This window comes from Thermoactinospora rubra (assembly GCF_002093975.1).
In the GTDB taxonomy this organism is placed as follows: Bacteria; Actinomycetota; Actinomycetes; order Streptosporangiales; family Streptosporangiaceae; genus Nonomuraea; species Nonomuraea rubra_A.
The window spans coordinates 113,782-167,491 of sequence record NZ_KZ084326.1; the positions used below are offsets into that span (position 1 = coordinate 113,782).

The window sequence follows — 53,710 nt, forward strand, 5'->3', positions numbered from 1 at the left end:
CTCGACCGAGGCCGACTCTCCGGAGCCGACCCGGTGACGGGCTTCCCCTCGCCGTATCCCCCTCCCGCCGCCTTTCCACGCCCCGCCGTACGGGGTTGAGGACCAAGGGGAGAGGGGTGGTACGGCGGGGCGGTGCGTCAGGGGTGGGACAGTTCGGCGCGCAGGGCCTCGGGGGAGGTCACCGGCAGGCGGCACGCGAAGTTGCGGCACACGTACGCCGCCGGAGCGCCGTCGACCAGTCCACGGCCCTCCAGCAGCGGCACCTCGCCGTTCCCCGACCCGTCCCCGAGGGCGACGACCAGGGGCGTGTCCGCCAGCAGGGCGGCCCTGTGGAGCGCGCGCGTGCGCGGGTCGTCCGGCGGCCCCACCACGGCCACCTCCACCGGCCCCGCCAGCGCCGCCTGCGCGACCGCCAGCCCCCACCCGGCGAACCGCGCGTGCCCCCGGGCCAGCACCGACACCGTGCCCAGCGCCGCCTCCGCCGCCTCCCGGTGCCGTGAGGAGCCCGTCAGCGCCGCGTACGACAGCAGCGCCCCCGCCGCCGCGAACTGCCCGGACGGCGTGGCGTTGTCCGTGGGGTCCTGCGGCCGCTGGAACAGCCGCTCGGCGTCGTCGGCCGTGTCGTAGAAGCCGCCCGACCCGTCCGCGAAGCGCGTCAGGACCGTCTCCAGCAGGGTCCCGGCCAGCGTGAACCACCGGCTCTCGCCCGTCACCCCGTACAGGGCGACGAGCCCCTCGGCCAGGTCCGCGTAGTCCTCCAGCACGCCCGCGTTGCTCCCCGCGCGCCCGTCCCGCGACGTGCGCAGCAGCCGCCCGCCGTCGACGTGGGCCTCGGCCAGCAGCCGCGCCGCCGAGGAGGCCGCCTCCACCAGGGCGGGCCGTTCGAACACCGCCCCGGCCTCCGCGAGCGCGGCGATGGCCAGGCCGTTCCAGGCGGCGACCACCTTGTCGTCGCGGCCGGGCCGTACCCGCCGCTCGCGCGCCTCGAACAGGGCCCGCCGCACCCGCTGGAACCGGTCGGCGTCGCCGGGGTCGGACAGCAGCTGGAGCACCGAGGTGCCGTGCTCGAAGGTGCCCGTCACCTCGAAGACCTCCGCCGCCCACGCCCCGTCGTCCTCGCCCAGCACCTCTGCCAGCCGGCCGGGAGTCCAGACGTAGAACCTGCCCTCCTCGCCCTCGCTGTCGGCGTCGAGCGCGGAGGCGAAGCCGCCCTCCGGGGTGCGCATCTCGCGCAGCAGCCAGTCGGCCGTCTCCAGCGCCACGCGCCGCCCCAGCGGCGAGCCCGTGGCCTTCCACCAGTGCGTGTACACGCGCAGCAGCAGCGCGTTGTCGTACAGCATCTTCTCGAAGTGCGGCACCACCCACGAGCCGTCCACGCTGTAGCGGGCGAAGCCGCCGCCCAGCTGGTCGTAGATGCCGCCGCGCGCCATCCGCTCCAGGGTCAGCCCGGCCATCTCGCGCTCGCCGTACCGCAGCAGGAACTCCAGCACCATCGACGGCGGGAACTTCGGCGCCTCGCCGAAGCCGCCGTTGGCGGGGTCGAAGCTCTGGCGCAGGTTGTCCACGGCCAGCGCCAGCGTCTCGGCGGTCGGCAGCGGCCCCTTGGGGAAGGCGCCGTGCCGGGTGAGCGCCTCGACGACCTTGGCGCCCTGGCGCAGGACGTTCGCCCGGTCGCTCGTCCACGTGTTGTGGACGGCGAGCAGCAGGCGCTGGAACTGCTCGCGCGGGAAGTAGGTGCCGCAGTAGAACGGGTGTCCCTCGGGCGTGGCGAACACGGTCATCGGCCAGCCGCCGTGCTGGGTCATCGCCTGGGTGGCGTTCATGTAGACGGCGTCGACGTCGGGCCGTTCCTCGCGGTCGACCTTGACGTTGACGAAGTAGGAGTTCATCAGCGCCGCGGTGTCGGGATCCTCGAAGGACTCGTGGGCCATGACGTGACACCAGTGACATGCCGAATAGCCGACGCTGATCAGGAGGGGCACGTCCCGGCGTTTGGCCGCGTCGAACGCCTCCTGTCCCCATTCGTACCAGTCGACCGGGTTGTCGGCGTGCTGGAGCAGGTAGGGCGAGGTGGCGTTGGCGAGCCGGTTCACATACCCATCCTGTCAGAACAGGATAATTCGGGTCAGTATCACCTGGTGATCTTTACGGCTCACCCTGTATTCGGCGATGCCATACCCCTTCGGAATGAGGATCTCGCGCCAGTCAGGATCGGCGCCTACCTGCTCGCTACCCGGGAGCCATGGGTCCTCGCAGATGGCGACCGTAAGGGCGACCACGGTCGAGAAGACCTCGGCCGAGACCGCTGGATCGGCGAGGGTCTCTGCCACGATCTCGGAGGGAACGACTGGCCACAGGTCGTCGCCATCTCCGTTCACTGGCTTACGCGCTCCTGTCGTCGGCGGGCGATCTCATCCATCGTGGTGGTAGGCAGAGTGCCCTTCTCCGCGGCGGCGCGGACCCTGTCACGCTCGGGATCGGCGTCGAGCATCGCGCGGCCCCACCAGGCATTCAGGACACCGTCCAACTCCGGACCCTGCTGGGCTCCGAGGACTTCGGCGAAGAACTGGGCACGGCGGGCACCACGCAGCGCGTCGGCTATGCCGCCGATCGTCCTCGGCACTCTTGCCTGATCTGTATGGACGGGCTGGACGCTCATGGACACCGCCTTTCCTCGTGTCTCAGAGTACGACGGACTGCCGAACACTCGCAGGAATGTCGGAGCACCAGTGGCACGCCGAGTAGCCGACGCTGATCAGGAGGGGCACGTCCCGGCGTTTGGCCGCGTCGAACGCCTCCTGTCCCCATTCGTACCAGTCGACCGGGTTGTCGGCGTGCTGGAGCAGGTAGGGCGAGGTGGCGTTGGCGAGCCGGTTCACATACCCACTCTAGGCGCGTCCACGGCAGGTGTCGGCGGGCCCGCGAAGGCGTAGGTTACCGAGAGTGGATGTCGAGTTCGTCTGCTCCCACGCCGGCCGCCCGGCCGAGTGCCTGACCCGCCGGGACGTGGCGCGCGCCCTGCTGGCAGTGCCGTCCGGCGTGGCCCTGGTCGCGCTGCCCGACCTGCGGCGGCAGCTGGCAGCCATGGGCAACCCGCTGTCGGCGCCCTTCTGGACGTCGGCGAGGACCACGCTGAGCTCGATCGAGGCGGGCGCGGCGACGGTGGGCGACGTGCAGCGCTGGCTGGAGTCGACGGGCACCGAACCCGTCCTGCTGACCGGCGGCTCCTTCCTGTGGCCTGAGGAGGACGAGCGCGGACCGGTCGCCGAGGAGATGTACGGCAGGCTCGTGGACTACCTCGAAGAGCGCCTCCAGGCCGGGGAGATCGACCCCGACGCGCTCGCCGAGGGTGACCAGGAGGCGCGGGAGCGGTACGAGCGGCTGCAGGAGCGCTGGCTCGCCAGCCCGCTGCCGGACGGGCGGGTGCCGGGGCTGGCCGTCGGCCACGAGGTCGACGAGGAGCTGTTCGCCGCCTGGCAGGACGAGGAGAGGTTCGCGCTGGGCGAGCTGCGGCGCGTCCTGGACGGGCTGCCGCGGCGGCCGGAGCTGCCCGAGCCGGCGCTGCGCGAGGCGTGCGAGCGGCTGCGCCTGCTGCTGGACCTGCCGGGGTACCCGGGCAACGTGCTGCGGGCCTGCGCGGGCTTCGACGAGGACGAGCCCGTTCCCGACGACGACCGGGAGCTGTGGCTGGCCGTCGCGGCCGGCGTGGCGGGGCCGATCTCCGACCTGCCGGAGGAGGACGACGACATCGAGCGCTTCGCCGACCTCGACGCCGAGCTGAGCCACGAGGACCGGGCGCTCGCGGCGCTGTGCTCGATCACCCACGCCGACTGGCTGGCCGTCGTGGCGGGGCTGGTCAGGCTCGGCCCGGGCGCCGACGCCTCGCCCGAGCGGATCGCCGAGCTCATCGCCGAGTCGGAGGACCTGGACGCCGACGAGCTGATCGACCTGGAGGGCGTGGAGTCGCTGTTCGGCCCCGTCGTGGACCTGTGGGTCCACCTGGGCGTGGTGGACGAGACGCGGGCGCTCACGCCGCTGGGCTGGTGGGGCCTGCCCGAGGCGCTCGCCCTCGCCTGGTCATGACGCTTCGAGCAGCAGATCCTGATATTCCGGGTGCCGCTGGATGTAGGACGCCACGTACGGGCAGTCCGGGCGCACCGTGAGCTCGGCGTCGCGCGCCGCGTCGAGCGCGTGCCGTACCAGACGAGAGCCCAGGCCGCGCCCCTCGAAGTCGGGGAACACCTCGGTGTGGGTGAGCACGATGGTGCCGGCCCGCAGCCGGTAGTCGGCGAACCCGGCCAGGGCGCCGTCGACCGACACCTCGAACCGGCTCTCCGCCGTGTTGTCGGTGATCTGCACCGTCATGAGGCGCCCTGGTCCTTCTCCGCGTCCTTCGTGGTGTCGGTCTTGGCTTCCGGCTTGGCGTCCGTCTTGGCGGCCTGGCCGGCTTCCTCCGCCTTGGCGAGGTCCGCCTCGTGCGGCACCTCGATCCTCGCCATCTGCTTGTTCATCGACTTGATGAGGAAGTACAGCGCCACGCCGATGAGCGCGACGACGACGAAGCCGAGCAGGCCCGGGCCTACGTTGTTCACCCTCCCAGTCTAGTGACAGGCGGGTGAGGCCTCCTCGACGCGGATGCCCGCGAACAGGTCGTCCTCCGGCAGCTCGGTGTCGACCAGGGAGCGGGCCAGGTGGTAGTCCTCGGTCGGCCAGACCTCCTGCTGCAGCTCCCGCGGGCAGACGAACCAGAACCCGTCGGGGTCGACCTGCGTGGCGTGGGCCAGCAGCGCCCGGTCGCGCGTCTCGAAGTAGTCGGCGCAGGGCACGCGCGTGGTCACCGGCCACTTCTGCGGCCGGTCCTCCCAGCGGGAGATCCAGTCGGCGTACGGCGAGCCGATGCCCCGCGCGGTCATGGCCTCGTGCAGGGCCTCGAAACGCTCCTTGGTGAAGCCCATGTGGTAGTAGAGCTTCAGCGGCTGCCACGGCTCGCCCGCGTCGGGGTAGCGCTCGGGGTCGCCCGCCGCGTCGAACGCCTCCACCGAGACGCGGTTGGTCATGATGTGGTCGGGGTGCGGGTAGCCGCCGTCGTCGTCGTAGGTGAGGATCACGTGGGGCCGGAACTCCCGCACGGCCGCGACGAGGGGGGCGGCCGCCTTCTCCAGCGGCTGCAGGGCGAAGCAGCCCTCGGGCAGCTCCTCCTCCTCGCTCTCCGGCAACCCCGAGTCGATGAACCCCAGGAAGCGCTGCTGCACACCGAGGATCTCGCGGGCCCGCTCCATCTCTTTGCGCCGCACCTCCGCGATGTTCGCCACGATCTCGGGGCGGTCCATCTTGGGGTTGAGCACGGAGCCGCGCTCACCCCCGGTCAGGGTACAGACCAGGACCTGCACGCCTTCGGCGACGTATCGCGCCATTGTCGCCGCACCCTTGCTGGACTCGTCGTCGGGGTGGGCGTGTACTGCCATCAACCTCAGGGGTGCGCTCACGTTCGGATCCTCGGATAGTTTCAACTGGGCGATGCGAGGGGCGAGACCCCCGCGGGCGACAATTGTCTCGGATAACGCCGAGGGAGTGCAGGGAGATTCCGCCATGGCCACCAGAGATGTCGGGGACGGGCCTGTCCTCGGCACGCCCGACGACTACCCCGACGACGCCTCGCCGCCGGCGCGGCGCGGGCGGCTGGTGGTGCACCTGGTCATCGGGGTGCTGGTGGCGATCGTCGCGGGCGGCTGGGGCTGGGTCATGTGGACCGCGACCGGCAACTCCGGCGTGCCCGCCCAGGTGGTGACCTTCACCGTCAAGGACGCGGCGAAGGCGGAGATCACCTTTACCGTCTCCAAGCCCGAGGACCGCGCGGCCGTCTGCAGGATCCGTGCCCTGGATGTCAATCATGTGGAAGTCGGCAGCAAAGAAGTAACGATCCCGGCCGGCGAGGGTATGAAACAACTCAAGGAGTCGGTGAGCACGAGCGCTCAGGCGACCTCCGTCCACATCCAGCACTGTGATCTCGTATAGTGAGACATTTGGGGAAGCGTTCGGACGGCTAAGTTGTTAGCCTTTCGCAATTCAGCCCCAACGACAAGGGCACCCTAGGCAAGCAAGGAGAACCCGTGGCCGACTCTCGGGATGAGAACGTCACCTGGCTGACGCAGGAGGCGTACGACCGCCTGAAGGCGGAGTACGAATATCTCTCGGGCCCCGGGCGCGTCGACATCGCGAAGAAGATCGAGGCCGCCCGCGAGGAGGGTGACCTGCGCGAGAACGGCGGATACCACGCCGCCAAGGACGAGCAGGGCAAGATGGAAGCCCGGATCTTCCACCTGCGTCAGATCCTCGACAACGCCAAGGTCGGCGAGGCTCCCACCACCGAGGGCGTGGTGGGCCCCGGCATGACCGTCACCATCCGCTTCGAGGGCGACGACGAGGAGGTCACCTTCCTGCTCGCCTCACGGGAGGAGAGCGGCGCCCCGATCGACGTGTACTCGCCCAAGTCCCCGCTGGGGGCCGCCATCAACGGCAAGAAGGTGGGCGAGAAGGCGACGTACTCCCTGCCCAACGGGCGCCAGAACACCGTCGAGATCCTCGAGGCCGTGCCGTACGTGGGCAATTGAACCGTGGTGTTGATCCGTTCCGCCGGGCCGGCTCTGGCCCGGCGGACTTTTCTCGCCCTTCGCACGGCGAGTGGGCTTCCCGTGACGACTGGGCTTCGCACGGCGACTGGGCTTCGCATGGCGACTGGGCTTCCCGCGGTGGCCGGGCCTCCCATGGCGTCCTGGCCGACCTCGCCTTCCTCGTGGCGGGACGGCAGGCCCGGCTCGTCCCCCTCGTCGCGGCGCTGCTCGTCGCGGTCCTGACCGCCGACCTCTTCCTGCTGTACGGCAGGACCGAGCCGGAGCCCGCGCCGCGCTCCGCAGGGCCGAGGGCGCACGAGCCCAGCCTGGTCGCGGAGACCCGGGGGACGCCGCAGGTCGCGCCCCTGGGGGAGCTGCGCGAGCCGAACCTCTTCGTCGTCACGCGCAAGCCGTTCACCACGGCCCTGCTGCGGAAGGTCGCCCGGCAGCGCGGCGTGCGCGCGCTCGAACTCGCCGACGCGGCCGTGGTGTCGATCGACGGCAAGCGGGTGCAGACGCTCGGCGTCGACCCCTCGACGTTCCGGGCCTGGACGCCGAAGGTGACGGCCGCGGCCGACGGGCTGTGGGCGAACCTGGCCGCCGGCGACCTGGCGGTCTCCTTCGTGCTGGGCAACGACGGCGGGCTCACGCTCGGCCGGCAGGTGACCGGGCCGCGGGGACCCCTGCGGGTGGGGGCCTACGCCACCACGGGGTTAGGGGCCGTCGACGCGCTGGTGTCCCGGCAGACCGCGCGTGAGCTGGGGTTCCCCAGGGACAACGCGCTGATCGTCAGCGCGCCGGGGGCGGTGTCGGCGGAGCTGCGCGCCAAGCTGCTCAAGGTGTTACCCAAGGGCACGCAGATCGCGACCGTCAACCCGGTCACGCCTCCGGCCACCGTCTTCCGCGGCGGGTCCTTCATGACCGCCGAACAGCTCACCACGGCGCTCAAGGCGGCCATCAGCAAGCTGGGCCGGCCGTACGTGTGGGGGGCCGAGGGGCCGGACACCTTCGACTGCTCGGGGCTGGTGCAGTGGGCGTACGCGCAGGCGGGGGTGCGGATGCCGCGCGTCACGCACCAGCAGTGGGTGACGGGGCCGCAGGTGCCTTTGTCGCAGGCGCAACCGGGAGACCTGCTGTTCTGGCGGCACGACCCGACGAACCCCGGATACATCTCCCATGTCGCGATTTATTGGGGCAACGGGATGATGCTCCACGCGCCCCGTACCGGCGACGTGGTCAAGCTGGTGCCGGTGAACAGGCGGAACCTGGCGGGCGTGGTGCGGGTGAGCCCGCCGGTAGCCGCCCGCGTCAGGTGAAGAGTGGCCTACGTGTCGCCCAGCCAATACCGCTGTAGTCGTGCGACGGCTTCCTCCTTGGTCATCTTCGCGATCTCTTCCTCCCTGAGGCCGACCCGTGTGATGAGCAGGTGGACGAGGTCGGCCGGCAGCGCGTCGGGCGGGATCGGCGGCACGCCACGTGGTGGTGTCACCCCCTCCTTGACGCAGCGCCAGAACTGCTCCTCGGTGACGTCCAGCTGATCACGCAGGATGTGAGACCACAGGCGCGGGCCATACGTCGTCCGATCCGGGGGGTGCGAGATACGCGTTCGCAGGATCCGGCCATCGGGGAGACGCAGCTCATAGGTGACATGGTGCGTTCCAGTCCGGCCTCGGGCGTCACGTACCCGAACCCAGCCTTCCGTCTTGCAGAAGCGTTCGTGGTCCTCCCGCGTTGCCGCCGGCCAGCTCATCGCGCCTCGCCCCGCACCCAGGCGGCCAGTTGCTCGTCATCGCTCAAGGCGATGAGCTGCACCAGCCCCCAGTTCTCCTGGTGGTTGGCGGCATCGAGCAGGTGGTCCTCCCAGTCCTCCGCGTACTCCCGCAATGCGCGGACCATTTCCTCGATAGCCCCGTCGAACGTGCTCGCGTCCGCTGAGACCGGAACACCGGGGATGAAGACGGACCAGCCGCCGTCCTCCGCCACGACTTCGGCCCGGTAGGGAACCACTCGCGACAGGTAGTACCGGAGCCGCTCGGCGTCGACCAGCGTCACGCGATCGCCGTCGCGGCGGATCGTCGCGACCCGGCCTCTTGTCGCCGCATCCAGCAGATCCTTGAGGTGGGCACGGGCTTCGGTATAGCTGTCGAAGTGAACGCTCATGTTCATAGCGTACGTCAGGTACTTGACGTACGCACGGATTGGTTGTGCCTCCACGCCGTACGTCAGAGGGCCAGGTGTCATTCCGCCCTAACGTGTGTAATCATAATTACATGGAAAGCGAAGAAACGATCGCACAGCTCCGCGGCTGGTTCACCGGCCGGCTGCCGGAAGGCTGGTTCGCCGGGCCGGTCGAGATCGTCGTGGACCGCGAGGAGATCGCCGTCGTCGGCACGCTGCCCGAGCCGTCCACCGAGTCGGAGGTGGAGAAGGCGGCGCAGATCGACGGGCTGATCCGCCGCTTCCGTGAGGAGACGAGGGAGCGGCGCATCGAGATCGCCCGAGAGGCCGAGCGCAAGTTCCGGCGCAAGGTCGCCTGGGGCGTCACCTGCGGCGGCGAGACCGTGATGTTCACCACACTGTCGGTCCCCGTCATGACCCGGCTCAGGCAGCCCGAGCGGCAGGTGCTCGACACGCTCGTGGCCGCCGGGGTGGCCCGCAGCCGCAGCGACGCGCTGGCCTGGTGCGTGCGTCTCGTCGGCAAGCACACCGACACCTGGCTCGCCGAGCTGCGCGAGGCGTTGCAGCATGTGGACCGCGTTCGCGCTGCTGGACCCGACGTCGCGACGTGAAAAAGCCCTGCTGGGCACAAGAAAAATGGAATAGACCTCTCGGCATATTGGTTTAGACCATCCTCCACGGTCTAAACCAGTTCGCGAGCGCTTTTATTGAAACGCCGCTTTCTGGGTAGGCTCCCCCCGTCACCTGCGGCGACAGCCGTACGAAGGCCAATCACAGGTCTACGCCAATTGGCCTTTCGCGGCATTCGTCGCCGATGATGTCTTCGCCTGAGAGAGTGGAGGAGCCGCCACCGTGTCCGTTACCGTCGAAGCAAAAGCGCCCACGTCCAACGCCGAATTGGTCGCGTGGGTGAACGAGATCGCAGCCCTGACCCAGCCCGACCGGATCGAGTGGTGCGACGGTTCGGAGGCCGAGTGGACTCGCCTGACGAACCTGCTGGTGGACCAGGGCACCTTCACCCGCCTGGCGAAACGGCCCAACAGCTTCTACGCCAAGTCGGACCCCAGCGACGTGGCTCGGGTGGAGGATCGCACCTTCATCTGCTCGGAGCGGGAAGAGGACGCGGGGCCGACCAACAACTGGATCGCCCCCGACGAGATGCGCGCGACCTTCGCCAAGCTGTTCAAGGGCTGTATGCGCGGTCGCACCATGTACGTGGTGCCGTTCTGCATGGGCCCGCTGGGCGGTGAGATCTCCCAGCTGGGCGTGGAGATCACCGACTCGCCGTACGTGGTGGTCTCCATGCGGATCATGACACGGATGGGCGAGCGGGCGCTGCGCCTGATCGAGGAGCGCGGCCAGTTCGTCAAGTGCGTCCACTCGGTCGGCGCGCCGCTGGAGCCCGGCCGGCAGGACGTGCCCTGGCCGTGCAACCAGACCAAGTACATCAGCCACTTCCCCGAGACGCGCGAGATCTGGTCGTTCGGCTCCGGTTACGGCGGCAACGCGCTGCTCGGCAAGAAGTGCTACGCGCTGCGCATCGCCAGCGTCATGGCCCGCGACGAGGGCTGGCTGGCCGAGCACATGCTCATCCTCAAGCTCACCCCGCCGGACGGCGAGCCGCGCTACATCGCCGCCGCCTTCCCCAGCGCCTGCGGCAAGACCAACCTCGCCATGCTGCAGCCGACCATCCCCGGCTGGAAGGTCGAGACGGTCGGCGACGACATCGCCTGGATGCGCTTCGGCGAGGACGGCCGGCTGTACGCCATCAACCCGGAGGCGGGCTTCTTCGGCGTCGCGCCGGGCACCGGCGAGATCACCAACGCCAACGCCATCAAGACGCTGTGGGGCAACAGCATCTTCACCAACGTCGCCCTCACCGACGACGGCGACGTGTGGTGGGAGGGGCTGACCGACAAGCCGCCCGCGCACCTGACCGACTGGAAGGGCCGCGACTGGACGCCCGGCAGCGACGAGCCCGCCGCCCACCCCAACGCCCGCTTCACCACGCCCGCCGCCCAGTGCCCGACCATCGCGCCGGAGTGGCAGGACCCCAAGGGCGTGCCCATCTCGGCGATCCTGTTCGGCGGGCGCCGCGCCACCGCGGTGCCGCTGGTCACCGAGTCGCTGAGCTGGCAGCACGGCGTCTTCCTCGGAGCCAACGTCGCCTCCGAGAAGACCGCCGCCGCCGAGGGCAAGGTCGGCGAGCTGCGCCACGACCCGTTCGCGATGCTGCCGTTCTGCGGCTACAACATGGGCGACTACTTCGCCCACTGGCTGAGGATCGGCAAGCGCGAAGGCGCCAAGCTGCCGCGCATCTACTACGTCAACTGGTTCCGCAAGGATGACGGCGGCCGGTTCCTGTGGCCGGGCTTCGGCGAGAACAGCCGCGTGCTGAAGTGGATCGTCGACCGGCTCAACGGCGAGGCCTCGGCCGTGCCCACCCCGATCGGCCTGGTGCCGAAGGAGCTCGACACCGAGGGACTGGAGATCTCCGAGGAGGACCTGCGCACGCTGCTGAGCGTCGACAAGGAGGTCTGGCGCGAGGAGGCCAAGCAGATCCCGCCGCACTTCGAGAAGTTCGGCGACCGCCTGCCCAAGGAGCTGTGGGAGGAGTACGAAGCCCTGCTCGACCGGCTCCGATAACGGGGCTTCCCGGGAAGGCGCGGCTGGGCGACAATCGCTGGGGAAACGCGCCTTACGGGGGGTCTGCATGGATCTGGCGTTATTGGCGATCGACGTGTCGATCATCGCCGGCTACGCCTACGCCGCCGGCGCGTGCCGGCGCCGGCAGCGTCGGGGCCGCTCGGTGCCCAATTCCTGGCACGGCGACCGGCTCGGGCCGTACGAGATCGCCTGCCTCGTGGGCGGACCCGACCATGTGGCCACGACGGCCGTCGTGCTGGCCACACGGAGCGGGCTGGTGCGTGCCGAACGCTCGGGCATCCTCCACCCCGTGGCGGGCGCGGCCTGCGATGATCCCGTCCGGCAGGCCGTCATCGACGCCGTCGCCGCCGTGCCCGGGGGCAGGCCGGTGGCGCAGGTCACCCGCGAGGTGGCCGCGGGACCCGCGGTGCAGAGGCTGCGCCACCAGCTGATCGGGCACGGCCTGCTCGTCCCCGACGGCGCCCTCGAACCGGCGCGCAGGGCGTGGGCGGCGCTGGTCGCCGTGACGGCGACCGTCGCCGCGTTCGCCGTCGCGTTCTCGGTGGCCCTCGTCGCCGGCCTGGTGACGTCGGCCGTCGACTCGCTGGCCACGGCGGTGATCGGCTGGGGTGTGGCCCTCCTCGGGACGCGCAGCTCACTGCGGTACGGCAGGGCGTTGCGGAGCGAGCTGAGCTGGCTGGGCCGCGACGAGCTGCGCATGCTCATGCGCGGCAAAGGCCGCCACCTGTCCGAGGAGGAGCGCGTGGCGCTCCACGGCGCGAACGGCCTGCGGGACAGGGAGCTGCGCAGGGCGCTCAGGACCCGTAAGAGGGCCCGCAGATCCGTGGCCCGCACACGTGGAGCCTTGGCCCGCAGTTGCGGCACCAGTAGCTGCGGCGGGGGCGGCTGCAGCAGCGGTTCTGGCGGGAGCAGCTGCGGTGGCGGCGGTGGCTGTGGTGGCGGCGGTGGCTGAGCCATGGGAGCCGTCGGGACCGTGCCGCGGCTGGGCATCGGCATCGGCTGGCGCCCGGAGATCGACCTGACCGTCGAGCGCATGGCGGGCGTCGACTTCGTCGAGGTCATCGCGGAGAACGTCAGGCCGGACCGGCTGCCCGAGTCCCTGCGCGTGCTGCGCTCCCGCGGGATGCCGGTGATCCCGCACGGGGTGAGCCTGGGGATCGGCGGCGCCGACCTGCCCTCGCCCGAGCGCCTGGCCCGGCTGGCGGCCTGCGCGCGGGCGCTGGAGGCGCCGCTGGTGAGCGAGCACCTGGCGTTCGTCAGGGGCGGCGGCGTCGAGGCGGGCCACCTGCTGCCCGTGCCGCGCACCCGGGAGGCGCTGGACGTCGTCACCGAGAACGTCCGCCGTGCCCAGGAGCAGCTGCCGGTGCCGCTCGCGCTGGAGAACGTCGCCGCGCTCTTCGGCTGGCCGGACGACGAGCTGACCGACGCGGAGTTCCTGGGCGAGCTGGTCGAGCGGACCGGCGTGCTGCTGCTGGTGGACGTGGCGAACCTGTACACGAACCAGGTCAACCTCGGGCTGCCGGCCGTGGCGGCGCTCGACCGGCTGCCGCTGGAGCACCTGGCGTACGTCCACGTGGCCGGCGGGCACGAGCACGGCGGGATCTGGCACGACACGCACACCGCCGCGGTGCCGCCCGAGGTGCTGGAGCTGCTGGGCGAGCTGTGCGCGCGGGTGACGCCGCCCGGGGTGCTGCTGGAGTGGGACGACGACTACCCCGGCGACGCGGTCCTGGCCGGCCAGCTGGCGCGGGTCAGGGAGGTCGTCGCCGGTGGAGCGTGACGAGGCGGCCAGGCGCCGCCTGGCGGAGGCGCAGGCGCGGCTGGTGGCGGCCCTCGTGGCGGGTGCCGAGGCTCCCGAGGGCTTCGACGCCGAGCGCCTTCGCGTCCAGGCGGCCAGCCTGATCGCCAAGCGGCGCGCCGTGGTCGCGCGCCTGCGGCCCGACGCGGCCGCGGCCGCCGGTCCCACCTTCGCCGCCGACTTCGCCGCCTACGCCGCCTCCCGCGCCACCCCGCCCGCCGGCTACCGCGCCGACGCCGCCGACTTCGCCGCCTGGCTGCAGGCCCAGGGCCGGATGCCGGACGCGCCCGCTCCGCGCGGGTGGCGGGCGGCGCTGGGCCGCTGGCGGGCGCGCTGGGGGCGGTGAGGGCGAGGGTACGGCGCGCCGCAAGGGTGGCAACTGGGGGTTATGTCGGTTTAGCTGGGAAAAACCAGGAAACCTTCAATGACGTGGGAGGACTCCGGTGCGTCGACGGGTCATATCTGACCGTGACGCCCGTGGCATGCCTGGACAGCGTCGGCGTGCCGTACGAGGTCACCCTCGAGCTCAGCAGGGACGGCTCGCCGTACGGGACGGTGGGGGAGCGGTGCGGCTGGTTCCTCGCGCGCCTGGCACGCGGCGTCGAGGACGCGCGCAGGCACGGGACCTGGCCGGACCCGGACGACAGGTTCCCCGAGGAGGGCTCCGACGGCGAGCTGTTCTGCTTGCGCTACCGCAGCCGCTCGGGCCGCATGGGCGGTGGCGAGCTGCGATGCCATCTGCGCACGATCCCCGTGTGGGTCCCGGCGGGGGAGTGGCGGCTGACCCGCAGGGCCTATCTGGAGGCCTGGGGCCCGCATGGCGCCGGCATGCGGGCCGTGCTGACCTCCGCCGAGCTGTCGGCCTTCCTCAGCGGCCTCGTCGAGGAGGCCGAGCTGTGCCTCGGCGGTAAGGATCTCGCGAGGGCCGCCTGGCCGAGCTGATCCGGCCAGCCGAGCTGATCCGGCCGGCCGAGCCACCCGGGCAAGCCGCGGTTACGGCGGCTGAAGGCGCCAGCGGCCGGAGATTACCCGCCCGAGGGGGACAGGATGCCGCGGAAGGCGGCGATAATTGCCTGTTGAGGCAAGACGACTCCCCGGGAGGGCTCCGTGGGCCTGCGCGATCTGGTCTACCGGCTGTATGAGCGCCGGCTCGAGGCCAAGCTGTCCAAAGACAGCATCCCGCGGCACGTGGGCGTGATCATCGACGGCAACCGCCGCTGGGCCAGGGCGATGGGCCTGGACGACGTCAGCCGCGGGCACCGCAAGGGTGCCGACAAGATCTCCGACCTGCTCACCTGGTGCAGCGAGGCGGGCGTGGAGGTGGTCACCGTCTGGATGCTCTCCAGCGACAACCTCAACCGCCCGAAGGAGGAGCTCGACGCGCTGCTGCGGATCATCGAGGACGTGGTGCAGGAGCTCGTCGAGGAGGGGTGGCGCATCAGCCCCGTGGGGGCGCTCGACCTGCTGCCGGCCAGGACGGCGAATGTCCTGAAAACCGCGAAAGAGGCCACATCAGACCGTCCAGGGCTGATTGTGAACGTTGCGGTTGGGTATGGTGGAAGGCGTGAGATTGCCGATGCGGTGCGCTCACTCCTGCAGGAGCACGCCAGCAAGGGGGCGACCATCGAGGACCTCGTCGAGGTTCTCGATGTGGAGCACATCGCGGAGCATCTCTACACTCGCGGTCAGCCGGACCCCGACTTGCTCATCCGCACCAGCGGAGAGCAGCGGTTGTCCGGCTTTTTGCTGTGGCAGAGCGCCCACTCGGAGTTCTACTTCCACGAGGCCTACTGGCCCGACTTCAGGAAGGTTGATTTCCTGCGAGCGCTGCGCGACTACGCCGCGAGGCACCGGCGTTACGGCGCCTGAAACTGGGTATTCAGGACCTAGCGTTGGAAGCGTCCGGCCACAGGCCGGGCGCTACGGAGAGGGCCCGCCTTTGCGCATCGTCCTGCTGAGGGGGGCCGGCACCCGGCGCCTCGGCGCAGGCAGGCGGGAGGCACGGTCCGGTCCGATTCCCGGCTTTTCGCCTCGATTGCAGGGCGCCCATCCCTACGGGCGCCCGGGGGAGAATGCGTGGCAGCGAACCCTCGGTCCAAGCGCACCTACGTGCTGGACACCTCCGTCCTCCTGGCCGATCCGGCGGCGATGACTCGCTTCGCCGAGCACGACGTGGTCCTACCGATCGTGGTGATCACGGAGTTGGAGGGCAAAAGGCACCATCCCGAACTCGGCTACTTCGCCCGCAAGGCCCTGCGCTACCTGGATGACCTGCGCCTGCGGTACGGCAGGCTGGACGAGCCCATCCCCGTCGGGGAGGGCACGATCCGCGTGGAGCTCAACCACAGCGACCCGTCGGTGCTGCCGTCGGGGTTCCGCCTGGGCGACAACGACACCCGCATCCTGACGGTGGCGCGCTCGCTGGCCGCCGAGGGGTGCGACGTGGTGCTGGTCTCCAAGGACCTGCCGATGCGCGTCAAGGCGGCCTCGATCGGGCTGGCCGCCGAGGAGTACCGCGCGGAGCTGGTCATGGAGTCCGGCTGGACGGGCATGGCCGAGATCCAGGTCACCAGCGACGACGTGCAGGCGCTCTTCGAGAGCGGCACGGCCGACCTGGAGGAGGCGCGGGAGCTGCCCACGCACACCGGCCTGCGGCTGCTGTCGGCCAAGGGGTCGGCGCTGGGCCGCGTGCTGCCGGACAAGTCGGTCAAGCTGGTGCGGGGCGACCGGGAGGTGTTCGGCGTCCACGGCCGCTCCGCCGAGCAGCGCATCGCGCTCGACCTGCTGATGGATCCCGAGATCGGCATCGTGTCGCTGGGCGGCCGGGCCGGCACCGGCAAGTCGGCGCTGGCGCTGTGCGCGGGCCTGGAGGCGGTGCTGGAGCGCCGCCAGCACCGCAAGGTCATCGTCTTCCGCCCGCTGTACGCGGTCGGCGGCCAGGAGCTCGGCTACCTGCCCGGCACCGAGGGCGAGAAGATGGGCCCCTGGGCGCAGGCGGTCTACGACACGCTGGGCGCGGTCACCTCGCCGGAGGTGATCGAGGAGGTGCTCGACCGCGGCATGCTCGAGGTGCTGCCGCTGACCCACATCCGCGGCCGCTCGCTCCACGACGCGTTCGTCATCGTGGACGAGGCCCAGTCGCTGGAGCGCGGGGTGCTGCTGACGGTGCTGAGCCGCATCGGCGCCAACTCGCGGGTGGTGCTCACCCACGACATCGCCCAGCGCGACAACCTGCGGGTGGGCAGGCACGACGGCGTGGTGGCGGTGGTGGAGAAGCTGAAGGGCCACCCGCTGTTCGCGCACATCACGCTGACCAGGTCGGAGCGCTCGCCGATCGCCGCGCTGGTGACCGAGATGCTGGAGGACATCACTCTTTGACGACCTCGAGGCCGGGAGTGCAGCGGTAGCTCCCCTGCCGCACGCGATCGGCCTCACGCCAGATCTCCACCCTCTGGTAGTCGTCGTAGTTGCGCAGCGCCGTGCACACGATCTCGACGAGGGCCCTGTGCCCCAGCCTGCCGCGGTAGTCGAGGTACACCTGGAGCGTCGTCGGCCGCATGTCGGGGTCGCGGCGGGTGTAGGGCACCTGCAGCTCCAGGGCGCCGCGGTAGCCCACGCCGCGCAGCTGGGTGCCGCGGTCCTCGCGGAACAGCGCCTCGAACAGGCTGCGGAAGGAGTTCTCCCGCAGCCTGATCGGGGCGATGTACGGCTTGCCGTCCCGGTGCAGCACGAGGCTGTTGGCCGGGGCCGGGATGACGGCGTACGGCGGGCGGTCGCCGAGCTCGGTGACGCCGCCCGGCTCGATGCCGCACCCGGCCACGAGCAGGGCCAGCAGGAAGGCGCACAATCGCCTGGTCGCGCTCGTCATGCCGGGGGGAACCTCACCGTGAACAGCGTGCCGGGCTGCTCCCGCCGTACCAGGATGGTGCCGCCGTGCAGCTTGGCGTTCTCGCGGGCGATGGCGAGCCCCAGCCCGCTGCCGTGGCTGCGGGCGCGTCCGGTCTCGGCCTTGTAGAACCGGTCGAAGACGTGGGGCAGCGCCTTGAGCGGGATGCCGGGGCCGTGGTCGCGCACCCGCACCTCCAGCCCCTGCTGCGTGGCCCGCGCGCTGACCACCACGGGCGGCAGGCCGTGCTTGAGCGCGTTGCCGACGAGGTTGGCCACGATGACGTCGAAGCGCCGGGGGTCCAGGTTGAACGACAGGCCGGGCGGGACGTCGACCTCCACCTGGTCGCTCCAGCCGCGCACCTCCAGCGAGTCGCGGACCGCGTCGGCCACGGTCACCGCCTCCAGGTGGAGCGTGGCGGTGCCCGCGTCGAAGCGGCTGACCTCGATGAGGTGGTCGACCAGCTCGCGTAGCCGGCTGACCTCGCGCAGCACCAGCCGTACGGCCTCCGCGGGCGCCCTGGGCAGCCGTTCTGCCTCGTCGGAGAGCATGTCGGCGACGGCCGTCATCGCGGTCAGCGGCGTGCGCAGCTCGTGGGAGACGTCGGCCACGAAGCGGCGGGACATGGCCTCCAGGGTGCGCAGCTCGGTGACGCTGGCCTCCAGGGCGGCCGCGGCGTCGTTGAACCTGGCCGTCAGCTCGGCCAGCTCGTCCCGCCCGCGCACCGGCAGCCGGGTGTCCAGGCGGCCCTTGCCGAGCGCCTCGGCGGCGGCGCTGAGCCGGCGCACGGGCAGCAGCACGCGCCGGGCCGAGGCCAGCGCGACGCTCAGCGCGATCAGCAGGGTGATGGCGCCGGCCTGCATGAGGGCCCGGCGCAGCGAGTCGAGCTGCTGCTGGTCGTCGTCGAGCGGCTGGAAGGTGAACGCCTGCAGGCCGGTGAGCTCCGGCACGCCGTACTCGTTGCTGCGGAGCACCTCGGTGCCGACGACCAGCCACAGGTGGCCGCGGATGAGCCGGATCTGGGCGGCGAACCCGCGCTGCGCCCTGGCCACGAGCTCGTGGGGCAGGTCGTCCTCGGTCATCACCCGCCCGTCGTCGCTGAAGGCGCGCGTGCCGTACACGACCACGGCGTGGCTGCCCGGGGTGTCCAGCCGGTTGGCCAGCTCCCGCAGGTCCTCGTCCAGCGGCTGGCTCTCGCCGGGGCGCAGCCTGCCGACGGGGAAGGTGATCTGCTCCAGCTCGCGGCGCATCAGCTCGACCGCGGTGCCCTCGGTGCGCTTGACCAGCGCGGTCTTGGCCAGCTCGAAGCCGATGCCGGCGACGAGCACCGACGCGGTCACCGCCACGACGGTGAACGTGATGACCAGCCGGGCCCGCAGGCCGATGGGTTTGAGCATCACGGCGGGCTGAAGCGGTAGCCGAAGCCGCGGACCGTGTGGATGTAGGTCGGCTCGGCGGGGCGGGGCTCGATCTTGGCGCGCACGCGCTGGACGCAGGCGTCCACCAGGCGCGAGTCGGCGGCGTGGGTGTGGTCCCAGACCACGCGCAGCAGGTACCGGCGGTTGAGCACCTGGCCGGGGTGCCGCACCAGCTCCAGCAGCAGCCGCAGCTCGGTGGGCGTCAGGTGGATCTCCTTGCCGTTCAGCGTGACCTTCAGGGCGCCCCGGTCGATCGTCAGGTCGCCGAAGGAGATGCGGTCGGAGGCGGCCGACTCGGCCCGGCGCAGGACGGCGCGGATGCGGGCGTCCAGCACGCGCGGCTCGACCGGCTTGACCACGTAGTCGTCGGCGCCGGCCTCCAGGCCCACGACCACGTCCAGGTCGTCGCCGCGGGCGGTGAGCAGGATCACCGGCAGCTGGTCCAGGCGGCGGATGCGCCGGCACACCTCGACCCCGTCGATGCCGGGCAGCATGACGTCGAGGATCGCGATCTCGGGGCGGCGCGACCGGATGTGATCCAGCGCCTCCTCGCCGGTGGCGTAGGACGTCACGGAATGCCCCTGCCGGGTCAGCGCGAGCTCGAGCGCGGTCCGCACGGAGGGGTCGTCTTCGACCAGGAGGATGCCAGCCACGGCCATACGATATCCGGGTTTTGTCATTGAACCGTGACATGTCGCACACAGGACCACAAAGAAGGCACGCGACGGTGGAAGCGTGGCTGTCCCCTCGGTACGGCGGCGCGAGGGGCGCAGCCACGGATTGGGACAAATGTGGCGGGTGTGACGCAAATCACAGTTTGGGTAGATCCCACGTCAATCAGCAGCTAAGGCGTTGTGAAGGCAACCGAATCTCAAGTTCCGGTTGCGGACCACCCCCCACCACAGGGCAAGCTCGGGGTCGTGTTGAAAGAGCGCCCCAAACCCCCCGCGGCCAAGAAGGCGATGGGCATCGGCGCCTCGGTGCTGCTCGTCCTCGGCGCAGGCGCCTACGTCGTCTACACGGCCCTCGACAACGCGAGCACCCCGGCCCGGCCGATCCAGCCCGAGGAGTTCACCGCGCTGGCCCAGGGCTACATTCCCGAGCCGGAGAACGACGAGCTGAAGGCGGCCGCGGTGCAGGCCTACAAGAAGGACCTGCTGGAGCGCAGGCGGGAGGGCGCCAACAAGACCCTCACCCCGGTCGAGGTGAAGGAGAAGGCACCCGGCGGCGACGGCTTCCCGCCGGTGAACTTCCCTCCGGGCAGCAACCCCGACCCGGGCAGCAACAAGGCCATCGCCAAGGAGATGCTGGCCTCCTTCGGCTTCGGCCCCGAGCAGTGGGGCTGCCTGGAGCGGCTGTGGCAGAAGGAGAGCGGCTGGAACGAGCGCGCCGCCAACCGCTACAGCGGCGCCTACGGCATCCCGCAGTCCCTGCCCGGCAGTAAGATGGCCAGCGCGGGCTCCGACTGGCAGACCAACCCCGCCACCCAGATCAAGTGGGGCCTGGGATACATCAAGGGCAGGTACGGCACGCCGTGCGCCGCCTGGGGCCACTCCCAGGCCAAGGGCTGGTACTGACACCTTCCGCTCTCCTCCCGTTCTCGGCAAGCCTGCGCGTCCGGCTTGAAGCGGCGTCGCAGGCTTGGCACATGGGTGTGAAGGTCAGCGTGATCGTCGGTATCCACAACCCGGGGGACGGCGCCGACGCCTGCATCCGCTCGGTGCTGGAGCAGTCGATCGACGACTACGAGGTGATCTTCGTCGACGACGGCTCCACCGACGGCATCGCCGGACGCCTCGACGCGGTGGCGTCGGCGCGCGACAACGTCCGGGTGCTGCGCCTGCCGCACACCGGATCGCCGATGCGGGGCAGGAACGTGGGGCTGGCCAGCGCGACCGGCGAGTACGTGTACCTGATGGACCAGACCGACCGGCTCGAACGCGACGCGCTGGAGCGCATGTACGAGCGGGCGGTGGAGACCGAGGCCGACGTGCTGGTCGGCCACCTGGTGCGCGACGACGGCGTCCCGCTGCCGGCCTTCGAGGCCGACCGGGCGCGTGCCGACGTCCTGGCCGACCGGCTGCTCGGCCTGCTCACCCCGCACAAGCTCCTGCGCCGGGAGTTCCTGGAGCAGCACCGGCTGGGCTTCGCCGTCCCGGGAGGCGAGGTGGCCGAGCAGGCGTTCTCGGTGCGCGCCTACCTGCTGGCCAAGGTGATCGCGGTGCTGGCCCGCCCGGTCTGCTGCCGCCTGGGGCCGCGGCCCGAGCAGCAGGAGGACCCGAACGCCGTCGCCGCCGAGCTGCGGGCGCTGCTGGACTTCGTCGACGTGCACACCGACGTCCGCCAGCGCGACCGCATGTACGCCCACTGGCTGCGCACCACCGTGCTGCGGCCGTTCCTCAGCGCCAGGTTCGCCTCCTCGTCCCTGGACCGCGGCACGCTCTACAGCGTCCACCGGGAGCTGCTGGCCGAGCGCTTCCCCGAGCGGCTGGACGAGCTCCTGCCCGGCCACCTGCGGGCCGTCGCGTGGCTGCTGCGCGGCGGCAGGCTGGACCAGCTGGTGAGCTTCGCCAACGCCGCACGCCGTACCGTGGTTCGCGTCGACCTGCGCGAGGTGCGATGGGACCGCGAGGTCCTGGCGCTGCGGCTGGCCGGGGAGCTGTTCTGCGGCAACCAGCCCCTGCGCTTCCGCGAGGACGGCGGCCGGCTGCTGTGGCGCCTGCCCGTGTCGCTGGACGGCGCCGGCGTGCCGGCGAGCGTCGGCGACGTCACCGCCGAGCTCCGCCACGCCGGGTTGGAGCTGTACCTGCGGCACGAGGAGACCGGCGTCTCCTACCCGGTGCCGGTGCGCCACGGGGTCGAGCGCGAGGGCCAGCGCCTGCGGCTGGCGGGGGAGGCCCGCGTGGACGTGGCGACCGCCGCCCTCGGCGAGCCGCTCATGTCGGGCCATTGGGAGGTCCACGTCTGCATGTCGGGGCCCGTCTACTCCGCCAGGACGCGCGTGGCACGGCCCGAGGGCCCGCTGAACTGCCTTGGCGTGCTGGCCCAGACCCCGCGGCAGCGGCTGCTCGTGCCCTGCTGGAGCGACGCGGGCGAGCTGTGCCTGGCGGTGGAGCCGCGCTCGTTCCCCGAGTCGATCGCGCTGGTCTCGCCCGGGGCGAGCATCACCAGGCAGGACGACCACCTCTACGTCGTGGTGCCCGTGCCGTACGTGCCGCCGAGCGGCGGCCCGCCGCTGGAGCTGGTGCTGCGCAACACCACGGGCCGGCCGCGCGAGGTCTCCGCGCCCGCCCTGGTGGAGCCGGGCGTGCCCGGCCGGCTGGCCGGGCAGCTGGTCGCCAAGGTGCCGGTCAAGCGGGTGCTGCCCGGCCGCGACACGCTCGGCCCCGGCGCCTGGCTGGCCTCGCTGCGCACCGAGGACGCCGAGGTCGGGCTGCGCTTCGGCCTGGAGATGCGGGGCGGCACGGTCCTGGTGCGCCCGGCCGCCGAGATCGACCCCGAGCGGCGCGCGCCCGACGAGCCCGACCCCGCGCTGTCGTGGCTGGCCCGCCACGTGCCGGGGGCGCGCCACCTGGCGCGGCTGGCACGGGCGGGCACGAACCGCTATCTCAAGGACTGATCCAGTCCTCCAGCTCCTCGAACGCGGCGCGGAACTCCGGCAGGATCGGCCGCAGCCGGTCGGGGTACACGTCGACGAGCGAGTCCAGGTGGTTGCCGCCCGCCACCCGGTGGTAGCGGAAGGGCCGGTGCGGCCCCACCATCTCGGCGTAGACGTCGGAGCTGCGCGAGATCGGCAGCAGCGCGTCCAGCGTCCCGTGCAGCGTGACCAGCGGCTTGGTGATCCGGCCGGTGAGCGCGATCTTCGCCACCGCGGCGTACGGCCTGCGCTCGCCGTAGTCGTAGTCGGCCGGGGCGCCGGTGTAGGAGGGGTCGAGCTCCTGCTGGTAGAGCCGGGTGGTGAGCTCCCAGTAGTGCTGGCGGTGGAACGGCCACAGGAACTCCGACTCCGGCGGGAAGCCCGCCGCCTCCGGCGAGGTCTTCAACGCCTGGGGCAGGAACTCCAGCAGGTTGTCGCCCTTGGTCCGCCAGAGCGTGCCCTCCCAGTCCACGCCGCCGTCATACAGCCAGCCGCGGTTCTCCAGCTGCCAGCGCACCAGGTAGCCGCCGTTGGAGATGCCCGCCGCGATCGTCGTCCTGGGCGCCCTGCCGTACCTCTGCCTGACCACGGCCTTGGCGGCCACGGTCAGCTGCGTGAGGCGGTGGTTCCACTCGGCGATCGCGTCGCCGGGACGGCGGCCGTCCTGGTGGAAGTTCAGGCCGACGTTGCCCTTGTCGGTGGCGGCGAACGCATAGCCCTTGGCCAGCACCCAGTCGGAGATCGTGTAGTCGTTGGCGTACTGCTCGCGGTTGCCGGGCGTGCCCGAGACGACCAGGCCGCCGTTCCACTTGTCGGGCAGGCGGATCACGAACTGGGAGTCGTGGTTCCAGCCGTGCGTGGTGTTGAAGGCGGAGGTGTCGGGGAAGTAGCCGTCGAGCTGGATGCCGGGCACCCCGGTCGGGTTGACCGTGGCCTTGGCGTGCAGGCCCGCCCAGTCGGCCGGGTCGGTGTGGCCGGTCGTGACCGTCCCGGCGGTGGTGAGGTCGGCGAGGCGGGCGCTGACGACGTGCTCGGCGCCGGGGACGGCCGGCTCCTGGCTCGCGGGCGCCGTCAGCAGGCTCGCGACGAGCACGAGGGCGAGCTTCATGCGACGTGCTCCCGCAGCAGGCGCAGGAACTCCTGCGGCCGCTCGATGTGCGGGCTGTGGCCGCAGTCCTCGATGACGGCCTCGCGGTAGTTCCCGTAGCGCTCCAGGACCGCCCTGGTCTGGGCGATCATGGGCTGCGCGGGCGTGCCGTCCCAGCCGGGCACCGCGCCGATCGCGCCCAGGTGGGCCAGGTCGAACATCGAGGCGTCGGAGACGATCACGTCGTCGGCGCCCCTGATCCACAGGATCGGCGGCTTGGGGTCGACCTCGTGCAGGTCGTCGAGCCGGAAGTGGATCGGCGCCAGCGCGTTGAGCACGCCGCGCGTGCCGGGCGCGGTGCCCGGCCAGTGGTCCGAGGGCCTGGCGTCGCCCGGGTAGTTGTCCTCGCCGGTGACCGTGGTGAGCATGGAGTCGAGGTAGCGGTCCTCGTTCTCGACGGGGTGCTTGACGTAGGCGAAGCGGAACACCTCGCGCATCTTCTCCCGGTCGCCCTTGCCGATCGCGGCCACGAACTCGGGGTTGGCCGTGCCCGCGCCCGACCCGGCGCCGTCGGGATGGGTGAGCCTGCCGTCCTCGCCCGTGGTGCCGCCGAAGCCGTACGGCGAGACCGGGTTGACCAGCGTGAGGCTCCTGACCAGGCCGGGGTGGTCGCGCAGGAACTGCATGACCACGCCCCCGCCCATGCTCCAGCCCACCAGGTGGACCGGCTCGTCGACCGCCTCGCGCAGGTCGTCGGCGAAGTCGCGCAGGCCCCGCGTCGCGTCCACCGGCCTTGGCGCGGCCGAGCCGAACCCGCGCAGGTCCACCGCCTTGGCGCCGGGGAACTCCTTGACCACGTCGTCCCAGAAGGCGCCGGAGGAGACGTTGCCGTGGACGAACACGACGCTCATACCTGGACCCTTTCGCTGAGGTCGCGGCCCTGGGTCTCGCGGGCGGCGTAGACCGAGCCGAGGGTGATCAGGGCCGCCAGGGCCAGGTAGAGGGCGATCGGCAGGCTGCTGTCGTACCGCTGGAGCAGCGCCGTCGCGATGCTCGGGGCCAGCGCGCCGGCCACGATCGCCGACAGCTGGGCGCCGATCGACATGCCGGTGTAGCGCATCCTCGTGCCGAACAGCTCGGAGAAGAAGGCCGCCTGCGGGCCGTACATCATGCCGTGGAACAGCAGGCCGACCGTGACGGCCAGGGTGATGGCCAGGAAGTTGCCCGTGTCGATGAGCGGGAAGAACGCGAAGATCCACACGCCGACGCCGATGCTGCCGGCGATGTAGACGGGACGGCGGCCGACCCGGTCCGACAGCGCGCCCCACAGGGGGATGGTGAAGAAGTGGATGGCGCTCGCGATGAGGACCGCGTTGAGGACGACCTGCCGCGACAGCTCGGCCGCCGACGTGGCGTAGGTGATCACGAAGACGGTGATCAGGTAGAACGAGATGTTCTCGGCCATCCGGGCGCCGATGGCGATCAGCACGTCCTTCTTGTGACGCTTCAGCACGCTGACGATCGGGGCCTTGTCCTCCGGCGGAGCCTGCAGGAACACCGGCGACTCGGCGATCGTCAGCCGGATCCACAGGCCGATGAAGACCAGGACGCCCGACAGCAGGAACGGCACGCGCCAGCCCCAGCTCAGGAACGTCTCGTCGGACTGCACCGCGGCCAGCAGCGCCAGCACCGCGGTCGCCAGCAGGTTGCCGGCCGGGGCGCCGGCCTGCGGCCAGGAGGCCCAGAAGCCGCGGCGGCTGGAGTCGCCGTGCTCGGAGACGATCAGGACCGCGCCGCCCCACTCGCCGCCCAGCGCGAAGCCCTGGACGAGGCGGAGCGCGGTCAGCAGCAGCGGCGCGGCGCTGCCGATGGCGGCGTGCGTGGGCAGGCAGCCGATCAGGAACGTCGCGAGGCCCATCAGCAGCAGGCTGAAGACGAGCAGGGTCTTGCGGCCGACCCGGTCGCCGAAGTGGCCGAAGACCAGGCCGCCCAGCGGGCGGGCCACGAAGCCCACCGCGTAGGTGAGGAAGGCCAGCAGCGTGCCGGTGAGCGGATCGGAGTCGGGGAAGAAGAGCTTGTTGAACACCAGCGCGGCGGCCGAGCCGTACAGGAAGAAGTCGTACCACTCGATCGTGGTGCCGATGAGGCTCGCGCCTACGATCTTCTTGATGGACATTTCACACCATTCCTGACGTGGGGAGTGAGTTCACGCTAAGGAGTGATCTCGGTCACTCCTATGGGCGCGGACCCCACACTCGGGCGGTGGCTTATGTGCCCTGTCATGAGCTGAGCCTGTGCAGGCGCAGCGCCAGCTGGATCTCCAGCGCCCGCTCCGGCTCCTGCCAGTCCTCGCCGAGCAGGCTCGCGATGCGCTCCAGCCGCTGGGAGACCGTGTTGACGTGGATGTGCATGGCCTCGGCGGTACGGCTCGGCGAGCCGCCCGAGCGGAAGTAGGCGGCCAGCGTGCCGACGAGGTTGGTCCCGCGCCTGGCGTCGTAGTCGACGACCGAGCCGAGAGCGCTGCGGACGAACCCCGAAATGTCGCGATCCTGGCCGATGAGCAGCCCGACGAACCCCAGCTCCCCGGCGCTCGCCCCGTCGCCCGTCCGGCCCAGCGCCACGAGGGCGTCCGCGCACCGCTGCGCCTCGTGGTAGGCCGCCCGCACCTGCGCAGCCGCCGTCACCGGCCCCGCGGCGCCCGCGGTCGCCGGCGCGCCCAGGGAGGCGCTCAGCTCCCTCGCCACGCGCCTGGCGTCCTGCTGCCCGGGGAGCAGCAGCACGACCTCCTCCGGCCGGCTCGCCGCCAGCCCGTGCGCCAGCGCCGCCTGCGACGACGCCCAGAACGCCGCCCGCTCCCGCTGCCCGCGATGCTTGGCCACGACGACCGTGTGCGGCTCGTCCAGGTCCACGCCCAGCCGCCTGGCCCGCTCGGTCAGCCCCTCGTCGTGCGGGCGGGCGATCAGGTCGTCGAGCAGCTCGCCGCGCACCCGGCCCTCCGCCTCGGCCACGCTGCGCTTGAACAGCAGCAGCAGGGCACACGCCAGCGCCGCCCGCTCCAGGATGCGCTCGTCGCTCTCCGGCGCCTCCCGCCGGGTGCCGTCGTCGCGCACGTGCTCCTGGATGAGCGTGCACAGCGGCTCGCCGCCGACGTCCACCGAGGCGATGAGCTGGTTGCCCCGCCGTACCGTCCGGCCCAGCGCCCGGGAGGCCTGCGCCGCCTCGAACAGGCCGGGATCGGGCTCGTGGAGGTCGCCCGTGAGCGGCTTGCCCAGGCCGTCCAGGACCGTCAGCCTGCCGCCCACGACGGCGGCGATGTCCTCGATGCCGCGGCCCTGCAGGACGAGCTGCATCATCCGGTCGTGCGCCTGCGCGGCCCTCTCGACCGCCTCGCCGTGCTCCCTGAGCCGCTTGTGGGCCGTGGACAGCTCCTCCAGCGCGTTGCGCGTCTCCTGCAGCAGCCGGGCGTTGTCGATCGCCACCGCGGCGTGCGCCGCCAGGCTCGACAGCAGCGCGACCTCCTCCTGCAGGAACGGCCGCGCGCTGCGGTTGGCCGCGAACAGCACGCCGATCACGCGCTGGCCCAGCTTGAGCGGCACACCCAGGATCGCGACCAGGCCCTCTTCCTTCACGGCGCTGTCGATGTGCGTCTTGTGCCGGAACCTGGCGTCGGCGAAGTAGTCGGCGGTGGAGTACGGCCTGGCCGTCTGCGCCACGAGGCCGCCCAGCCCCGCGCCCATGTCCAGCCGCAGGTTCTGGAACGCGGCCGACACCGACCCGTCCGTGACCCGCATGTAGGTGTCGCCCCGGTCGGGGTCGTGCAGCGTCATGTAGGCGGTGTCGGTGCCCAGCAGCTGCCTGGCCCGGTGCACGATCGCCTCCAGCACCGCGTCCAGGTCGCGCAGCCCGGCCAGGTCGCCGGCCGTGTCGTACAGCGCCGACAGCTCCGCCTCGCGCCTGGCCCGCCGCCTGAGCAGCTGCCTGACCTTCAGCGCCTCGACCTTGGCCTGCTCCAGCTCGGCGATCTCCCGGGGGCCGCGTCCGGCGGCCCGCGCCTCGATGATGGGCCCCTCGAACTCCACCGCGGAGGCTTCGCGGGCGAGCAGTTCGAGGAAGACGCGCATGCTGTTCATTCTGCTCTCGCCCGCCGTGGACGGCGCTAGCGGGCGGTCCAACCGCCGTCCATCGGCAGCGACACGCCGGTGATGAAGTCGCCCCGCGGCCCGCACAGGTACGCGACCAGCTCGGCCACCTCCTCCGGCTCGATGAGCCGCTTGATGGCCGCGGGCCTGAGCATGATGTCCTCGACGACCCGCTCCCGCGCGATGCCGTGCGCCCTGGCCTGGTCGTCGATCTGGCTCTCCACCAGCTCGGTCCGCACGTAGCCGGGGCACACGCACGTCGAGGTCACGCCGTGCTCGGCGCCCTCCAGCGCGATCACCTTGGACAGGCCCTCCAGGGCGTGCTTCGCCGCGACATACGCCGACTTGTACGGCGAAGCCCGCAGCCCGTGCACCGATGAGATATTCACGAACCGGCCCCATCGCCTGCCGTACATGCCCGGCAGGTAGCGCCTGGCGATGAGGAACGGCGCCTCGGCCATCACCTTCATGATCGCCCGGAACACCTCGGGCGGGAAGTCCTGGATCGGGGCCACGTGCTGGAACCCCGCGTTGTTCACCACGATGTCCACCGGCTCGTCCGGCAGCGCGTCCACGAAGCCGGGATCGCTCAGGTCGGCCACGACCGCGAGGCCCCCGGTCTCCGCCGCCACCTTGCCGGCCGTCTCCCCGTTGCGGTCCACGGCCAGCACCCTGGCCCCCGCGGCCGCCAGCCTTCGCGCGCAGGCCCGCCCGATCCCGCTGCCTGCCCCCGTCACCAGGGCCGTCCGCCCGGTCAGCTCCTCCGCCATGCCTGGGACCTTAGACGCCCGGCCGGTCACGGGACATGGAGGCTGGAGCCATACCTCGGTGCGGGGCTATGTGGGCTCGGGACTGTGAACGGCGTGGCCCTGCGGCCCACCGCCTCGCACTCTTGGGCGTGAATCCGCTTTTCAACAGGGCGCATCGTTGGACGCCTCCACACGGGTGGTGAAGCGGCTTGGGAGCGGGCTTCAAGGGCATGGGCTTCGCCTCATCGGCGCTTCGCGCTTGTCGAGGCTCAGGCTGTGTTTTGTGGGGGGAGTCCTTCGGCCCCCCCCACGCCCCCGGGTCGAGGGGGCCTTCCGGCCCCCCTCGAGCTCCCCCGGTTGTCGGCAGGGTTGGCCACAGCTCGATCAACCGCGGTAGGGGCAAGGATAATCGACGTGCAGGTTTGGGCAGCAGATCATGCCGATGGTGATGAAGCGGCCACCATGGAGCCATTCGCCCCACTGCACATCCACCCCGCGCGGCAGCAGATCGGCGGCCACGGCCAGCCGATGCCCCAGGGGGATGGTGTCGCTCTGCGGGCGCAGCGGCCTGTACTCCCCGGCCATCCACTCCACCGCCTTGGTCGCGTCGTCGAACGTCTCGGCGATGCGGTGAGGGGGCTTGGCCAGCCAGTCCCCGGTGCGCATGGGCGGCAGCGGCGAGGTGGCGAAGTCGGGTGAGTCCGGGCGGCGTTCGGCCTCGCGCTTGAGGTCGGGGCCGTGGCCGGTCCAGGTGTAGGCGTGCCAGTGCATCATGCCCCCGTGCAGGTCCGTATCGTCGCGGAAGGGGACGGCCCCTGCCGGATTCCGGCGGGCAGGGGCCGTCTTCGGGTGGCGGTTCCTAGATGGTCCTCATCCCGGCGGCGCGCAGCTCGTCACCGGTGAACCGGAGCGTCCCGGCCTGGGGGTTCTTGGAGTCGCGCAGGGCGAAGGCGTCGACCTCACCGGGAATCGGCGCGATCTCCACGCAGGACTCCATCTCCTCTTCCTGCTGGTTGCCGCCGCACAGGCGGCGGAAGGCCAGCGGGCCGAGATCCCTCGCATACAGGTCCATCTGGGGGTGCCCTCCTTTCTCGCTCGGGCCGGGGGTGGCCCGAGGTGGTGGCACGGCCGACAGCCGGGGTTCCCCTCGACCACGCCTTCACCGCCGGCCGTGCGCCTGTGGGCAGCGGCAGGCGCATCTACAGGCGCGCCTGCCGCTCCAGCTGCGGGACCAGCCCGGCCAGGTCACCGGCCAGCAGCACCAGAACCGTGCCGCGCCGGTAGTCCTCATCGGTCAGGGACCGCTGCCGCCGTACGGCGGCTACCCCGAGGCCATGCGCGGGAAGAACTCCCAGACCCGCCCGTACTTCTCGTCAAGCTCGGCCGACGTCATCGCTCGTCTACCACCGACGGATCAGACAGCAGCCTCGCGACCAGGTCGGGCTGGTCGGCGGGCACCGGGTGAGCATTGGCAGCGTTGCCCGCCACCGACACCAGATACGCGCCCGACCGGGCTCCAACGGTCACCTCGGCCACCTTCGCGCCATGAGGCGCATACACGAGGAGTTCGGGAGCCTTACGCCGGACGACGCCGAAGGTGCCGCGCCGGCCGTCGAGACACAGGCCGATTCGTGACACCCGACACGTCAGGAACCCGCGAGCTCTCAGCAGCTCCCGCACCACGTCTAACGTCGCCTCGGCCTGGCCGGCCACGCGGTCGGAGAGGGGCTCGTCGCTGTCTACCTGCTGTGATGCCGTCTGTCCGGTCGCCATGCCTCGACGGTAGGAGAGGGCGTGTCCTGGCCTCAACGAACTTGTATGAACTTGCGCGCTCAGCCCAGAGAAGCCAACGCCGCCGCGATCAGTGCGCGTGCCTTGTTGCCGTACACCGCATGAGACGCCAGTTCGGCGAAGCCCTTGATATACAGTGCGATCTCGCGTGGCTGAGTGACCGTCACTCCCGCCGTGAGCAGTTCCACGAATACGCGCTTGTCGTCGTAGATGGAGAAAGTCTCCATAGTCCACAGCCTGCGCCGAGTGTCGGCAGGGATGATTCCGAGAGACACGGACGGAAGAGACATGCCCTCCAGGAGCTGGCCGAGTTGCCCGGCCATGACGTCATCGTCAGCGACCCGATCGTGAAGGACGGACTCCTCCATGACAATGGCGAAGCGGTGATCTCCCTCATACAACAAACGCAATCGCGCGGCGCGGGCGGCGATCGCCTCGTCGATGTCGCGAGGAGCGTCGTGGAACTCGGCGAAAGCCGACAAGACAGCCCGCATATAGCCGGGTGTCTGAAGTGGCCAAGGCATGAACTGTGAACAGTAGAAACGAAAGAGCCGGGTCTGCTCGTACAGCGAAACCCTGGTTTCCTGCAGGCGTTTCATGCCGCTACGCTGCAAGCGACGCCATTCCACGTACATGCTGTCGGCGTCACGGCTTGCCGCGATGAGATCGGGAATCTCGTCCTCGGCTCCGCAGATCCGGCACCAGATGCGAATGTCCTGATCGGATGGCAGCGTCCGGCCGTGGATGAGACGGGAGCACTTGGACTCATCCCAACCAGCCGCCTGGGCGAGCGCCCTGGCTGTCATTCCCGAGTCTCGCAGGATCTCTCGGAGACGCTTGCCTACGGCCAGGCGGGCTTCGTGCGCGCTGGAGGACGGCGATGTCGACACGTCGGGACGCTCAGGCGGGCCGATACTCCGCATGGTCGATCGCGCGTTCCCACACAGCCTCAAAGGCTGAGGCGCACAGTTTCACCACGGCCGGGTTCTCCGAGTCCTCACTGCCGGTTGCCTCTCCGTCGCCGGAGTGAAACCCGAAGCGTACGAGCCGACCGTCAAACAACCAGAAGTCGTTGCCGGGCAGGGCCAGGTCTGAGGCCTTCTGGCGAGGCAGCCAACGAACCATCTCGCCTCCCGCGAGGTTCGCGAATGGCGTCGCGTAGTGCTCGTAGCGAATGTAGTCGCTGATGGGTTCTGAAACGATGCGGGCGCGGCGTACGACAACGCCCCTGCTCACCGTCTCCTTGATCAGGTTGACCCACGGCGCGTCGAAGGCCGTGCGGTCGAAGGGGACGCCATCTCGCCATGCGCGGTAGCCGGGGCTTGAGTAGCCGTAGGTATCCCGCATCTCCAGGTGCATTGCTGAGCGCACACAGCGCTTCAGCAATTCATCCAACGTCGGGGTCTCGTTCACAACATGCCTCCAGGAGGTAGCCGCGCATGTGTGCTGGAAGCCTAACGATCATTTCGCCGGGTGCGAGCGGGCTGCGTGCGGCAACTTGATTCACCATGTCGGGGTCGGTGACGACGATTCCCTGGATCACGATACTGCCGTCCATGTCGTCGACCCAGACGGAGGGGCATCCGCCGTGCTCGCTGGTGTTGTCGATGCCGATGAACCGTAGCGCCATGATGGCCTCCACTGCTCTGGGTGTGCGTGAACTTGCACACAGCGAGCCTGACAGTTGACCAGAGAAGAGTCAATCACTTCAGTCAGATTGAGGTCATCCGAGAGTCAGCACCGGATCAGCCCGGCATGCGGACGACGGCGTCCAACCACGAACCGCAAGAAGCCTGTCCGTGGCCGTGCAAAGTAGCCGCCGGGTGCGGTGTGTGCTCAGTGTGACCGTAGGCATGAAGCCAGGGTCTGAACGCTTGCCGGCGTTCGGACTCGCTGGTGTGGGGCTGGGCATAAGACTCGGGGGCCGGGAGGCCACCCGGCAAGGGGGGCTCGGAGTCGGTGACGCGCGAAGCGCGGCCCAGGCGAAGGTCCATGCCGTACGGCCCGGGCCTACTCGGCACGCTCCGCGGGGCGCGTCATCGACAACACATCCAGGACCGCGTCCAGCTGCTCCTCCGTGATCGTCCCGTTCGCGACGTGCCCGCGCTCGATCACGACCTGCCGGATGGTCTTGCGCTCCGCCAGCGCCTGCTTGGCGATGCGTGCCGCCTCCTCGTAGCCGACGAAACGGTTCAACGGCGTGACGATGGACGGGGACGACTCGGCGTACTCCCGCATCCGCTCCTCGTTGGCCGTGATGCCCGCGACGCACCGGTCGGCCAGGAGGCGCGAGACGTTCGCGAGCAGCCGTACCGACTCCAGGATGTTCCTCGCCATCACCGGCAGCTGGACGTTGAGCTCGAACGACCCGGAGGCGCCCGCGAAGGCGATGGCCGCGTCGTTGCCGATGACCTGCGAGCACACCATGCACACGGCCTCCGGGATGACCGGGTTGACCTTGCCCGGCATGATCGAGGAGCCGGGTTGCAGGTCGGGGAGGTTGATCTCCGCCAGGCCGGCGCGCGGGCCCGAGCCCATCCAGCGCAGGTCGTTGGCAATCTTGTTCAGCGACACCGCGACGACCTTGAGCTGGCCGGACAGTTCCACGAGCGCGTCCTGCGAGCTCTGCGCCTCGAAGTGGTTGGGCGCCTCCACGAAGACGATGCCCGTCGCCTCGTTGAGCTTGACGATCACCTTCTCGGCGAAGCCAGGCGGCGTGTTGATGCCCGTGCCGACCGCCGTGCCGCCCAGCGGCAGCTCCACCACGCGGGCCATGGCCGCCTTGACGCGCTCGACGCCGTGCTCGATCTGCGCCGCGTACCCCGAGAACTCCTGCCCCAGCGTCACCGGCGTGGCGTCCATGAGGTGGGTCCGCCCCGCCTTGACCGCGGTCTTGAACTCCGTGGCCTTCTTGCGCAGTTCCCTGGCCAGGTGGTGGAGCGAGGGCAGCAGGTGGTAGGACACCTCGGTCGCCGCCGCGACCCTGATCGAGGTCGGGAAGACGTCGTTGGACGACTGCGAGGCGTTGACGTGGTCGTTGGGATGGACCGGACGGCCCAGCCGCGCCTCGGCCAGCGTCGCGATGACCTCGTTGGCGTTCATGTTGGAGGAGGTGCCCGAGCCGGTCTGGAACACGTCGATGGGGAAGTGCTCGTCGTGCTCGTTCTCGGCGACGTCGGCGGCGGCCTGCGCGATCGCCTCCGCCATGTCCTTGTCGATCACCCCGAGGTCGCCGTTGACCTCGGCGGCGACGGCCTTGATCAGGCCCAGCGCCGCGATGTGGGCGGCCTCGAGCCTGGTCCCCGAGATGGGGAAGTTCTCCACCGCCCGCTGGGTCTGCGCCCGCCACAGGGCCTTGGCCGGGACGCGGACCTCGCCCATCGAGTCATGTTCGATCCGGTGCTCGCTCATGACTCCAGTCTGACTCAGCTGGCCAGGGCCGCCATGATCAGGATGGCGACGACGACGGCGGCGGCCGCGGCGATCGCCATGAGGACCAGCATGCCGGTCCTGCCGGGCTTGTCCGGCGGCTCCTCGCGGCCCGCGATGGCGAACAGGTCGGTGCCCAGGCCCCGCTCGGACCGGCCGTCGAGGCCGGGGGAGTGGTCCGCGGCGTACGGCGGCGCGGGCGCCGGTCCGGGTGCCAGGGGTGTACGCGGGGCTTCCGGCACGCCGCCGGGGGAGGCGGGGGAGGGGCTGTCCGGCGCCGGGTACACCTGCCGCCCGGGCGGGTGCGGCAACACCACCCGCGTGGCCATCGCGCCCTCGTCCACGGGCGGTTCCTTCTGCGCCTGCGGCTCGGGGAGCGGTGGCTTGGGCCGCTTGACGACGATCGTCCGGTCGGGGTCCTGTCCGTCGTCTTCCGGGTACGCCGAAGGCGCGTCCCCGGACGCCTTCTCACCGGGCCCTGGGCCCTCCGCGGACACCTCGTCCCCGGCCTCGTCACCCTTCGCGGGCCGCGGCGCCGCAGGAGCCGTCTCCGCGACGTCAGGCGCCGCCGTACCGCGGCCCCGCTCGGCCGGCAGGGCCGCGAACTCGTGGGTCGGCGTGTCCGCGATCATCCGCAGCATGGTCTCCGCCTTGGCCGCCGTGAGCCGCTGCTTGTGGTTCTTGTGCAGCATGCCCTCCAGCACCGGCCGCAGCGGCCCGGCCTGCGTGGGCGGATCCACGTTCTCCGTCATCAGCGCCGCCAGCGTCTCGGAGATCGTCGCCCGCTCGTAGGCCGGCTTGCCCTCCACCGCGAAGTACAGCGTCGCCCCGAGCGACCAGACGTCCGACTCGGGCCCGGTGTACTCGCCCCTGGCCCGTTCCGGCGCCGTGTACCCCGGCGACCCGATGACCATGCCGGTCTTGGTGAGCTTGCTGTCGCCCTCCGCCTTGGCGATGCCGAAGTCGGTCAGCACGACCCGCCCGTGCTCGGTGATCAGCACGTTGCCCGGCTTGACGTCCCGGTGCGTGATCCCCTGGGCGTGCGCCGCCCGGAGCGCTCCCAGCAGGTCCACCCCGAGTTCGGCGACCAGGCGGGGCGGCAGCGGCCCCTCCTCCTCGATGACCTCCTCCAGCGAGCGCCCCTCGACCAGCTCCATGATGATCCACGGGCTGCCGCCGGAGACGACGACGTCGTAGATGGCCGCGACGGCCGGGTGATTGATGCGCGAGGCGATGCGGCCCTCGCGCAGCATGCGTTCGCGCAGCTCGCCGAGCTGCTCGTCGGTCAGGCCGGGGTCCTGGCGGACCTCCTTGATCGCGACTTCACGGCCGAGTTCGCGGTCGTGTGCGCGCCAGACGGTGCCCATGGTGCCGCGGCCGAGCGGCGCGAGCAGCTCGTAGCGATTCACGAGGACCCGCGTGCTGTCTCCCCACCCCAAGCCCCTGCCTCCTTCTCGACATGAGAAGAAGATACCGATTCAGGAGGGAAACGCTTTACCCCCGCTTGCGAAGTTCGCGGGGCCAGAACCGCCGCGGTAGGAACATCTTTATCATTCGCTGCACAAACCGGGCATAAGGCGACGGAGGGGGCGCCGAACGCCGGTGGGTCCGCCGCGGCGCCGGCACGAACGTGGTGTCCGCGCGGTGCAGCCCCCGGTGCGCGGTGCGGCGGCCGAACGACGGAGCGCTGATCGGGTACCGGCGCCCGCTCTGGATGGGCTGCTCGGCCGAGCCGCCCGCCGCGACCCTGGCGAGCATGAGCGAGGCGCGCACCGAGTCGATCCGCTTCTCCGGGTCGATGCGCAGCAGCGCCTCCAGCACCGGCGCGAGGGGCCCGGCCTTGACCATGGGGATGGGCTCACCGCTGGTCAGCGCGGCCATCGCGGCGGCAGCCGTACGGCGGCCGTGCAGGCCGTGACCCTCGACGGCGGTGTAGAGGGTCGCGCCGAGCGACCACAGGTCGGCGGCGGGGCTGGCCTTGGCGCCCAGCACCCGCTCGGGCGCGATGTACCCGGCCGACCCCAGCACCATGCCCACCTGGGTGATCGAGATCTCGCCCTCGAAGGCGGCCAGGCCGAAGTCGGTGAGCACCGCGCGCTCCTTGGTCACCAGCACGTTGCTGGGCTTGACGTCGCGGTGCAGGATGCCCTTGGCGTGGACGGCGCGCAGGGCGCCGAGGATCTGCCGCCCGATCTCGGCGGCGTAGCGCGGGTCCAGCGGCCCGGTCTCCTGGATGAGCTGCTCCAGCGACTTGGCCTGGAGCAGCTCCATCACGATCCAGGGCCGGTCGTCCTCGGTGACCACGTCGTAGACGGTGATGACCGAGGGATGGGCGACCATGGCGGTCGCGCGGCCCTCGCGCTCGGTGCGCGCGCACAGCTCGGCCCGCAGGTCCTCATCCAGGACGTTGGGCAGCCGCACTTCCTTGACCGCGACGTCGCGGTCGAGCAGCTCGTCGTGCGCCCGCCAGACCGTGCCCATGCCGCCGCGGCCGACTGGCTCCACGAGCCGATAGCGCGCGGCAAGGAGGTAACCGGACGGCGCACGCATGGCAGGCAGCTTACCTATTTGCGGAAACCGACCAGTAGACGGCGTGCCGATAAATTGTTGCGAAGTTCGGTCAAGCCGGTTGACTTGTCGCGTCAGCGAAGCGGCGCTGGACGTCGGCCCAGTCCACCAGGTCCCACAGCCGCTCGACGTAGTCGGGGCGGACGTTGCGGTACTGCAGGTAGTAGGCGTGCTCCCAGGCGTCGAAGACCAGCAGCGGCGTGGTGTTCATGCCGACGTTGCCGTGGTGGTCGTAGACCTGCTCGACCACGAGGCGGCGGCCGAGCGGCTCCCAGGCCAGCACGCCCCAGCCCGAGCCCTGCACGCCGATCGTCGCGGCCGTCAGCTGCCGCCGGAAGGCCTCGAAGCCGCCGAAGTGCTCCTCGATCGTGTCGCGCAGCGCGCCGTCGGGGCGGTCGCCGCCGTCGGGGGAGAGGTTCTGCCAGAAGATGGTGTGGAGCACGTGGCCGGACAGGTTGAACGCGAAGGTCTTCTCCAGGCCCACCAGGTTGCCGAACTCGCCCTTGTCGCGCGCCTCCGCCAGCCGTTCCAGCGTGTCGTTGGCCCCCTTGACGTAGGCGGCGTGGTGCTTGGCGTGGTGCAGCTCCAGGATCTCGCCGGTGATCGCGGGCTCCAGCGCCGCGTAGTCGTAGGGCAGGTCGGGAAGCGTGTAGATCCCCATCGCGGTCCTCTCGTCGATCTTTCCGCTCCGACACTATTGCAAGATATTCGCAACTGCATCAGACTTGCGACCTAGGACCACGGTTCTGCATCATGGCTGGTGTCCGATTGGTCCGCAGCGGGTCGCGGGCGGGCCACCGCCCGCGACGACCCCTGGGGAGTGGCATGCGCCTGACGTCCGCCGCCGAGCCGGAGCTCATGCACCGGGTGTACGGCGCGGCCTTCGCCCAGCCGCCGTGGAGCGAGACCCCCGAGCAGATCGCGGCGTTCCCCGGCAAGTTGGCCGCCCACAGCGCCATGCCGGGCTTCCTCTGCCGGCTCGCGTGGGTGGACCGCGAGCTCGCGGGCTTCACGTACGGCTTCCGCAACCCCGAATGGCCCGACGAGCCCTTCTACCGGAACCTCCGCGAGGCGGCCGGCGACCTGTCGCACCTGTTCGAGCTCGTCGAGGTCGCGGTGGACCCGCGCTTTTCCGGCCGGAGGATCGGCACGGCCATGCTCGGCTCCCTCATGGAGGAGGCCGGGCCGTCCTGGCTGCTGACCTCCCCGCGGGCCGTGGCCGCCGTCCGCCTGTACGGCAAGCTCGGCTGGCGCCACCACGCCGACGTCGGTGACCTGCGGGTCTACCTGTCTCCCTGCGCTTGACAGCCGCTTGCAGCACCCCTGACAGCCTTGCAGTACCCCTGACGGCGCCGTGATAGCCGCGTGAAGGCGCACGGAAAGCGACCTCGTGCATCCTCAAGACAACGAGGGCGGAATGCACGCAAAACTGTCGGTGCGAATCGTCAGACTGTAGGCAGAAACGCTCTCCCGGAACCCAGCCTCACGAGGCTTTCGTTAAGGGACGTGATGAGATGCGACAGACCCAGATCCGCAAGCGGCCGGCCAAACCGGCCAAGCCCGGACTCGACCTGCGCACCCCGTCAGGGCGATCGCTGCCCTACTGAGCGCCACGCCGCGCCGAAGGTTTTACCAGGAGCACGAAGAGACTAAGAAGGCCGTCATGTGCAACCATTACCCCACCTGCCCCTCAGCCGACTCCCTCGACCGCGAGGCGGCCCACGTGGTCCGCGCCCACCCGGATCAGGGGTGGAGCCTGCTGTGCAACGGCGTGATCCTGTTCGAGGACACCGGCCTGTTGTTGCCCGACGGACGTGTCGTGGCGCCGCACCGCGGCCTGGTCGCCGCCTGACGCGCTAGGAGCGCCGGCCGATGGTCAGCACCGGCCCCGTCGTGTCGGCGAAGAAGTCGTTGCCCTTGTCGTCCACCACGATGAAGGCGGGGAAGTCCGCCACCTCGATCTTCCAGACCGCCTCCATTCCCAGCTCGGGATACTCCAGCACCTCGACCTTCTTGATGCAGTCCTGCGCCAGCCGGGCCGCCGGACCGCCGATCGAGCCCAGGTAGAAGCCGCCGTACTTCTGGCAGGCCTCGGTCACCTGCCGTGACCTGTTGCCCTTGGCCAGCATGACCATCGAGCCGCCGGCCGCCTGGAAGCGCTCGACGTAGGAGTCCATGCGCCCCGCCGTCGTCGGGCCGAAGGAGCCCGAGGCGTAGCCCTCCGGCGTCTTGGCCGGTCCCGCGTAGTAGACCGCGTGGTCCTTCATGTACTGCGGCATCTCGCCGCCGTTGTCCAGCAGCTCCGCGATCTTGGCGTGGGCGATGTCCCTGGCCACGACGAGCGGGCCGGTGAGCGAGAGCCGCGTCTTGACCGGATACTTCGTCAGCTCGGCAAGGATCTCCCGCATCGGCCGGTTGAGGTCGATCTTCACCACGTCGCCGGACAGGTGCTCGTCGGTCGTGTCGGGCAGGAAGCGCGCCGGGTCGGTCTCCAGCTGCTCCAGGAACACGCCCTCGGCCGTGATCTTCGCCAGGGCCTGGCGGTCGGCGCTGCACGACACCGCGATCGCCACCGGGCAGGAGGCCCCGTGCCGCGGCAGCCGGACGACCCGCACGTCGTGGCAGAAGTACTTGCCGCCGAACTGCGCCCCGATGCCGAGCCGCTGCGTCAGCTCGAAGACCTTCTGCTCCAGCTCCAGGTCGCGGAAGCCGTGCCCGGACGGCGACCCCGAGGTGGGCAGCGAGTCCAGGTAGCGGGCCGAGGCGTACTTGGCCGTCTTGAGCGCGAACTCGGCGCTGGTGCCGCCCACGACGATCGCCAGGTGGTACGGCGGGCAGGCCGCGGTGCCGAGCGAGCGGATCTTCTCCTCCAGGAAGGCCATCATGCGCTTCTCGTTGAGGACCGCCTTGGTCTCCTGGTACAGGAACGACTTGTTGGCCGAACCGCCGCCCTTGGCCATGAACAGCAGCTTGTACTCGTCGGCGTGGCCGCCTGGGTCCTCGGCGTACAGCTCGATCTGCGCGGGCAGGTTGTTGCCGGTGTTCTTCTCCTCCCACATGGTCAGCGGGGCCATCTGGGAGTAGCGCAGGTTCAGCCGCGTGTAGGCGTCGTAGACGCCGCGGGAGATGTGCTCGGCGTCGCGCCCGTCGGTCAGCACGTGCCGGCCGCGCTTGCCCATGACGATCGCGGTGCCGGTGTCCTGGCACATCGGCAGCACGCCGCCGGCGGAGATGGCGGCGTTCTTGAGCAGGTCGAGGGCCACGAACCGGTCGTTGCCGCTGGACTCGGGGTCGTCGACGATCTTGCGCAGCTGGGCGAGGTGCGAGCTGCGCAGGAAGTGGGAGATGTCGTGGATCGCCGTCTCGGTGAGCAGCCGCAGCACCTCCGGCTCGACTTCGAGGAACGTGCGGCCCGCCGCCTCGACCCTCCGCACCCCCTCCGTGGTGATCAACCGGTACTCGGTCTCGTCGGCGCCAAGCGGGAGCAGGTCGGTGTAGGCGAACTCGGGCATCTGCAGCAATCCTTTCGGTCCCCCTAGAGGGTACGGCTTGCGCCGCCCGCGGCGGGAACCGCCGGCCGTTCCGCGGGGGCCGCGGGGGCCTTCGGGGCGCTGAGCCCCACGACGATGCCCGCGACCACCAGCGCCGCGCCGGCGAGGTCGGGCACGGTGGGCAGCGCCACGCCCAGCGCCGCGCCGGTGACGATCGCCCCCACCGGGATCATCCCGGCGAACAGCCCGGCCCGTCCCGGCCCCAGCTTGGGCAGGGCCGAGTACCACAGGAAGAACGCCACCACGGTCACGATCGCGGCCAGGTAGACGTAGCCCAGCGCCTCGCTCAGGGTCGGCACGCGCAGCAGCTGCCCGCCCTCCATGACCAGGCCGACGCCGAACAGCATGGGCACCGCCAGCCCCGTGGAGTAGGCCGAGACCCCGATCGCCCCCAGCTTGGGCAGCAGCGGGATGGCCAGCATGGAGAAGCTCACCTCGCCGACCAGCGCGACCAGCGCCCACAGCAGGCCCGGCAGGGTGCCGCTGCCCAGGCCTGTCGCCAGGGTGGCCCCGGCGACCACCACGCCGGCGCCGATCAGCACGCGCGGCGCGGGACGCCCGCCGGCGAGCGCGAGGGCGAGGGGCACGGTGCCCAGCACGGTGCCGACCAGCGCCGGCCCGGAATGCCGCGTGGACTCGATCACCGCGACGTTGAAGACGACCAGGCCGAGCAGCGTCAGGGCGCCCAGGCACAGGGACTCCCGGAGCGTCAGGCGCACGAGCCGCACCTTGAGGACGCGGATGACGACGAGCCAGACGGCCGCCGCGACGAGGTAGCGCAGGGCCTGCCCGCCGTACACCGGATAGTCCTGGATGAGGCCCGACACCCCGGCAAGGGTTCCCACGAGGAACATGGCCGAGGTCGCGCCGATGACACCGTTTCGCATGAAATCTGATGCTAGAAAGGCAATGGCTCGCTGACTGAGTCCAATCCGGCACGGAAAGAGTGGACCATTGGCCGATCTCTTGATAACCATAAATCGCGACAAGGGCGGTATCGCCGCTCAGATCGCCCACGAGCTTCGCGACTCCATCCGGCAGGGCCGCCTCGAGCCCGGCGTGCGCCTGCCGTCCTCCCGCGAGCTGGCCGCGGACCTGCGGGTCTCCCGCGGCGTCGTCGTCGAGGCCTACGAGCAGCTGGTGGCCGAGGGCTTCCTGCTCTCGCGCGTCGGCATGGGCACCACCGTGGCCCCGGCGGCCTCCCGCGAGCCCGCCCCGGAGGCCCACGACTTCCAGGGGACGGTGTGCGCGCCGTACTACGGCCACCGGCCCACCTCGCCCGACCTGGGCTGGTTCCCGCGCGAGCGCTGGCTGGCCTCCGTGCGCCACGTGCTGGCCGCGCTGCCGTCCGACGCCCTCGACTACGGCGACCCCGGCGGCGTGCCGGAGCTGCGGGAGGAGCTGGCGAGCTACCTGCGCCGCGTCCGCGCCGCCGACGTCGGGCCGGACAACCTGGTCATCGTCGGCGGGGTGGCCCAGGGTCTCAGCCTGACCCTGCACGTCCTGGGCGGGCTGCGGCTGGCCGTCGAGGACCCCACGAGCCAGCGCCAGATCCCGCTGCTCAGGAGGGCCGGCGCCGAGCTGGTGCCGGTCCCCGTCGACGACGAGGGCATCGACGTGGACGCGCTGCGGGCCGGCGGCGCCGATGCGGTGCTGGTCACGCCCGCCCACCAGTACCCGACCGGCGTGGTGCTCTCGCCCGCCCGGCGCGCGGCGCTGATCGAGTGGGGCGGGATCGTCATCGAGGACGACTACGACGCGGAGTTCCGCTTCGACCGCGACCCGGTCGGCTGCCTGCAGGGCCTGGCGTCCGACCGGGTGGTGCTGTCGGGCAGCGTCAGCAAGGCCATGGCGCCCGGGCTGCGGCTGGGCTGGGTGGCGGCCCCGCCGGAGGTCGCCGACCGGGTACGGCGGGCGCGCGGCGAGCTCGACCTCGGCTCGCCGGTCATCGAGCAGTACGCGCTGGCGCACTTCCTGCGCAGCGGCGCCTACGACCGCAACCTGCGGCGGATGCGCCGGGAGTACCGGCGGCGCCGCGACGCCCTCGTGCGCGCCCTCGCCGAGGAGATGCCCGAGGTGTGCGTGGGGGGCATCGAGGCGGGGCTGCACGTCTACCTGACCCTGCCGCCGGACTGGGACGAGGAGCGGCTGGCGCGTGCCGCCCAGGACATCGGCCTGGCCGCCGAGCCCGTCGGGCCCATGCGCTTCACGCCCGGCGGCCCGCCGGCCGTCGTGGTGGGCTTCGCCAGGCTGCCGGCGCATCGCGCGGCGGAAGCCGTAAGGGAACTAAAAGTCAGAATGTCAGGACAAAAGGTTGACTGAGGCTGGGCGTCTCTCCTAGAAAGGAGCCATGCGTGTGGGACTCCTTGGGCTGGGACGGATCGGGGCATTCCACGCGGAGACGCTGGCTCCGCTGGTCGACGAGCTGATCGTCGCCGATCCGGTGCGCAGCTCGCCGTACGGCCGGCCGGGCGACCCCTTCGACGCCGACGCGCTGGTCATCGCCACCCCGACGGCGACGCACGCCGAGCTGCTGATGAAGGCGTGCCGCCTGGGCATCCCGGTCTTCTGCGAGAAGCCCGTGGCGCCCACGGTCGAGGAGACCGTCCAGGTGCTCAAGGCGCGCCGCGACACCGTCGTGCACATCGGGTTCCAGCGGCGCTTCGACCGCGGCTACGCGGCGGCGCGCGAGGCGCTCCGGGCGGGCGAGGTGGGGCGGCTGCACCGCGTGCACCTGCTCACCGCCGACCCGGCCCCGCCGCCGCCCGATTACATCCCGCTGTCGGGCGGCATCTACCGCGACTGCCACATCCACGACTTCGACATCCTGCGCTGGGTCACCGGCCAGGAGGTGCGGACGGTCTACGCGACCGGCGCCAACCGGGGCGAGGAGTTCTTCGCCGCCGCCGGGGACGTCGACAACAGCGCCGCGCTGCTGACGCTGGAGGACGGCACGCTGGTGACGCTCCAGGGCTCCCGCTACAACGGCGCGGGCTACGACGTGCGCATGGAGCTCGCGGGCACGCGCGCCACGCTCGCGGTCGGCCTCGGCCCCCGCGCCCCCCTCACCAGCACCGAGCCCGACGCCACCTTCCTCACCTCCTCTTCCACCCTCTCTCCCCGCGCGGAGTCCGGCTCCTCTCCCCTCACTTCCTCTCCCCTGTCCTCAGCCCGTGCGGACGGTGACCTGGGGAATGGCCCGCAGGGGCTACGGCGAGCCGCCCCCGAAGGCCCCTGGCCCGACTTCGTCACCCGCTTCGCCGACGCCTACCGGGCCGAGATCCGCGCCTTCCTGGAGGCCGCGCGCGGCGAACGCGAGAGCCCCTGCACGATCGAGGACGCCCTGGCCGCCCTGTACGTGGCCGAGGCCGCCGAGCTGTCCCGCCGCGAGGGCCGGCCCGTGGACGTGGCGGAGGTGCGCCGATGAGGATCGCCGGAGCCCCCATCTCCTGGGGCGTGTGCGAGGTGCCCGGCTGGGGCCACCAGCTGCCCCCCGGCCGCGTGCTGGCCGAGATGCGCAAGCTGGGCATCACCGCCACCGAGCTGGGCCCCGAGGGCTACCTGTCCCCCTCCGTGCTGACCGAGTACGGCCTGCGCGGCATCGGCGCGTTCCTCCCGGTCGTCCTGCACGACCCCGCCCACGACCCCTTGCCGGACCTGGAGCGCACCGCCCGCGAGTTCGCCGAGGCCGGGATCGAGGTCATGGTGCTGGCCGCGGCCACCGGCGCCGACGGCTACGACACCCGGCCCACGCTCGACGAGACCGGCTGGGCCACGCTCCTGCGCAACCTCGACCGCGCCATGGAGCTGGACCGCACGGTCACCCTGCACCCGCACGTCGGCACGATGGTCGAGACCCGCGAGGAGGTCATGCGGGTCCTGGAGGGCGGCTCGGCGCTGCTCTGCCTGGACACCGGCCACCTGCTCATCGGCGGCACCGACCCGCTGGAGCTGGCCACGGCCGCCCCCGAGCGCGTCGCCCACGTCCACCTCAAGGACGTGGACGCCGGCCTGGCCGCCCGCGTGCCGGAGATCGGCTACACCCGGGCCGTGCGCGAGGGCGTCTACCGGCCGCTCGGCGAGGGGGACGTGGACGTGGCGGGCATCGTGTCCGCCCTCGGCAAGCACGGATACGCGGGGTGGTATGTGATGGAGCAAGACGTGGTCCTGTCGGGTCCGGAGGACGAGCCGGTGGAGAACGTGCGGCGCAGCCTCGCCTACCTGGAGGGGCTGCGGCGTGGTTGAGGTCCTGACGATGGGCCGGGTCGGGGTGGACGTCTACCCGCTCCAGGTGGGGGTGTCCCTGCGGGAGGTGGAGACCTTCGGCAAGTACCTCGGCGGCAGCCCGACCAACGTGGCGGTGGCGGCAGCAAGGCTCGGCAGGTCGGCCGCGGTCGTCACCCGCACGGGAGCCGACCCGTTCGGCGAGTTCGTCCACGACGCCCTGCGCTCCTACGGGGTCGACGACTCCCATGTCACGGCGGTCGAGGGGCTGCCGACGCCGGTGACGTTCTGCGAGATCAGGCCGCCGGACGACTTCCCGCTGTACTTCTACCGCTACCCCAAGGCGCCCGATCTGGAGATCCGCCCGGAGGAGCTGGACCTGGCCGCCGTCGAGGGGGCCGAGCTGTTCTGGGCGACCGTGACCGGGCTGTCCCAGGAGCCCTCGCGGTCGGCGCACTTCCACGCCTGGCGGGCCCGCGGGCGCCGCCGGCACACCGTGCTCGACCTGGACTACCGGCCGATGTTCTGGGACTCGCCCGAGACCGCCCGCGAGCAGGTACGGCAGGCGCTGGACCACGTCACCGTGGCCGTCGGCAACCTGGAGGAGGCCGAGGTGGCCACCGGGCAGCGGGAGCCGGACAAGGCCGCGCGGGCGCTGCTGGAGGCGGGCGTGGAGCTGGCGATCGTCAAGCAGGGCGGCGCGGGTGTGCTGGGCATGACCAGGGACGAGACCGTGTCGGTGCCGCCGGTGCCGGTGGAGGTCGTCAACGGCCTGGGCGCGGGCGACGCCTTCGGCGGCGCGCTGTGCCACGGGCTGCTGGCGGGCTGGCCGCTGGAGCGCGTGCTGCGCTTCGCCAACGCGGCCGGGGCCATCGTGGCGGGCCGTCTCGCGTGCGCTCCGGCCATGCCGACCGCCGCCGAGGTCGAGGAGGTGCTCGGTGGCTGACCACGGCTCGGTGGCCGGGATCGCGGACCTGCGCGAGGTCAGGGCCCGGTATCCGGAGCGGATCGCCCAGGCGGCCCGGGAGCGGCGCCGCCGTACCCTCTCCGACTCGCCCCGGCAGCTGATGATCATCGCGGCCGACCACCCGGCGCGGGGCGCCCTGGGCGTCGGGAGCCGGCCGCTGGCCATGGGCAGCCGCGTGGAGCTGCTGGAACGGCTGCTCACGGCGCTGTCGCGGCCCGGCGTCGACGGCCTGCTGGCCACCCCCGACGTCGTGGAGGACCTGCTGCTCCTCGGCGCGCTGCACGACAAGATCGTCATCGGGTCCATGAACCGCGGCGGTATCCAGGGGGCGGTGTTCGAGTTCGACGACCGGTTCACCGCCTACGATCCCGCTGCCATCGCCAGGATGGGCCTGGACGGCGGCAAGATGCTGTGCCGGATCGCGGTGGAGGAGCACGGCACGGCGGCCACGCTGGAGTCCTGCGCCAGGGCGGTGAGCGAGCTGGCCGAGCGCGGGCTGGTGGCGATGGTCGAGCCGTTCTGGTCGCACCGGTCCGGGCACGACCTGTCGCCGGAGGGCGTCATCAGGGCCGTCAACGTCGGCCAGGCGCTCGGCACGACCTCCGCGCGCACCTGGCTGAAGATCCCCGTGGTGCCCGACATGGAACGGGTCATGAACGCTACGACCCTGCCGACGCTGCTGCTCGGCGGCGACCCCGGCGACGCGCCCGACGTCGCCTACGCGAACTGGCGCAAGGCGCTGGAACTGCCGGGCGTGCGCGGGCTCGTGGTGGGCCGGGCGCTGCTGTACCCGCCGGACGACGACGTGGCCGCGGCCGTCGACACGGCGGTGTCCATGCTTGCCCGCTGACTCACACGGCGACCGCCCGGGGCGCGAAGCCCCGGGCGAGGGCGACGATCGCGGCGGCCAGCACCAGCGGTACGGCGAAGGCGGCCCGCATGTCGGCCACGCCCGCGACGCCGCCCACCATGGCGACCCCCACGACGAAGCCCACGTAGTTGAACAGGTTGACCCGGGCGATCGCGACACCCGTCCCGGCCGGGTCGAGCCGTCCCGCCGCCGAGAACGACTGCGGCGCGACGACCGCCAGCCCCACGCCGGTCAGCCCGAAGGCCACGATCGCGAGCGGCTGGGTGGGCGCCAGCACGATCCCCGCGAAGCCCGCCGCGGCGATCGCGCCGCCCAGCCTGACGATCGCGGCCGGGCCGTATCGCCGCACGGCCAGGTCGCCGCCGAGCCGTACCGCCAGGGTGGTCGCCTGGTAGGCGGCGTAGGCGAGCGGCACCACCGAGGGGGCGGCGGTGAGGATGTCCTCCATGTAGACCGTGCTGAAGTTGGAGATCGCCGCGTCCCCGACGTACAGGAAGGCCATGGCCAGGCACAGCGGGACGATGGGACGCCAGCTCGGGCGCGGGGAGCCCGCGGGGCCGGCGGCCGCCACGCGCTCCTCCTCCGGCGCGCACAGCGACGGGCCGGCCGCCAGCGACCCCAGCACGGCCACGGCCATCGGGATCGTCATCGTGAACGCCGGACCCCTGTCCGCCGTCGCGGACGCCCACAGCGCGCCCGCCACGCCGGCCAGGCTCCACAGGCAGTGGAAGCCGTTGAGCACGGCCTTGCCGTAGCGCCGCTCGACCGTCACCCCCTGCATGTTCATGCCCGCGTCCACCGCGCCGACGCCCAGGCCGAACAGCGCGAGCGCGGGCAGCAGCAGCGGCACCGCGGGGGCCAGGGCGGCGCCGGCCACGCTCGCGGCCACGAGCGGCTGGGCGAGGCGCAGGACGGCCCTGCTGCCGAAGCGCGCGGCGAGCGACCCGGCCACCAGGCTGCCGACCCCGGCGATCACCGGCACCACGAGCATCAGGAGGGTCAGCTCGCCCTCGCTCAGGCCGTGCCTGTTCTGCAGCGCGGCCACCTGCGTCAGCAGCGTGGCGAAGGAAAGGCCTTGGACGGCGTAGACGGCGAAGACGGCGATCCGCGCCCGGCGGTCACGGGGGGTCGGCACGGCGGGCTCCTCGGGAGAGGGAACGTGAGCCCTCGTCAGGTTAGTGTCTGGGTCTCCCGCTTGACCAGGCCCTGTTAGGGTGACCGGCGTGAGCCACAGGGGGGACGCGCGACGGGACCGCATCCTGGCCGTCGCGCTGCAGGAGTTCGCGGAGCACGGCTACCGCGGCGCCTCCCTGGCGCGCATCGCCGAGCGCGTGGAGCTGTCCCAGGCCGGGCTGCTGCACCACTTCAAGAGCAAGGAGCGGCTGCTCGTGGCGGTGCTGGAGTACCGCGACGAGGTGGACACGCGGCGCTTCGGCCTCGACTCGCTCGCCGGGCCGGCCGCGCTGCACCGCCTGGCCGAGGTGGTGGAGTACAACTCGCGCGTGCCCGGCCTGGTGCAGCTGTTCTCGGTCATCACCGGCGAGGCGGTCACCGCCGACCATCCCGCCCACGCCTGGGCCCGCGACCGCTACCGCCGCCTGCGCGAGGGCGTGGCGCGGGCGCTGCGCAAGGGGGCGGAGAGCGGCGAGTTCCGCGCCGACCTGGACGCCGAGGCGCACGCGGACCGGCTGATCGCGATGATGGACGGGCTGCAGACCCAGTGGCTGATCGACCCCGAGCGGGTCGACATGGCGGCCGTCTTCCGCGGCTACGTCGACGACCTCATCGCGATGCTGCGCCCCGCCTGAGCGACCGGCCCGGCCGAAGAGGGCAGCGCCGCCCACACGCCCAAGGCGATCAGCGTGGCCACCTCGGTCACCGCCAGGCCGCGCTCGACCAGGCCGAGCGGCATCACCCGCCACCAGGCCAGGCCGTTCTGCTGGGCGAAGACGATCATCGAGGCGATGCCCGCCACCCACAGCAGCGACCCGACGCCGAGCGCGAAGGTGACCCTGGCCGGGCGGGCCGGGTGCCGCCACGGGCGGGCGATGACCAGCGCGGCCAGCGGGAGGGCGAGGAAGGCCACGATGCTGCCCACCCGGTGGACGCTGCCGCTGAGGCTGGGCCCGACCGACCAGTCGTGCTTGGGGAAGACGGCCACGACGAACAGCCCGGCGCTCCAGGCCATCAGCGCCAGCGTGCCGACCACCCCGGCCAGCCGCCTGCGCGCCAAGGACAGGCCGATCGCCGCCGAACCGGCCGCCAGCAGCCCCACGGCCACCGCGAACAGCCAGCCCTGCGGGCCCGCCCGTGCTCGCTGATCGTCCGGCGGAGGGGATTGACCTCATCCAGCCGCAGCAGGTCCAGGGCGGCCACCATGACGACGCCCACGCCCGCCGCCACCAGCCCGGCCAGTCCCGCTCGGTGCACAGTCGCCCCCTTCGTCCTGTTCACGCTGTTCAGGGCAACGGACGGCCATCGCCGGGGATTCCCGCGGAATGCTCAGGGTTCGCCGTGAGTTGAGCAGTGCTTGAGTGCTCAAATATCTTGAGGAGGCCATGATGAAGTACTCCATCGGCGGCGACCTGCCCGTCACCCGCATCGGCTTCGGCGCCATGCGACTGGCCGACGCCGACATCTGGCACGGGCCCGCGGACCGGGCCGGCGCCGTCGCCGTCCTGCGCCGTGCCGTCGAGCTGGGCGCGAACGTGATCGACACGGCCGACGTCTACGCGCTCGGCGACAACGAGCGGCTCATCGCCGAGGCCCTGCACCCCTACGCCGACGGCCTCGTCATCGCAACCAAGGCCGGAGAGGTACGGCCGAGCCCCGCCGACTGGATCCCGCTCGGCCGGCCCGAGTACCTGCGCCAGCAGGCCGAGCTCAGCCTGCGCCGGCTGCGCCTGGAGCGGATCGCCCTGTTCTACCTCCACCGCGTCGACCCCGCCGTGCCGCTCGCCGACCAGGTCGGGGCGCTGAAGGAGCTCCAGGACGAGGGCAAGATCCGCCACATCGGCCTGTCGGAGGTCACCGTCGACCAGATCCGCGAAGCCCAGCGGGTCGCCCCCATCGCCGCCGTGCAGAACCACTACAACCTGGCCGAACGCCACCACGAGGCCGTCCTGGACTACGCCGAGGAGCAGGGGATCGCGTTCTTCCCGTTCTTCCCGATCGCCATCGGCCGGCACGCGGCCGGCGAGGGCGTGCCGGCCGAGGTCGCCCGTGAGGTGGGCGCCACGCCGGCCCAGGTCGCGCTGGCCTGGCTGCTGCACCGCTCGAAGGTGATCGTCCCCATCCCCGGCACCTCCTCGATCGCCCACCTGGAGGAGAACATGCGCGCGCTGGACGTGCGGCTGAGCGAGGAACAGATCGAGCGGCTTGCGGGTACGGCGTAGCCGTCAGATCGGCCGATTGGCCGCCATTACGGGTTATCGTCGAGTCGTGAACGACTGGCTGCCACGCCTGTCCGAGGTCGGCGAACGGCTGGCTGAGGAGTGGATCTCCGTACGCAGGACCCACGACGGCACCCTGCCCCGGCCGCACGAGCTGCGCGCCTCCGACGCCGACCGCGAACGCATCGCGCAGGTGCTCCAGGAGGCGCACGCCGACGGCCGGCTCAGCCTGGAGGAGCTGGAAGAGCGCCTGGGAACGCTCTACTCGGCGCGCACGCTCGGCGAGCTGGCCGGGCTCACCGCCGACCTGCTGCCGGCCGAGCAGCAGCCGCTGCGGCTCGACGGGCGCCCGGTGGCGGCCATCTTCAAGAAGGAGCAACGCGGCGGGCGCTGGGTGGTACCGGCGGAGCTGGGCGTCACCGCCATGTTCGGCACCACCAGGCTCGACTTCCGCGACGCGATCCTGCAGAACCGGCGGATCGTGATCAGCGCCACGCTGGTGTGCGGGGGGCTGGAGATCCACGTGCCGGAGGGCGTCGAGGTGCTGCGGGTGGCCAAGGACAAGACGATCCGGCTCACCCGCCAGCCGACCGAGCCGGACGCCCCGGTGATCGAGGTGCGCACGACGAACTTCCTGGGCGAGATCAAGGTCAAGGAGCCGCCCCGGCGCCGCAGGCGCTGGTAGCGGGTCAGACCGCCGTGTCGAAGTTGATCGCGCTGTAGGCCCGCAGCTTCCACAGCTGGTGCTCGCTCTCCACCTTCCGGATGGTGCCCGAGCGCCCCCGCATGACCAGCGAGTGCGTCACCGCGACCCCGCGGCGGAAGTGCACGCCGTCCATCAGCTGCCCCTGCGTGATGCCGGTCGCGGCGAAGAACACGTCGTCCGACTTCACCAGGTCGTTCGTGGTCAGCACCCGGTCCAGGTCGTGCCCGGCCTCCAGCGCCTTGCGCCGCTCGGCGTCGTCGCGCGGCCACAGCTTGCCCTGGATCACCCCGCCGAGGCACTTGATCGCGCAGGCCGCGATGATGCCCTCCGGCGTGCCGCCGATGCCGAGCATCAGGTCGATGCCCGTCCCCTCGCGGGCCGCCATGATCGCGCCCGCGACGTCGCCGTCGGTGATGAACTTGATCCGCGCCCCCGTCTCCCTGACCTCCTTGACGATCTGCTCGTGCCGCGGCCGGTCCAGGATGACCACCGTGACGTCGCTCGCCGAGCACTTCTTGGCCCTCGCCACCGCCTGGATGTTCGCCGCGACCGGCGCGTTGATGTCCACCGCGTCCGCCGCGTCCGGCCCGGTGACCAGCTTCTCCATGTAGAACACCGCCGACGGGTCGTACATCGAGCCGCGCTCGCTCACCGCGATCACCGAGATCGCGTCGGGCATGCCCATCGCGGTCAGCCGGGTGCCGTCGATCGGGTCGACCGCCACGTCGCACTCGGGACCGGTGCCGTCACCGACCTCCTCGCCGTTGTAGAGCATCGGGGCGTGGTCCTTCTCGCCCTCGCCGATCACCACCACGCCCTTCATGGACACCGTGTTGATCAACTGCCGCATGGCGTTCACGGCCGCGCCGTCCGCGCCGTTCTTGTCCCCACGGCCCACCCAGCGCGCCGCCGCCATCGCCGCCGCTTCGGTGACGCGCACCAGCTCCAGCGCGAGGTTGCGGTCCGGCGCGCTCTCGCTCGTGGCGAGCGGCGCGGGCACCGACGACTGCTCCGACATGATGGCCCCCTCCTGTGGACGACTGTCTCGATCGTAGTTGTCCCCCTTTCCCCGGTCAGCGGGGGATAATGTGCGTGCTATGAGCAGCGATGTCGAGGCCCAGGCGACCTCACGCGGCGCGGCGACCCGCACCGCCCTCCTGGTGGCGGCCCGCGAGGTCTTCGTCTCCAAGGGCTTCGCCGAGGCCGGCGTCACCGACGTCGTCCACCGGGCCGCGGCCAGCGTCGGCAGCCTCTACCACCACTTCTCCGGCAAGGCCGACCTCTACCTGACGCTGTTCGAGGAGTTCCAGTCCCGGCAGGCGCACCGCACCAAGCAGGCGGCCCGAGCCTGCCGCGAGGCGGGCGAGACCGACCCGATGCGGGTGTTCATCGCCGCCGCCCGCGCCTACCTCGACGGATGCCTGGAGGAGCGGGAGCTGGCCGCGCTGTTCCTGCGGGGCGACGGGCCGCCGGGGTTCGAGGTCGTCATGCGCGACAGGCTGCGCACGTGGGCCAAGCGCAACGCCGCACTGTTCGAGGGCGACGAGGGCGCGTTCGTGGTGGTGATCACCGGGGCGCTGGCGGCGGCCGTCAACGAGGTCGTGCGGACCGGCGACCGGCGGCTGGCCGAGGAGGCCCTGGAGATCATCGGGCGGATCCGCCCCGTCTCCCGGCCCGGCGACCCGGCCGCCGCGCGGACCGCCACGCCGAGCGGGTAACCTCGCCAGACGTGCGACGGTTCACTGAGGGGTTCTACGGCTACGTCTTCGCCGTGCTGGTCTGCGTGGCGCTGGTTGGCGTGTGGTGGCTCGTCATCTCGCCCCGGGGCGGGGAGGAGCACATCCCGCGCCGCGACTACTCGATCACCGTCGCCAACTTCAGCCGCGCCGTGCCGTACCAGGTCTGGGCCCCCGCGCAGGACCCGAAGGGCTGGATCCCCAACAGCAACAAGATCGCCAAGGGGGTGGGCGGCGCGCAGGTCCTGCACCTCGGGTACGCCACGGCGTCCCGGCAGCACGCGATGCTCATCCAGAGCAACGAGCAGCCGCCGGCGGAGTTCGCCAACCGCATGACCAACACCAACCGCTCCGTCGGCGCCGAGCAGATCGGCGGCCAGACGTGGGAGCGGCGCTTCCGCGAGGACAAGAAGCAGCGCTCGCTGGTGCGGATGCTGCCCGACGTCACCCTGATCGTGACCGGCACCGCGGACTGGCCCGAGCTGGCCCAGCTGGCCGCGGCGCTGCAACAGCGGCCCAAGCCGGCCTCCTGAGCCCGGCGCCTAGGCCGTCACGGCCTTGACCAGGCTCTCCAGCCCGGCCTTGATCCGCTCGTGGGTGTAGCCACGCCTGAAGATCAGGTTGGCGCTCAGCGGCGCCAGCAGGGCATCGGCGAGGAACATCGCGTCGGCCTGCGGCTTGACCTCGGCGATGAGGGCGGCCAGGTGGAGACGGTGGATCTGGTACGGCCCGCTGTCGCCCTTCCTGGAGGGATTGCGCTCCAGCAGCAGGAACAGGTTCTCCTGGGCGGCGATGCGGTCGACGAGCGCGTGGAGGAACGCCGTGATGCGCTCGACGGGCGGCGCGCCGGGGCCCAGCGGGGGCGGGCCGGACATGAACGCCTCCTGGAAGCGGCGCTCCCGCTCGTCGATGAGCGCGAACAGCAGGCCGGACCGGTCGCCGAAGCGCCGGTAGACCGTGCCCACGCCCACCCCCGCGGCACGTGCCACCTCATCCAGCGACAGGTGCTCGCCGCCGCACTCGGCCAGGAGCCGCGCGGCCGCGTCGAGGATCTTCTGCCGGTTGCGTGCCGCGTCGGCGCGTTCAGGCTGTGCCTGACCGAGGACTGGCAGCTGTGGGCGCACGAGGGGAGCATACCTCCGGTCTTGCAAGCGGAGACATCTCCGGATAACGTCGAAACGGAGACTTTTCCGATTACAGGAGGGACGGCGATGAGCGACTTCAACGCGCAGGTGATCGAGGAGTTCCGCGCCAACGGCGGCAAAGTCGGCGGCTTCTTCGCCGGTTACGACCTGCTGCTGCTCACCACCACCGGCGCCAGGAGCGGCAGACGGGTCACCACGCCCGTCATGTACCTCCCGGACGGCGAGCGCCTGATCGTCATCGCGTCGAACGCCGGGGCCGACCACCACCCCGCGTGGTACCACAACCTGCGCGCCGACCCCGAGGCGACCGTCGAAGTGGGCGCCGAGGGGAGCGTCGAGAGCTTCCCGGTGAAGGCGGTCGAGGTCACCGGCGCGGAGCGCGACGAGCTCTACGCCCGGATGGCGGCCATCGCGCCGAACTTCGCGGAGTACGAGGCGAAGACCAGCCGGCGCATCCCCGTGCTGGCCCTGCACCGCCTCTGACCGTCAGGGCCCGGCCGTCAGAAGGGCGCGTCGGGGTCGGCACCCTGCTCGGACCTGCGCGCCATCGCGGCGGCCAGCTTGACCCGCGCGCCCTGCAGCCACTCCTCGCAGATCGCGGCCAGCTTCTCGCCGCGCTCCCACAGCTCGATGGACTGCTCAAGGGTCAGCCCGCCGGCCTCGAGCCGGCGCACGACCTCGGTCAGCTCCTCACGGGCCTGCTCGTATGACGGTGCCTTCTCCTCTGCCACGCCTCCCACCCTAGAGCCGCGGACCGACACCCGCATGCCGGCCCGCCGCCGGTCAGGCCGAGCGCAGGTCCTTGCGCAGCTCGTGGGGGAGGGCGAAGCGCATGCTCTCCTGCACCGGCTCGACCTCCTCCACCTCACCGAAGCCGCGCTCGGCCAGATACGCCAGCACCTCCTCCACCAGCTCCTCCGGCACGGAGGCGCCGCTGGTGAGGCCCACGGTGGTCACGCCGTCGAGCCACTCGTCGCGGATGTAGGAGGCGTTGTCCACCAGGTAGGCCGCGTCGGCGCCGTAGTCCTTGGCCACCTCGACCAGGCGCTTGGAGTTGGAGGAGTTCTCGGAGCCGACCACGATGACCAGCTGGGAGCGGGCCGCGATCTCCTTGACCGCGGTCTGGCGGTTCTGCGTCGCGTAGCAGATGTCGTCACTCG

General features: G+C 71.4%; 61 protein-coding genes and 2 pseudogenes (2 of these 63 running past the window's edge). 28 read left to right on the forward strand and 35 right to left on the reverse strand.

The features are described 5' to 3' along the window. On the forward strand, nt 1-37 hold the 3' end of the coding sequence (locus BSB02_RS04790; RefSeq protein WP_240506184.1) for a transglycosylase domain-containing protein. 2,045 nt of this gene lie to the left of the window's left edge; only the last 37 of its 2,082 coding nucleotides appear in the window; its start codon lies off the left edge, out of view; its stop codon occupies nt 35-37. A 100-nt stretch (nt 38-137) separates the two neighbouring features. Here BSB02_RS04790 and BSB02_RS04795 read toward each other — a convergent pair whose 3' ends face one another. From BSB02_RS04795 to BSB02_RS04810, 4 genes and pseudogenes are all read right to left on the reverse strand, one after another. Then, complete coding sequence (locus tag BSB02_RS04795; protein ID WP_084957191.1) at nt 138-2,093, reverse strand: thioredoxin domain-containing protein; 1,956 nt, start codon at nt 2,091-2,093, stop codon at nt 138-140. A 12-nt stretch (nt 2,094-2,105) separates the two neighbouring features. Next, the gene (locus tag BSB02_RS04800; protein ID WP_206184509.1) at nt 2,106-2,330 is read right to left on the reverse strand and encodes a hypothetical protein; all 225 of its coding nucleotides are present in this window, start codon (nt 2,328-2,330) and stop codon (nt 2,106-2,108) included. A 44-nt stretch (nt 2,331-2,374) separates the two neighbouring features. Then, complete coding sequence (locus tag BSB02_RS04805; protein ID WP_084957591.1) at nt 2,375-2,659, reverse strand: hypothetical protein; 285 nt, start codon at nt 2,657-2,659, stop codon at nt 2,375-2,377. 64 nt (nt 2,660-2,723) lie between these two features. Continuing rightward, nucleotides 2,724-2,879 (reverse strand): annotated as a pseudogene (locus tag BSB02_RS04810) (DUF255 domain-containing protein); the annotation flags it as partial. A 64-nt stretch (nt 2,880-2,943) separates the two neighbouring features. Here BSB02_RS04810 and BSB02_RS04815 point away from each other — a divergent pair. Continuing rightward, nucleotides 2,944-4,083 (forward strand): hypothetical protein, encoded by a 1,140-nt coding sequence (locus BSB02_RS04815; RefSeq protein WP_084957196.1) that lies wholly within the window; start codon nt 2,944-2,946, stop codon nt 4,081-4,083. Here the strand turns inward: BSB02_RS04815 and BSB02_RS04820 are convergent. The 3 genes from BSB02_RS04820 to mca are packed head-to-tail and all read right to left on the reverse strand — an operon-like array spanning nt 4,078 to nt 5,486. Continuing rightward, a complete protein-coding gene (locus BSB02_RS04820; protein WP_084957198.1) occupies nt 4,078-4,365 on the reverse strand; it encodes a GNAT family N-acetyltransferase in 288 nt (95 codons plus the stop codon). The two genes, BSB02_RS04815 and BSB02_RS04820, sit on opposite strands and share 6 nt — an antisense overlap. Beyond that, nucleotides 4,362-4,592: a hypothetical protein gene (locus tag BSB02_RS04825; protein WP_084957200.1), complete on the reverse strand. Its 231-nt coding sequence runs from the start codon at nt 4,590-4,592 to the stop codon at nt 4,362-4,364. The genes BSB02_RS04820 and BSB02_RS04825 overlap by 4 nt, the downstream gene beginning before the upstream one ends. Before the next feature lie 9 nt (nt 4,593-4,601). Next, entirely contained in the window at nt 4,602-5,486 is an 885-nt protein-coding gene (gene mca, locus BSB02_RS04830) for a mycothiol conjugate amidase Mca (RefSeq protein WP_084957202.1), read from the reverse strand. Nucleotides 5,487-5,589: 103 nt separating this feature from the next. On the opposite strand from mca, the gene BSB02_RS04835 reads away from it, so the two are divergent. The 3 genes from BSB02_RS04835 to BSB02_RS41250 all read left to right on the forward strand — a co-directional run bounded on the left by BSB02_RS04835 (nt 5,590) and on the right by BSB02_RS41250 (nt 7,927). Next, complete coding sequence (locus tag BSB02_RS04835; protein WP_084957203.1) at nt 5,590-6,015, forward strand: DUF4307 domain-containing protein; 426 nt, start codon at nt 5,590-5,592, stop codon at nt 6,013-6,015. Nucleotides 6,016-6,110: 95 nt separating this feature from the next. Continuing rightward, complete coding sequence (gene greA, locus BSB02_RS04840) at nt 6,111-6,611, forward strand: transcription elongation factor GreA (RefSeq protein WP_084957205.1); 501 nt, start codon at nt 6,111-6,113, stop codon at nt 6,609-6,611. Between the two features lie 182 nt (nt 6,612-6,793). Continuing rightward, a complete protein-coding gene (locus tag BSB02_RS41250; RefSeq protein ID WP_240506185.1) occupies nt 6,794-7,927 on the forward strand; it encodes a C40 family peptidase in 1,134 nt (377 codons plus the stop codon). A gap of 8 nt (nt 7,928-7,935) precedes the next feature. Here BSB02_RS41250 and BSB02_RS41970 read toward each other — a convergent pair whose 3' ends face one another. Both BSB02_RS41970 and BSB02_RS04855 read right to left on the reverse strand, forming a co-directional pair. Continuing rightward, a complete protein-coding gene (locus BSB02_RS41970; protein ID WP_084957207.1) occupies nt 7,936-8,361 on the reverse strand; it encodes a cytotoxic translational repressor of toxin-antitoxin stability system in 426 nt (141 codons plus the stop codon). Then, nucleotides 8,358-8,771, reverse strand: coding sequence for a prevent-host-death protein (locus BSB02_RS04855; RefSeq protein ID WP_084957595.1), 414 nt, complete (start codon nt 8,769-8,771; stop codon nt 8,358-8,360). The genes BSB02_RS41970 and BSB02_RS04855 overlap by 4 nt, the downstream gene beginning before the upstream one ends. Nucleotides 8,772-8,881: 110 nt before the next feature. Between BSB02_RS04855 and BSB02_RS04860 the strand changes: the two genes are divergently transcribed. The 8 genes from BSB02_RS04860 (at nt 8,882) to BSB02_RS04890 (ending at nt 16,632) form a co-directional block, all read left to right on the forward strand. Then, the gene (locus BSB02_RS04860; RefSeq protein ID WP_084957209.1) at nt 8,882-9,400 is read left to right on the forward strand and encodes a hypothetical protein; all 519 of its coding nucleotides are present in this window, start codon (nt 8,882-8,884) and stop codon (nt 9,398-9,400) included. A gap of 241 nt (nt 9,401-9,641) precedes the next feature. Continuing rightward, the gene (locus BSB02_RS04865) at nt 9,642-11,435 is read left to right on the forward strand and encodes a phosphoenolpyruvate carboxykinase (GTP) (protein ID WP_084957210.1); all 1,794 of its coding nucleotides are present in this window, start codon (nt 9,642-9,644) and stop codon (nt 11,433-11,435) included. A gap of 67 nt (nt 11,436-11,502) precedes the next feature. After that, nucleotides 11,503-12,408 carry a TIGR04222 domain-containing membrane protein gene (locus BSB02_RS04870; RefSeq protein ID WP_084957212.1) on the forward strand — a complete coding sequence of 302 codons (906 nt, stop codon included), beginning with the start codon at nt 11,503-11,505 and terminating at the stop codon, nt 12,406-12,408. Between the two features lie 3 nt (nt 12,409-12,411). Next, nucleotides 12,412-13,236, forward strand: a complete 825-nt coding sequence (locus BSB02_RS04875) for an MbnB/TglH/ChrH family RiPP precursor modification enzyme (RefSeq protein WP_169729350.1) — start codon at nt 12,412-12,414, stop codon at nt 13,234-13,236. Continuing rightward, nucleotides 13,226-13,600, forward strand: a complete 375-nt coding sequence (locus BSB02_RS41030) for an SCO6045 C-terminal-like domain-containing protein (protein WP_169729351.1) — start codon at nt 13,226-13,228, stop codon at nt 13,598-13,600. The genes BSB02_RS04875 and BSB02_RS41030 overlap by 11 nt, the downstream gene beginning before the upstream one ends. 122 nt (nt 13,601-13,722) lie before the next feature. Continuing rightward, on the forward strand, nt 13,723-14,196 hold the full coding sequence (locus tag BSB02_RS04880) for a hypothetical protein (protein WP_240506186.1): 474 nt from the start codon (nt 13,723-13,725) through the stop codon (nt 14,194-14,196). A gap of 165 nt (nt 14,197-14,361) precedes the next feature. Continuing rightward, the gene (locus BSB02_RS04885) at nt 14,362-15,123 is read left to right on the forward strand and encodes an isoprenyl transferase (protein ID WP_084957216.1); all 762 of its coding nucleotides are present in this window, start codon (nt 14,362-14,364) and stop codon (nt 15,121-15,123) included. A 240-nt stretch (nt 15,124-15,363) separates the two neighbouring features. After that, on the forward strand, nt 15,364-16,632 hold the full coding sequence (locus BSB02_RS04890) for a PhoH family protein (RefSeq protein WP_084957597.1): 1,269 nt from the start codon (nt 15,364-15,366) through the stop codon (nt 16,630-16,632). On the opposite strand, the gene BSB02_RS04895 is transcribed toward BSB02_RS04890, so the two are convergent. From BSB02_RS04895 to BSB02_RS04905, 3 genes are read right to left on the reverse strand one after another with little or no spacing between them, the layout of a single operon-like run. After that, a complete protein-coding gene (locus tag BSB02_RS04895; protein ID WP_143590240.1) occupies nt 16,622-17,122 on the reverse strand; it encodes a hypothetical protein in 501 nt (166 codons plus the stop codon). The two genes, BSB02_RS04890 and BSB02_RS04895, sit on opposite strands and share 11 nt — an antisense overlap. Next, complete coding sequence (locus tag BSB02_RS04900) at nt 17,119-18,537, reverse strand: sensor histidine kinase (RefSeq protein ID WP_169729352.1); 1,419 nt, start codon at nt 18,535-18,537, stop codon at nt 17,119-17,121. Before BSB02_RS04900 ends, BSB02_RS04895 begins: the two co-directional genes overlap by 4 nt. Beyond that, nucleotides 18,537-19,211 (reverse strand): response regulator transcription factor, encoded by a 675-nt coding sequence (locus tag BSB02_RS04905; protein WP_084957600.1) that lies wholly within the window; start codon nt 19,209-19,211, stop codon nt 18,537-18,539. Before BSB02_RS04905 ends, BSB02_RS04900 begins: the two co-directional genes overlap by 1 nt. 267 nt (nt 19,212-19,478) lie before the next feature. On the opposite strand from BSB02_RS04905, the gene BSB02_RS04910 reads away from it, so the two are divergent. Next, nucleotides 19,479-20,135, forward strand: a complete 657-nt coding sequence (locus BSB02_RS04910; protein WP_240506187.1) for an aggregation-promoting factor C-terminal-like domain-containing protein — start codon at nt 19,479-19,481, stop codon at nt 20,133-20,135. 71 nt (nt 20,136-20,206) lie between these two features. Beyond that, on the forward strand, nt 20,207-22,177 hold the full coding sequence (locus BSB02_RS04915) for a glycosyltransferase family 2 protein (RefSeq protein WP_084957222.1): 1,971 nt from the start codon (nt 20,207-20,209) through the stop codon (nt 22,175-22,177). Here the strand turns inward: BSB02_RS04915 and BSB02_RS04920 are convergent. From BSB02_RS04920 to BSB02_RS04990, 15 genes are all read right to left on the reverse strand, one after another. Beyond that, nucleotides 22,167-23,303: an alpha/beta hydrolase family protein gene (locus BSB02_RS04920; RefSeq protein WP_084957225.1), complete on the reverse strand. Its 1,137-nt coding sequence runs from the start codon at nt 23,301-23,303 to the stop codon at nt 22,167-22,169. The genes BSB02_RS04915 and BSB02_RS04920 overlap by 11 nt on opposite strands. After that, entirely contained in the window at nt 23,300-24,193 is an 894-nt protein-coding gene (locus BSB02_RS04925) for an alpha/beta fold hydrolase (protein WP_084957227.1), read from the reverse strand. Before BSB02_RS04925 ends, BSB02_RS04920 begins: the two co-directional genes overlap by 4 nt. Further along, nucleotides 24,190-25,458 carry an MFS transporter gene (locus BSB02_RS04930; protein ID WP_084957229.1) on the reverse strand — a complete coding sequence of 423 codons (1,269 nt, stop codon included), beginning with the start codon at nt 25,456-25,458 and terminating at the stop codon, nt 24,190-24,192. The genes BSB02_RS04925 and BSB02_RS04930 overlap by 4 nt, the downstream gene beginning before the upstream one ends. A 103-nt stretch (nt 25,459-25,561) precedes the next feature. Then, entirely contained in the window at nt 25,562-27,403 is a 1,842-nt protein-coding gene (locus tag BSB02_RS04935; RefSeq protein WP_240506188.1) for a helix-turn-helix domain-containing protein, read from the reverse strand. Nucleotides 27,404-27,438: 35 nt separating this feature from the next. Further along, entirely contained in the window at nt 27,439-28,191 is a 753-nt protein-coding gene (locus BSB02_RS04940) for a 3-hydroxybutyrate dehydrogenase (RefSeq protein ID WP_084957234.1), read from the reverse strand. A 363-nt stretch (nt 28,192-28,554) separates the two neighbouring features. After that, on the reverse strand, nt 28,555-28,944 hold the full coding sequence (locus BSB02_RS04945; protein WP_084957236.1) for a hypothetical protein: 390 nt from the start codon (nt 28,942-28,944) through the stop codon (nt 28,555-28,557). An 85-nt stretch (nt 28,945-29,029) separates the two neighbouring features. Then, nucleotides 29,030-29,242, reverse strand: a complete 213-nt coding sequence (locus BSB02_RS41975; RefSeq protein ID WP_084957238.1) for a DUF397 domain-containing protein — start codon at nt 29,240-29,242, stop codon at nt 29,030-29,032. 317 nt (nt 29,243-29,559) lie between these two features. After that, entirely contained in the window at nt 29,560-29,943 is a 384-nt protein-coding gene (locus BSB02_RS04955) for a hypothetical protein (RefSeq protein WP_084957240.1), read from the reverse strand. 59 nt (nt 29,944-30,002) lie between these two features. Beyond that, nucleotides 30,003-30,884, reverse strand: coding sequence for a helix-turn-helix domain-containing protein (locus tag BSB02_RS04960; RefSeq protein WP_084957242.1), 882 nt, complete (start codon nt 30,882-30,884; stop codon nt 30,003-30,005). Then, nucleotides 30,862-31,374 carry a DUF6879 family protein gene (locus tag BSB02_RS04965; protein ID WP_240506190.1) on the reverse strand — a complete coding sequence of 171 codons (513 nt, stop codon included), beginning with the start codon at nt 31,372-31,374 and terminating at the stop codon, nt 30,862-30,864. The genes BSB02_RS04960 and BSB02_RS04965 overlap by 23 nt, the downstream gene beginning before the upstream one ends. Then, nucleotides 31,349-31,591 (reverse strand): hypothetical protein, encoded by a 243-nt coding sequence (locus BSB02_RS04970; protein WP_084957246.1) that lies wholly within the window; start codon nt 31,589-31,591, stop codon nt 31,349-31,351. The genes BSB02_RS04965 and BSB02_RS04970 overlap by 26 nt, the downstream gene beginning before the upstream one ends. 380 nt (nt 31,592-31,971) lie before the next feature. Continuing rightward, entirely contained in the window at nt 31,972-33,372 is a 1,401-nt protein-coding gene (locus BSB02_RS04975) for a class II fumarate hydratase (protein ID WP_084957248.1), read from the reverse strand. 14 nt (nt 33,373-33,386) lie between these two features. Next, nucleotides 33,387-34,799 (reverse strand): serine/threonine-protein kinase, encoded by a 1,413-nt coding sequence (locus BSB02_RS39340; RefSeq protein WP_206184510.1) that lies wholly within the window; start codon nt 34,797-34,799, stop codon nt 33,387-33,389. An 85-nt stretch (nt 34,800-34,884) separates the two neighbouring features. Continuing rightward, nucleotides 34,885-35,940, reverse strand: a complete 1,056-nt coding sequence (locus BSB02_RS04985) for a serine/threonine-protein kinase (protein WP_084957250.1) — start codon at nt 35,938-35,940, stop codon at nt 34,885-34,887. A 70-nt stretch (nt 35,941-36,010) separates the two neighbouring features. Next, nucleotides 36,011-36,619, reverse strand: a complete 609-nt coding sequence (locus tag BSB02_RS04990; protein WP_084957252.1) for a superoxide dismutase — start codon at nt 36,617-36,619, stop codon at nt 36,011-36,013. 164 nt (nt 36,620-36,783) lie between these two features. Between BSB02_RS04990 and BSB02_RS04995 the strand changes: the two genes are divergently transcribed. Both BSB02_RS04995 and BSB02_RS05000 read left to right on the forward strand, forming a co-directional pair. Continuing rightward, complete coding sequence (locus tag BSB02_RS04995) at nt 36,784-37,263, forward strand: GNAT family N-acetyltransferase (protein ID WP_158088555.1); 480 nt, start codon at nt 36,784-36,786, stop codon at nt 37,261-37,263. A 358-nt stretch (nt 37,264-37,621) separates the two neighbouring features. Beyond that, nucleotides 37,622-37,810, forward strand: coding sequence for a DUF5999 family protein (locus tag BSB02_RS05000; protein ID WP_084957257.1), 189 nt, complete (start codon nt 37,622-37,624; stop codon nt 37,808-37,810). 4 nt (nt 37,811-37,814) lie between these two features. Here BSB02_RS05000 and BSB02_RS05005 read toward each other — a convergent pair whose 3' ends face one another. Both BSB02_RS05005 and BSB02_RS05010 read right to left on the reverse strand, forming a co-directional pair. Continuing rightward, nucleotides 37,815-39,470: a fumarate hydratase gene (locus BSB02_RS05005; RefSeq protein WP_084957259.1), complete on the reverse strand. Its 1,656-nt coding sequence runs from the start codon at nt 39,468-39,470 to the stop codon at nt 37,815-37,817. 23 nt (nt 39,471-39,493) lie between these two features. After that, nucleotides 39,494-40,396, reverse strand: a complete 903-nt coding sequence (locus BSB02_RS05010; protein WP_084957261.1) for a DMT family transporter — start codon at nt 40,394-40,396, stop codon at nt 39,494-39,496. A gap of 67 nt (nt 40,397-40,463) precedes the next feature. Between BSB02_RS05010 and pdxR the strand changes: the two genes are divergently transcribed. The 5 genes from pdxR to BSB02_RS05035 are packed head-to-tail and all read left to right on the forward strand — an operon-like array spanning nt 40,464 to nt 45,550. After that, nucleotides 40,464-41,831, forward strand: a complete 1,368-nt coding sequence (gene pdxR, locus BSB02_RS05015) for a MocR-like pyridoxine biosynthesis transcription factor PdxR (protein ID WP_084957263.1) — start codon at nt 40,464-40,466, stop codon at nt 41,829-41,831. Between the two features lie 28 nt (nt 41,832-41,859). After that, nucleotides 41,860-42,936, forward strand: a complete 1,077-nt coding sequence (locus BSB02_RS05020) for a Gfo/Idh/MocA family protein (RefSeq protein WP_240506191.1) — start codon at nt 41,860-41,862, stop codon at nt 42,934-42,936. Then, the gene (locus tag BSB02_RS05025) at nt 42,933-43,754 is read left to right on the forward strand and encodes a TIM barrel protein (RefSeq protein ID WP_084957265.1); all 822 of its coding nucleotides are present in this window, start codon (nt 42,933-42,935) and stop codon (nt 43,752-43,754) included. The genes BSB02_RS05020 and BSB02_RS05025 overlap by 4 nt, the downstream gene beginning before the upstream one ends. Next, the gene (iolC, locus tag BSB02_RS05030) at nt 43,747-44,679 is read left to right on the forward strand and encodes a 5-dehydro-2-deoxygluconokinase (protein ID WP_084957267.1); all 933 of its coding nucleotides are present in this window, start codon (nt 43,747-43,749) and stop codon (nt 44,677-44,679) included. Before BSB02_RS05025 ends, iolC begins: the two co-directional genes overlap by 8 nt. Then, nucleotides 44,672-45,550: a Cgl0159 family (beta/alpha)8-fold protein gene (locus BSB02_RS05035; RefSeq protein ID WP_240506192.1), complete on the forward strand. Its 879-nt coding sequence runs from the start codon at nt 44,672-44,674 to the stop codon at nt 45,548-45,550. Before iolC ends, BSB02_RS05035 begins: the two co-directional genes overlap by 8 nt. Nucleotide 45,551: 1 nt before the next feature. Here BSB02_RS05035 and BSB02_RS05040 read toward each other — a convergent pair whose 3' ends face one another. Next, nucleotides 45,552-46,706 (reverse strand): MFS transporter, encoded by a 1,155-nt coding sequence (locus tag BSB02_RS05040; RefSeq protein ID WP_084957270.1) that lies wholly within the window; start codon nt 46,704-46,706, stop codon nt 45,552-45,554. A gap of 88 nt (nt 46,707-46,794) precedes the next feature. On the opposite strand from BSB02_RS05040, the gene BSB02_RS05045 reads away from it, so the two are divergent. Further along, complete coding sequence (locus tag BSB02_RS05045) at nt 46,795-47,379, forward strand: TetR/AcrR family transcriptional regulator (protein WP_143590244.1); 585 nt, start codon at nt 46,795-46,797, stop codon at nt 47,377-47,379. Here the strand turns inward: BSB02_RS05045 and BSB02_RS05050 are convergent. Then, nucleotides 47,340-47,864, reverse strand: a pseudogene (locus BSB02_RS05050) (DUF998 domain-containing protein); the annotation flags it as partial. The gene BSB02_RS05045 and the pseudogene BSB02_RS05050 overlap by 40 nt on opposite strands. 265 nt (nt 47,865-48,129) lie before the next feature. Here BSB02_RS05050 and BSB02_RS05055 point away from each other — a divergent pair. After that, nucleotides 48,130-48,966, forward strand: coding sequence for an aldo/keto reductase (locus tag BSB02_RS05055; RefSeq protein ID WP_084957276.1), 837 nt, complete (start codon nt 48,130-48,132; stop codon nt 48,964-48,966). A gap of 46 nt (nt 48,967-49,012) precedes the next feature. Next, a complete protein-coding gene (locus BSB02_RS05060; RefSeq protein WP_240506193.1) occupies nt 49,013-49,648 on the forward strand; it encodes a DUF1707 SHOCT-like domain-containing protein in 636 nt (211 codons plus the stop codon). A 4-nt stretch (nt 49,649-49,652) separates the two neighbouring features. Here the strand turns inward: BSB02_RS05060 and glpX are convergent, their stop codons facing one another. Then, complete coding sequence (gene glpX / locus BSB02_RS05065) at nt 49,653-50,687, reverse strand: class II fructose-bisphosphatase (protein ID WP_084957278.1); 1,035 nt, start codon at nt 50,685-50,687, stop codon at nt 49,653-49,655. A 79-nt stretch (nt 50,688-50,766) separates the two neighbouring features. Here glpX and BSB02_RS05070 point away from each other — a divergent pair, with 79 nt between their 5' ends. Both BSB02_RS05070 and BSB02_RS05075 read left to right on the forward strand, forming a co-directional pair. Next, nucleotides 50,767-51,387: a TetR/AcrR family transcriptional regulator gene (locus BSB02_RS05070; RefSeq protein ID WP_084957280.1), complete on the forward strand. Its 621-nt coding sequence runs from the start codon at nt 50,767-50,769 to the stop codon at nt 51,385-51,387. 11 nt (nt 51,388-51,398) lie between these two features. Beyond that, the gene (locus BSB02_RS05075) at nt 51,399-51,938 is read left to right on the forward strand and encodes a DUF4245 domain-containing protein (RefSeq protein ID WP_084957282.1); all 540 of its coding nucleotides are present in this window, start codon (nt 51,399-51,401) and stop codon (nt 51,936-51,938) included. A 9-nt stretch (nt 51,939-51,947) separates the two neighbouring features. Here BSB02_RS05075 and BSB02_RS05080 read toward each other — a convergent pair whose 3' ends face one another. Then, nucleotides 51,948-52,529 (reverse strand): TetR/AcrR family transcriptional regulator, encoded by a 582-nt coding sequence (locus BSB02_RS05080; RefSeq protein ID WP_206184511.1) that lies wholly within the window; start codon nt 52,527-52,529, stop codon nt 51,948-51,950. Nucleotides 52,530-52,616: 87 nt separating this feature from the next. Between BSB02_RS05080 and BSB02_RS05085 the strand changes: the two genes are divergently transcribed. Next, nucleotides 52,617-53,033, forward strand: a complete 417-nt coding sequence (locus tag BSB02_RS05085) for a nitroreductase family deazaflavin-dependent oxidoreductase (protein WP_084957286.1) — start codon at nt 52,617-52,619, stop codon at nt 53,031-53,033. Between the two features lie 17 nt (nt 53,034-53,050). On the opposite strand, the gene BSB02_RS05090 is transcribed toward BSB02_RS05085, so the two are convergent. Next, entirely contained in the window at nt 53,051-53,317 is a 267-nt protein-coding gene (locus BSB02_RS05090) for an exodeoxyribonuclease VII small subunit (RefSeq protein WP_084957289.1), read from the reverse strand. A gap of 16 nt (nt 53,318-53,333) precedes the next feature. Continuing rightward, nucleotides 53,334-53,710 carry the end of a 4-hydroxy-3-methylbut-2-enyl diphosphate reductase gene (locus BSB02_RS05095; protein ID WP_084957291.1) on the reverse strand. Its footprint extends 592 nt past the window's final position, so the window shows 377 of its 969 coding nt (coding positions 593-969); its start codon lies beyond the right edge, outside the window; the stop codon is at nt 53,334-53,336.

What these genes read in the sequence shown, in the direction of transcription:
- BSB02_RS04805 (WP_084957591.1), bottom strand. Translation starts at nt 2,659, where the DNA reads ATGAGCGTCCAGCCCGTCCATACAGATCAGGCAAGAGTGCCGAGGACG.
- BSB02_RS04820 (WP_084957198.1), bottom strand. Translation starts at nt 4,365, where the DNA reads ATGACGGTGCAGATCACCGACAACACGGCGGAGAGCCGGTTCGAGGTG.
- BSB02_RS04835 (WP_084957203.1), top strand. Translation starts at nt 5,590, where the DNA reads ATGGCCACCAGAGATGTCGGGGACGGGCCTGTCCTCGGCACGCCCGAC.
- BSB02_RS41970 (WP_084957207.1), bottom strand. Translation starts at nt 8,361, where the DNA reads ATGAGCTGGCCGGCGGCAACGCGGGAGGACCACGAACGCTTCTGCAAG.
- BSB02_RS04855 (WP_084957595.1), bottom strand. Translation starts at nt 8,771, where the DNA reads ATGAGCGTTCACTTCGACAGCTATACCGAAGCCCGTGCCCACCTCAAG.
- BSB02_RS04860 (WP_084957209.1), top strand. Translation starts at nt 8,882, where the DNA reads ATGGAAAGCGAAGAAACGATCGCACAGCTCCGCGGCTGGTTCACCGGC.
- BSB02_RS04870 (WP_084957212.1), top strand. Translation starts at nt 11,503, where the DNA reads ATGGATCTGGCGTTATTGGCGATCGACGTGTCGATCATCGCCGGCTAC.
- BSB02_RS04875 (WP_169729350.1), top strand. Translation starts at nt 12,412, where the DNA reads ATGGGAGCCGTCGGGACCGTGCCGCGGCTGGGCATCGGCATCGGCTGG.
- BSB02_RS04895 (WP_143590240.1), bottom strand. Translation starts at nt 17,122, where the DNA reads ATGACGAGCGCGACCAGGCGATTGTGCGCCTTCCTGCTGGCCCTGCTC.
- BSB02_RS04900 (WP_169729352.1), bottom strand. Translation starts at nt 18,537, where the DNA reads ATGCTCAAACCCATCGGCCTGCGGGCCCGGCTGGTCATCACGTTCACC.
- BSB02_RS04915 (WP_084957222.1), top strand. Translation starts at nt 20,207, where the DNA reads ATGGGTGTGAAGGTCAGCGTGATCGTCGGTATCCACAACCCGGGGGAC.
- BSB02_RS04920 (WP_084957225.1), bottom strand. Translation starts at nt 23,303, where the DNA reads ATGAAGCTCGCCCTCGTGCTCGTCGCGAGCCTGCTGACGGCGCCCGCG.
- BSB02_RS04925 (WP_084957227.1), bottom strand. Translation starts at nt 24,193, where the DNA reads ATGAGCGTCGTGTTCGTCCACGGCAACGTCTCCTCCGGCGCCTTCTGG.
- BSB02_RS04930 (WP_084957229.1), bottom strand. Translation starts at nt 25,458, where the DNA reads ATGTCCATCAAGAAGATCGTAGGCGCGAGCCTCATCGGCACCACGATC.
- BSB02_RS04935 (WP_240506188.1), bottom strand. Translation starts at nt 27,403, where the DNA reads ATGCGCGTCTTCCTCGAACTGCTCGCCCGCGAAGCCTCCGCGGTGGAG.
- BSB02_RS04940 (WP_084957234.1), bottom strand. Translation starts at nt 28,191, where the DNA reads ATGGCGGAGGAGCTGACCGGGCGGACGGCCCTGGTGACGGGGGCAGGC.
- BSB02_RS04945 (WP_084957236.1), bottom strand. Translation starts at nt 28,944, where the DNA reads ATGATGCACTGGCACGCCTACACCTGGACCGGCCACGGCCCCGACCTC.
- BSB02_RS41975 (WP_084957238.1), bottom strand. Translation starts at nt 29,242, where the DNA reads ATGGACCTGTATGCGAGGGATCTCGGCCCGCTGGCCTTCCGCCGCCTG.
- BSB02_RS04955 (WP_084957240.1), bottom strand. Translation starts at nt 29,943, where the DNA reads ATGGCGACCGGACAGACGGCATCACAGCAGGTAGACAGCGACGAGCCC.
- BSB02_RS04960 (WP_084957242.1), bottom strand. Translation starts at nt 30,884, where the DNA reads ATGCGGAGTATCGGCCCGCCTGAGCGTCCCGACGTGTCGACATCGCCG.
- BSB02_RS04970 (WP_084957246.1), bottom strand. Translation starts at nt 31,591, where the DNA reads ATGGCGCTACGGTTCATCGGCATCGACAACACCAGCGAGCACGGCGGA.
- BSB02_RS04975 (WP_084957248.1), bottom strand. Translation starts at nt 33,372, where the DNA reads ATGAGCGAGCACCGGATCGAACATGACTCGATGGGCGAGGTCCGCGTC.
- BSB02_RS04985 (WP_084957250.1), bottom strand. Translation starts at nt 35,940, where the DNA reads ATGCGTGCGCCGTCCGGTTACCTCCTTGCCGCGCGCTATCGGCTCGTG.
- BSB02_RS04990 (WP_084957252.1), bottom strand. Translation starts at nt 36,619, where the DNA reads ATGGGGATCTACACGCTTCCCGACCTGCCCTACGACTACGCGGCGCTG.
- BSB02_RS04995 (WP_158088555.1), top strand. Translation starts at nt 36,784, where the DNA reads ATGCGCCTGACGTCCGCCGCCGAGCCGGAGCTCATGCACCGGGTGTAC.
- BSB02_RS05000 (WP_084957257.1), top strand. Translation starts at nt 37,622, where the DNA reads ATGTGCAACCATTACCCCACCTGCCCCTCAGCCGACTCCCTCGACCGC.
- BSB02_RS05005 (WP_084957259.1), bottom strand. Translation starts at nt 39,470, where the DNA reads ATGCCCGAGTTCGCCTACACCGACCTGCTCCCGCTTGGCGCCGACGAG.
- BSB02_RS05010 (WP_084957261.1), bottom strand. Translation starts at nt 40,396, where the DNA reads ATGCGAAACGGTGTCATCGGCGCGACCTCGGCCATGTTCCTCGTGGGA.
- BSB02_RS05020 (WP_240506191.1), top strand. Translation starts at nt 41,860, where the DNA reads ATGCGTGTGGGACTCCTTGGGCTGGGACGGATCGGGGCATTCCACGCG.
- BSB02_RS05025 (WP_084957265.1), top strand. Translation starts at nt 42,933, where the DNA reads ATGAGGATCGCCGGAGCCCCCATCTCCTGGGGCGTGTGCGAGGTGCCC.
- BSB02_RS05055 (WP_084957276.1), top strand. Translation starts at nt 48,130, where the DNA reads ATGATGAAGTACTCCATCGGCGGCGACCTGCCCGTCACCCGCATCGGC.
- glpX (WP_084957278.1), bottom strand. Translation starts at nt 50,687, where the DNA reads ATGTCGGAGCAGTCGTCGGTGCCCGCGCCGCTCGCCACGAGCGAGAGC.
- BSB02_RS05070 (WP_084957280.1), top strand. Translation starts at nt 50,767, where the DNA reads ATGAGCAGCGATGTCGAGGCCCAGGCGACCTCACGCGGCGCGGCGACC.
- BSB02_RS05085 (WP_084957286.1), top strand. Translation starts at nt 52,617, where the DNA reads ATGAGCGACTTCAACGCGCAGGTGATCGAGGAGTTCCGCGCCAACGGC.
- BSB02_RS05090 (WP_084957289.1), bottom strand. Translation starts at nt 53,317, where the DNA reads ATGCGGGTGTCGGTCCGCGGCTCTAGGGTGGGAGGCGTGGCAGAGGAG.